Annotated in this window: 47 protein-coding genes, 1 other RNA gene and 2 pseudogenes; 30 read left to right on the top strand and 20 right to left on the bottom strand. The window is 36.5% G+C overall.

Annotated features, from left to right (window positions below):
* Positions 1 to 285 precede the first annotated feature (285 nt).
* Positions 286 to 1,080: pseudogene (locus ACKTS5_RS13930) on the top strand (RHS repeat domain-containing protein); the annotation flags it as partial.
* A 221-nt stretch (positions 1,081 to 1,301) separates the two neighbouring features.
* Positions 1,302 to 1,733, top strand: coding sequence for a hypothetical protein (locus tag ACKTS5_RS13925; protein ID WP_408044488.1), 432 nt, complete (start codon positions 1,302 to 1,304; stop codon positions 1,731 to 1,733).
* Here the strand turns inward: ACKTS5_RS13925 and ACKTS5_RS13920 are convergent.
* Complete coding sequence (locus ACKTS5_RS13920; protein WP_408044487.1) at positions 1,728 to 2,156, bottom strand: hypothetical protein; 429 nt, start codon at positions 2,154 to 2,156, stop codon at positions 1,728 to 1,730. The genes ACKTS5_RS13925 and ACKTS5_RS13920 overlap by 6 nt on opposite strands.
* Before the next feature lie 242 nt (positions 2,157 to 2,398).
* A complete protein-coding gene (locus ACKTS5_RS13915; RefSeq protein ID WP_408044486.1) occupies positions 2,399 to 3,352 on the bottom strand; it encodes a transposase in 954 nt (317 codons plus the stop codon).
* A gap of 747 nt (positions 3,353 to 4,099) precedes the next feature.
* Between ACKTS5_RS13915 and ACKTS5_RS13910 the strand changes: the two genes are divergently transcribed.
* The 15 genes and pseudogenes from ACKTS5_RS13910 to ACKTS5_RS13840 all read left to right on the top strand — a co-directional run bounded on the left by ACKTS5_RS13910 (position 4,100) and on the right by ACKTS5_RS13840 (position 17,236).
* The gene (locus ACKTS5_RS13910; RefSeq protein WP_408044485.1) at positions 4,100 to 4,546 is read left to right on the top strand and encodes a DUF4265 domain-containing protein; all 447 of its coding nucleotides are present in this window, start codon (positions 4,100 to 4,102) and stop codon (positions 4,544 to 4,546) included.
* Positions 4,547 to 4,626: 80 nt separating this feature from the next.
* Positions 4,627 to 5,118, top strand: a complete 492-nt coding sequence (locus ACKTS5_RS13905; RefSeq protein ID WP_408044484.1) for a hypothetical protein — start codon at positions 4,627 to 4,629, stop codon at positions 5,116 to 5,118.
* Between the two features lie 367 nt (positions 5,119 to 5,485).
* The gene (locus ACKTS5_RS13900; RefSeq protein ID WP_408044483.1) at positions 5,486 to 5,785 is read left to right on the top strand and encodes a hypothetical protein; all 300 of its coding nucleotides are present in this window, start codon (positions 5,486 to 5,488) and stop codon (positions 5,783 to 5,785) included.
* A gap of 133 nt (positions 5,786 to 5,918) precedes the next feature.
* Positions 5,919 to 6,194, top strand: coding sequence for a hypothetical protein (locus tag ACKTS5_RS13895; RefSeq protein ID WP_408044482.1), 276 nt, complete (start codon positions 5,919 to 5,921; stop codon positions 6,192 to 6,194).
* A gap of 10 nt (positions 6,195 to 6,204) precedes the next feature.
* Positions 6,205 to 6,540 carry a hypothetical protein gene (locus ACKTS5_RS13890; RefSeq protein ID WP_408044481.1) on the top strand — a complete coding sequence of 112 codons (336 nt, stop codon included), beginning with the start codon at positions 6,205 to 6,207 and terminating at the stop codon, positions 6,538 to 6,540.
* Between the two features lie 265 nt (positions 6,541 to 6,805).
* Positions 6,806 to 7,192, top strand: a complete 387-nt coding sequence (locus ACKTS5_RS13885) for a hypothetical protein (RefSeq protein WP_408044480.1) — start codon at positions 6,806 to 6,808, stop codon at positions 7,190 to 7,192.
* Positions 7,193 to 7,886: 694 nt separating this feature from the next.
* Positions 7,887 to 8,053: pseudogene (locus ACKTS5_RS13880) on the top strand (transposase); the annotation flags it as partial.
* Between the two features lie 1,525 nt (positions 8,054 to 9,578).
* Entirely contained in the window at positions 9,579 to 10,730 is a 1,152-nt protein-coding gene (locus ACKTS5_RS13875) for a hypothetical protein (RefSeq protein ID WP_408044479.1), read from the top strand.
* 427 nt (positions 10,731 to 11,157) lie between these two features.
* Entirely contained in the window at positions 11,158 to 11,550 is a 393-nt protein-coding gene (locus ACKTS5_RS13870) for a hypothetical protein (protein WP_408044478.1), read from the top strand.
* A 10-nt stretch (positions 11,551 to 11,560) separates the two neighbouring features.
* Positions 11,561 to 14,155: a DUF4132 domain-containing protein gene (locus tag ACKTS5_RS13865; protein WP_408044477.1), complete on the top strand. Its 2,595-nt coding sequence runs from the start codon at positions 11,561 to 11,563 to the stop codon at positions 14,153 to 14,155.
* Between the two features lie 83 nt (positions 14,156 to 14,238).
* Positions 14,239 to 14,829, top strand: a complete 591-nt coding sequence (locus ACKTS5_RS13860; protein WP_408044476.1) for a hypothetical protein — start codon at positions 14,239 to 14,241, stop codon at positions 14,827 to 14,829.
* Positions 14,830 to 14,870: 41 nt separating this feature from the next.
* Positions 14,871 to 15,248: a hypothetical protein gene (locus tag ACKTS5_RS13855; protein WP_408044475.1), complete on the top strand. Its 378-nt coding sequence runs from the start codon at positions 14,871 to 14,873 to the stop codon at positions 15,246 to 15,248.
* Between the two features lie 200 nt (positions 15,249 to 15,448).
* Positions 15,449 to 15,838 (top strand): DUF7668 domain-containing protein, encoded by a 390-nt coding sequence (locus ACKTS5_RS13850; protein ID WP_408044474.1) that lies wholly within the window; start codon positions 15,449 to 15,451, stop codon positions 15,836 to 15,838.
* Positions 15,839 to 16,144: 306 nt separating this feature from the next.
* Complete coding sequence (locus ACKTS5_RS13845; protein ID WP_408044473.1) at positions 16,145 to 16,471, top strand: hypothetical protein; 327 nt, start codon at positions 16,145 to 16,147, stop codon at positions 16,469 to 16,471.
* 153 nt (positions 16,472 to 16,624) lie between these two features.
* Positions 16,625 to 17,236 carry a hypothetical protein gene (locus tag ACKTS5_RS13840; protein ID WP_408044472.1) on the top strand — a complete coding sequence of 204 codons (612 nt, stop codon included), beginning with the start codon at positions 16,625 to 16,627 and terminating at the stop codon, positions 17,234 to 17,236.
* A 315-nt stretch (positions 17,237 to 17,551) separates the two neighbouring features.
* Here ACKTS5_RS13840 and ACKTS5_RS13835 read toward each other — a convergent pair whose 3' ends face one another.
* The 3 genes from ACKTS5_RS13835 to ACKTS5_RS13825 are packed head-to-tail and all read right to left on the bottom strand — an operon-like array spanning position 17,552 to position 18,732.
* Positions 17,552 to 17,767, bottom strand: a complete 216-nt coding sequence (locus tag ACKTS5_RS13835) for a hypothetical protein (protein WP_408044471.1) — start codon at positions 17,765 to 17,767, stop codon at positions 17,552 to 17,554.
* Between the two features lie 21 nt (positions 17,768 to 17,788).
* Positions 17,789 to 18,205, bottom strand: coding sequence for a hypothetical protein (locus ACKTS5_RS13830; RefSeq protein WP_408044470.1), 417 nt, complete (start codon positions 18,203 to 18,205; stop codon positions 17,789 to 17,791).
* Entirely contained in the window at positions 18,202 to 18,732 is a 531-nt protein-coding gene (locus ACKTS5_RS13825) for an RNA polymerase sigma factor (protein ID WP_408044469.1), read from the bottom strand. The genes ACKTS5_RS13830 and ACKTS5_RS13825 overlap by 4 nt, the downstream gene beginning before the upstream one ends.
* A gap of 279 nt (positions 18,733 to 19,011) precedes the next feature.
* On the opposite strand from ACKTS5_RS13825, the gene ACKTS5_RS13820 reads away from it, so the two are divergent.
* Together ACKTS5_RS13820 and ACKTS5_RS13815 are read left to right on the top strand one after the other, a co-directional pair.
* A complete protein-coding gene (locus ACKTS5_RS13820; RefSeq protein ID WP_408044468.1) occupies positions 19,012 to 19,530 on the top strand; it encodes a hypothetical protein in 519 nt (172 codons plus the stop codon).
* Positions 19,531 to 19,611: 81 nt separating this feature from the next.
* Positions 19,612 to 19,974: a winged helix-turn-helix transcriptional regulator gene (locus tag ACKTS5_RS13815; protein WP_408044467.1), complete on the top strand. Its 363-nt coding sequence runs from the start codon at positions 19,612 to 19,614 to the stop codon at positions 19,972 to 19,974.
* Positions 19,975 to 19,997: 23 nt separating this feature from the next.
* Here the strand turns inward: ACKTS5_RS13815 and ACKTS5_RS13810 are convergent, their stop codons facing one another.
* Positions 19,998 to 20,348 carry a tRNA-binding protein gene (locus tag ACKTS5_RS13810; protein WP_408044466.1) on the bottom strand — a complete coding sequence of 117 codons (351 nt, stop codon included), beginning with the start codon at positions 20,346 to 20,348 and terminating at the stop codon, positions 19,998 to 20,000.
* Positions 20,349 to 20,416: 68 nt separating this feature from the next.
* Positions 20,417 to 21,508, bottom strand: coding sequence for a methylmalonyl Co-A mutase-associated GTPase MeaB (meaB, locus tag ACKTS5_RS13805; protein WP_408044643.1), 1,092 nt, complete (start codon positions 21,506 to 21,508; stop codon positions 20,417 to 20,419).
* Positions 21,509 to 21,607: 99 nt separating this feature from the next.
* On the opposite strand from meaB, the gene ACKTS5_RS13800 reads away from it, so the two are divergent.
* The 6 genes from ACKTS5_RS13800 (at position 21,608) to lgt (ending at position 26,925) form a co-directional block, all read left to right on the top strand.
* A complete protein-coding gene (locus ACKTS5_RS13800) occupies positions 21,608 to 22,156 on the top strand; it encodes an RNA polymerase sigma factor (RefSeq protein WP_408044465.1) in 549 nt (182 codons plus the stop codon).
* Positions 22,149 to 22,733 (top strand): hypothetical protein, encoded by a 585-nt coding sequence (locus ACKTS5_RS13795; RefSeq protein ID WP_408044464.1) that lies wholly within the window; start codon positions 22,149 to 22,151, stop codon positions 22,731 to 22,733. Before ACKTS5_RS13800 ends, ACKTS5_RS13795 begins: the two co-directional genes overlap by 8 nt.
* A complete protein-coding gene (locus ACKTS5_RS13790) occupies positions 22,714 to 24,222 on the top strand; it encodes a hypothetical protein (RefSeq protein ID WP_408044463.1) in 1,509 nt (502 codons plus the stop codon). Before ACKTS5_RS13795 ends, ACKTS5_RS13790 begins: the two co-directional genes overlap by 20 nt.
* A 105-nt stretch (positions 24,223 to 24,327) precedes the next feature.
* Positions 24,328 to 25,806 (top strand): cysteine--tRNA ligase, encoded by a 1,479-nt coding sequence (gene cysS, locus ACKTS5_RS13785; RefSeq protein ID WP_408044462.1) that lies wholly within the window; start codon positions 24,328 to 24,330, stop codon positions 25,804 to 25,806.
* The gene (gene yidD / locus ACKTS5_RS13780) at positions 25,806 to 26,057 is read left to right on the top strand and encodes a membrane protein insertion efficiency factor YidD (protein WP_408044461.1); all 252 of its coding nucleotides are present in this window, start codon (positions 25,806 to 25,808) and stop codon (positions 26,055 to 26,057) included. The genes cysS and yidD overlap by 1 nt, the downstream gene beginning before the upstream one ends.
* A gap of 4 nt (positions 26,058 to 26,061) precedes the next feature.
* Complete coding sequence (lgt, locus tag ACKTS5_RS13775) at positions 26,062 to 26,925, top strand: prolipoprotein diacylglyceryl transferase (RefSeq protein WP_408044460.1); 864 nt, start codon at positions 26,062 to 26,064, stop codon at positions 26,923 to 26,925.
* Positions 26,926 to 26,993: 68 nt separating this feature from the next.
* On the opposite strand, the gene ACKTS5_RS13770 is transcribed toward lgt, so the two are convergent.
* The 5 genes from ACKTS5_RS13770 to ACKTS5_RS13750 form a co-directional block, all read right to left on the bottom strand.
* Positions 26,994 to 27,443 (bottom strand): GNAT family N-acetyltransferase, encoded by a 450-nt coding sequence (locus tag ACKTS5_RS13770; RefSeq protein WP_408044459.1) that lies wholly within the window; start codon positions 27,441 to 27,443, stop codon positions 26,994 to 26,996.
* A gap of 217 nt (positions 27,444 to 27,660) precedes the next feature.
* A complete protein-coding gene (locus tag ACKTS5_RS13765; protein WP_408044458.1) occupies positions 27,661 to 28,884 on the bottom strand; it encodes a DUF418 domain-containing protein in 1,224 nt (407 codons plus the stop codon).
* A gap of 10 nt (positions 28,885 to 28,894) precedes the next feature.
* The gene (locus ACKTS5_RS13760; RefSeq protein WP_408044457.1) at positions 28,895 to 29,497 is read right to left on the bottom strand and encodes a hypothetical protein; all 603 of its coding nucleotides are present in this window, start codon (positions 29,495 to 29,497) and stop codon (positions 28,895 to 28,897) included.
* A gap of 4 nt (positions 29,498 to 29,501) precedes the next feature.
* Positions 29,502 to 31,949, bottom strand: a complete 2,448-nt coding sequence (locus ACKTS5_RS13755) for a carboxypeptidase-like regulatory domain-containing protein (RefSeq protein ID WP_408044642.1) — start codon at positions 31,947 to 31,949, stop codon at positions 29,502 to 29,504.
* Positions 31,950 to 31,957: 8 nt separating this feature from the next.
* Positions 31,958 to 33,649 (bottom strand): M23 family metallopeptidase, encoded by a 1,692-nt coding sequence (locus ACKTS5_RS13750; RefSeq protein ID WP_408044456.1) that lies wholly within the window; start codon positions 33,647 to 33,649, stop codon positions 31,958 to 31,960.
* Between the two features lie 148 nt (positions 33,650 to 33,797).
* Between ACKTS5_RS13750 and ACKTS5_RS13745 the strand changes: the two genes are divergently transcribed.
* The 4 genes from ACKTS5_RS13745 (at position 33,798) to rny (ending at position 36,170) form a co-directional block, all read left to right on the top strand.
* Complete coding sequence (locus ACKTS5_RS13745; RefSeq protein WP_408044455.1) at positions 33,798 to 34,088, top strand: hypothetical protein; 291 nt, start codon at positions 33,798 to 33,800, stop codon at positions 34,086 to 34,088.
* A gap of 13 nt (positions 34,089 to 34,101) precedes the next feature.
* The gene (locus tag ACKTS5_RS13740; RefSeq protein WP_408044454.1) at positions 34,102 to 34,389 is read left to right on the top strand and encodes a cell division protein ZapA; all 288 of its coding nucleotides are present in this window, start codon (positions 34,102 to 34,104) and stop codon (positions 34,387 to 34,389) included.
* Between the two features lie 66 nt (positions 34,390 to 34,455).
* A non-coding RNA gene (gene ssrS, locus ACKTS5_RS13735) (6S RNA) lies at positions 34,456 to 34,560 on the top strand.
* A 47-nt stretch (positions 34,561 to 34,607) separates the two neighbouring features.
* A complete protein-coding gene (gene rny / locus ACKTS5_RS13730) occupies positions 34,608 to 36,170 on the top strand; it encodes a ribonuclease Y (protein ID WP_408044453.1) in 1,563 nt (520 codons plus the stop codon).
* Positions 36,171 to 36,290: 120 nt separating this feature from the next.
* Here rny and ACKTS5_RS13725 read toward each other — a convergent pair whose 3' ends face one another.
* Entirely contained in the window at positions 36,291 to 37,022 is a 732-nt protein-coding gene (locus ACKTS5_RS13725) for a hypothetical protein (protein ID WP_408044452.1), read from the bottom strand.
* Between the two features lie 230 nt (positions 37,023 to 37,252).
* Between ACKTS5_RS13725 and ACKTS5_RS13720 the strand changes: the two genes are divergently transcribed.
* Complete coding sequence (locus ACKTS5_RS13720) at positions 37,253 to 37,744, top strand: DinB family protein (RefSeq protein WP_408044451.1); 492 nt, start codon at positions 37,253 to 37,255, stop codon at positions 37,742 to 37,744.
* Between the two features lie 87 nt (positions 37,745 to 37,831).
* On the opposite strand, the gene ACKTS5_RS13715 is transcribed toward ACKTS5_RS13720, so the two are convergent.
* The 7 genes from ACKTS5_RS13715 to ACKTS5_RS13685 form a co-directional block, all read right to left on the bottom strand.
* On the bottom strand, positions 37,832 to 38,992 hold the full coding sequence (locus ACKTS5_RS13715; protein ID WP_408044450.1) for a gliding motility-associated C-terminal domain-containing protein: 1,161 nt from the start codon (positions 38,990 to 38,992) through the stop codon (positions 37,832 to 37,834).
* A 518-nt stretch (positions 38,993 to 39,510) separates the two neighbouring features.
* Positions 39,511 to 40,419 (bottom strand): hypothetical protein, encoded by a 909-nt coding sequence (locus ACKTS5_RS13710; protein WP_408044449.1) that lies wholly within the window; start codon positions 40,417 to 40,419, stop codon positions 39,511 to 39,513.
* Positions 40,420 to 40,422: 3 nt separating this feature from the next.
* Complete coding sequence (locus ACKTS5_RS13705; protein ID WP_408044448.1) at positions 40,423 to 41,292, bottom strand: hypothetical protein; 870 nt, start codon at positions 41,290 to 41,292, stop codon at positions 40,423 to 40,425.
* Entirely contained in the window at positions 41,289 to 42,005 is a 717-nt protein-coding gene (locus tag ACKTS5_RS13700; protein WP_408044447.1) for a hypothetical protein, read from the bottom strand. Before ACKTS5_RS13700 ends, ACKTS5_RS13705 begins: the two co-directional genes overlap by 4 nt.
* Before the next feature lie 5 nt (positions 42,006 to 42,010).
* Complete coding sequence (locus tag ACKTS5_RS13695; RefSeq protein WP_408044446.1) at positions 42,011 to 42,727, bottom strand: hypothetical protein; 717 nt, start codon at positions 42,725 to 42,727, stop codon at positions 42,011 to 42,013.
* Between the two features lie 11 nt (positions 42,728 to 42,738).
* Positions 42,739 to 43,815 (bottom strand): hypothetical protein, encoded by a 1,077-nt coding sequence (locus ACKTS5_RS13690; RefSeq protein ID WP_408044445.1) that lies wholly within the window; start codon positions 43,813 to 43,815, stop codon positions 42,739 to 42,741.
* 2 nt (positions 43,816 to 43,817) lie between these two features.
* The gene (locus ACKTS5_RS13685) at positions 43,818 to 45,116 is read right to left on the bottom strand and encodes a hypothetical protein (protein ID WP_408044444.1); all 1,299 of its coding nucleotides are present in this window, start codon (positions 45,114 to 45,116) and stop codon (positions 43,818 to 43,820) included.
* Positions 45,117 to 45,416: the final 300 nt, after the last annotated feature.

Here is a 45,416-nt window from a genome sequence, read left to right as displayed (position 1 = left end):
ATTCTTTAACCACCCAGAGGGTTATGTAAAAACAAGCAGTGGCGCCTTTCACTATGCATACCAATATAAGGATCATTTTGAGGGCGGAGCGTTAATAAAAGGTATGGTATACCTTTTTAGCGAACGAGCCAGCTGGCGGGTTGGCAAAAGATTATCTTATACTGATAATAACAGTGATGGTGTTATTTCTCCAAGTACGGAAATTATCGAGGAAATCGACGAAGGAGATTCACCGAATACCAAAATAAGTAAAGAACGGTGAGGTAATCTAATTACTATCCTTTTGGACTTAAACATCACGGATACAATAATAACGTCTCATCCCTTGGAAATTCTACCGCGCAGAAGTTTGGGTATAATGGAAAAGAGTTAAATGATGAATTAGGAATAGAGTGGCATGATTTTGGTGCAAGGAATTATGATGCTGCATTAGGACGTTGGATGAATCTTGACCCTCTTGCTGAGAAAATGCGTAGGCATAGTCCATACAATTATGCGTTTGATAATCCTATATATTTTGTCGATTATGACGGAATGGCTCCTATGGCTAATGAATGGCCTCCTAAAGGGGGATGGGGTAAATGGGCATCTGATTATGCAAAAGGAGCTTGGGGACAAGCAGGAAATTTAGCTAAAGGCCTAGTAACTTCTACTTACACAAATATCAGTACTGGTATAGAAAAAAGTAAAGAAGTTGGAGGAAAATTATTAGACGGAGATGTATCTGGTGCGGCTAGTAGTTATGCAAATGCTGTTTATGAAACTAGTGGAGCAAAGGATTTGATAGAAACTTCAAAGGCAGCCGCAAATGGAGATGGTGCAGCTGCTGGAAAAACGGCTGTAAATATAGTAGCTTTACTTACTGTTAGAAAAAGTGGAAAAGGAAAGAGTAGCGCTAGTACTAAAACAAGTTCAAGTGCCGCTTCAGGCCAACTAGAGGCTCAAGTAGGAGCTATAACTTCTGAAATTCAATCAACAGGAAAGAGACCAGCAACTATTGCAGGTGCTGAATTAAATGGGTCAACAGCTATTGCTACAAGTGGAAAGCCTCCAGGTAGAATTGCTCCATCATTACAGTAAGCTGCTGATAATTTAGGAGGTGTAGGTACTAAAACTAATTCAGGGAACACTGTAGGATGTTGTGCAGAGTTTAGAGCAGGTAATCAAGTTTTATTAGAAAACCCAGCAGCAGTACCTGCACAAGTAAAGTTTACACCAGCAGTAAGACCTAGAAATGGTGAAGTAATTCCCCCTTGTGAAAACTGTACGTCTGTATTTCCTCAATTAGAAAATTAACCATTATGTATACAGAAGCTTATGATATAGATATGTTTTTAATTGATAAAAATGATGATATCGTTTTTATAGCTTCTGGTGGTGGTGATTTACCATTCACAATAAATGAACTTGATTGTGATATATTAAAGGAATATTTTATTAACTCTCCTAATATTGGTGATTATGAAGTCAGTAATAATCTAAAATCAATATTAGGGGAATTTAATGAGAAAACTCTGTTTGAATTTACCTCTTTATCCAAGAAAGGAATATATAGCTTTGATAAAACTAAACTTAATGATTCTGGAGATTTAAATTACCACTTAGTTTCTATCCCTGAAGCTAAAATAAACTTAAATAGTTTGCCTACTAAAATCCAGAATATATTATCCAAAAACAAATTAAATGTTAATGTAAAAGATAAGTATTCTATAAATTTATTTAGTGATTTATAAAAGGATAACGGTTTCAGTAAGATTAACATCTTCTAACTTACCCCCATTCATCAACACTTCATTAATAGCATTAAATTCAGAACTTAAACTAGCAATTTTTAGTATAGTTTCTGAGTCAGCACCTTTATTTATATAGTCCCTAACGGAAATGTCAATTATATTATAATAATCATTCATCAAATAAGATTTTTTTATCTCCTGCTCTGATGATAATTTTTCTATATAACTATCTGGAAAATTCACATTTGGTAACATTCTTCTACAAAATACTATCGGAAGAAATATGTATATATTATTTATCAAGGGAAAATTTATACCGTTATTTTTGAATAGCCCCATTATTTTATCATAGGTCATAAGGCCTTTATAGTCAGCTAATAAATCTATAGCTAACTGAATTTTATATTTTAAAGTATCATCCATATATTAATATCAAGTACTAATTATCAAATATTAGTCCAAAATTAATAGTTCTTCCTTAATTAATTAGCAGAAAACTTAATTAATCAGTGCAATCTACATAGCTATTTTAAAATAACGTGTTCCTTAAATGGGATTGTATTGAAAATGAGATAGTTGTTATTTTGTGTTAAAAATAAAATATTCAGTAAGAAGTAATGTCAATAATTTCGATGTTACTTTTTACTTTTGTTAGGTCTTTGGATTTATAAACATACTTTACAAATATTTTGTTTGTTAAGCTGTCTTCTTAAGGCTTTATGTTCATTGAAATTTTGGGTGTATTTGGAAATATCTATTGTCATACCGTTAAATGTTTCTATAGGGGTATTACCACCTAGGTTCATTTGTGGACGTATGTTGTTATAAACCTCAACACTTTGTTCTAGAATTTCACGAAACTGATTTTCATTATCAATAGTTTTTGGAAATAGAAATTGGTGTTTAATTTCTTTATTTAATGCTTCTATCATGGAATTGGAAAACACCACATCTTTTTGAGCAATAATATGCTCAATAGGAATCTCAGGACTATTTATAAAATTAGAAACCGTTGTGTTTACATTTTCACTTCCGCCATCTGTGAGAAATTGTAATTTGTTAGGCTTATGCAATTGATATGCATTATCAAGTAATTCTTTAATGGCAATAGATGACGAACTAGAACAAATTTTGTAGCCAATAATGTATTTTGAGAAATGGTCTATTAAAAAATGTATGTGATGTTTTATAGTATCAGTAGTTTTAAAAATAGTAACATCAGCACACCAAAGCTCGTTTGGTCTAGACGTTTTTACAGGATCATAATCATCAGCTTTTCGTTTTCGAGGTCTGTTGTTAAATCCAAGTAATCGACAGTATTTATAAAACGTAGAAAGACAACATTGTAATTTTTCATCACGTATAGCTTTAAGATATATAGAAGATTTAGACCAGAATTTATAATCTTCATTTGTCATATACTGTTTTATAGTTTCGACTTCCGTAGGTAACAATTGATTAGAAAAGCGTTTAACACACCATTTAAAATAAGAGGCATTACATTTATGAATAACAATAGCTTTGTAATTCTTAAAGGTGCTTCTTGAAATGTTGAATATTTTTAAGGCTTTGCTAATAGGAATAGAATCTTTAACAGATTCAATGGTATTAACAATCAATTCCTTTTGCTGTTTAATAACAGATTTTACTCCTTTTATTTTAGAAATGACTTCATGAAAAGTATCAGCCAGTTTAAAATAGTTTTCGTTTATTTTTTTAATTTTGGAGGATTGATTAATACGTTTAATAAATCCGACTTCTTGTTTGATAATATTATTAATTTCACAAAAGGCATATTTATCATCACTTTCATTCTTCCAACGCGAAATATTAGAACGTGGAATTTTGGTGATTTGTTCAGAATCTAAAACATCATGAAGTACACCATATCGGTAATGTCCTAAACTGGCACTTTTGAAAAACGATTAAAAATAAACTCTGAAAATCAGTAAATTAAATAATGAGTGAGCCTCTTAATTGAGGCTTATTCACGTTCTTTGAAATATTAAAAGTTCGTTAGAGCTTATAAAAACTAGGTTTTATATTGCTTGAAAGCTTTTATAAGGTTGAACTGCTAAATTGTAGAATTTTTTCAAAATTACAATAGTTTATTGGGTGTTTACTGTAATTTTACTAGATTTGGATATAGGTCAAGTATGGGGAAACAAGTTCTTAAATATACAACTGCCATACGATCGGTATAAAGTTAGCCAATTCAGTGGCTGGTAGTTTATCGAGTCCGGTAACTACGGAATACGCCGGGAACTATATTTACAACAAGGTTTTTGTCGAAGTTGTAATCGAGAGAAGTCTAATAAAAATCCGGATAAATGGTATAATAGAAAAATGATTAACTAATAATATGTATGGATAAGATATTTTTCGAGTATGAGATTTCTGATGAAACAGGAATTGAAAGCGTTTGGGCTACAAAAATAAAAGAAGACATATATAGAATTGAAAATATTCCGTTTTATGTTAGAGAGTTTGCTTATGGTGATTTAGTTAAAGCCTATTTAAAGAATGATTCCCTACATGTGGAGGGTTTGTTCGAAGAATCAGGAAATAGTACAATACGAATACTTGTAAATGAAGAGGATTTAGACCTTAAAGATGAAATAACAGAAGACCTTATTAGATTAGGGTGTGGCTGGGAAGGAAGTAATATGAAAAGATTAATTTCCGTTAATATACCTAGAGCAATTGATTATTCTGAAGTAGAAAGTTTTTTAATCACAGGTGAAGAATTGTTAGAAACTTTTGAATATGAAGAAGGTTGTGTTTCTAGTAAACATAAAAATGATTTAGCATAAAATTAGGAGATATAAAAACAGGCGAAATCAATATTAAAAAAATAACATAAAAAGGGTTAAGACACTAGAATAACATTCGTATGAGATTATTAGTAATTTTAATAGTATTTTTTAGCGTTTCCTGTTCTTCAAATAGGTACATTATTGAAACTAAAAAAAATGCTTCAACAGAAATTCTCAATAGAATTAATTTTATAGAAAAGCAATGGTTAAATTTAAATACTGGTAAAAAAGCTAATTTTTCTTTAGTTGAAGATATTGTAAATTTATCAGGGATCTCTACAGAGAAATGGGATGGTAATTATTTCGGTATTCAATATACTCCTTCTAAGAAAGAAATATTAAAGTGGAAGGAATGGTACAGTCTTAATAAAGGTAGGTTTGAATATCAGGCTTTTGTAAGAGTTGATAAAGGAAACTATTATTATAGAATATCTGATGGTAAAAATACTACTGACTTTGTTTTAGATAGACCAATTATTAACCTAAGAAATGAATCAGGAGAAATAACTTCTAGTGTTAAAATAAGAAGCCTCTTTGCCTTTGTTGATAATGATAGCTTGGCAAAATAAGTCAGATAAAAAGATGAGATTGAATTTGGTTCTCGTCAAGGTGTTAAGTTTATTAAAGATGATAAAAAAATAGGAAACTCCAGATAGTACTGGATATAAGCAAGAAAGGTTTGACCCAGCCCATTCCTCTTATAGTTATGAAGATTTACCGTCTTATAGATTTGGTGCTACTTTTGCAATGCAATTTTTTAATCCAGATAGCAATGCTACTTTAGTCCAACAAATACAGGCTTATTTGAACAATGTTTTTGGAGCTACTGTTCTAACAGACGCACCGAATTATCAAACAATGCCTACAATAGACTCTAAAAATCCACCTTCAAGAACTAATAAAACAACAAAGCCAAAATATACACAAGAATAGACTATGAAAAAAAATATTCTTTTAACCATATCAATTTTAATAATAGGATTTATAATATATTTATTAATTGATAAAAATAATTTAGAATCGGAGGGGAATGCCATAATTAGTAAGATAGAAATATTTAAAATTAGTAATAATCGTTTGCCTAATTCTATGAGCGAGTTAGGAATAAAAGAAGAAATGATGGATCTTTTTTATTATGAAAAAAATGATATTACAAACAGTTACTTAGTTTGGTATGGAACTATTTTAGGAGAATCTGTAACATATGATTCAACAACAAAAAAATGGAATTACTAGGATAGAGTGATGTTAAAATATAAAAACATCCGATGATGGTTTTATATTTTAAAAGTGAAAAACTTTCTATTCTCGCAAAAAAAGGAAAGCCAAACCCGATGACATAGAATTTATAGATTAAGTAAACAATTCCTTGAAAATAAAATTCAAGTATTTATTATTGGAAAATCTATTTTTAAAAAACGCTCATTTTGAAAAAGTGGGCGTTTTGTTTGTACCCAGCTCCCGCACGATGGTATTTGTGGTAAAAGCAGATATTATTAAATTTATTGAAAAAATAGTTATGAGTAGGAATTATAAATTTCATAATCCAGAAGGATTGTATTTTGGGAGTTTTGCCCCTGCTCAAGCCAATTTAGGGCCGAAAGTAGGGCACACAATTAGAGATCCAAAAGCATTTTCTGAATAAATCAAAAAACATGGAACCAATCGAGTTTATAAAAAAAATCACATCAGAAATAGTTGAGTCAAATAGCGAAATTTATAAGGAATTATTTGAAACTACCAATAGTAATGAAGTAGAAGATAATTACTGGAAAGAGGCATTAAATTTTTATAAAAAATCTAATGTAGATGATAAAAACACTATAATGAAAATTATTAAGCAAATACAAATCGATACAATATCTAACTTATTAGGAATAATGGATGGAGTTGTAGCATTAGAAAATACGGATGGTGATTTTTCACTTAACTATGAAGGTATTCCCTTAAATGGTGATCTGCAAGATATTTTTTTAAAAGAAACTGAATAATGATTTAGTTTGTCAGTAATCGGAAATGGTATCGCTTCAGTAAAAAAGAATGCACCAAATGTTACCTTAGAAGACACATGAGAAGGTGTTTTCCGTATTTTTGCTGTTGAAAATCCATTGAGATGTGTAGATTCTGATAGAATGGTTGTGAATGATGTTGTTATTATTGGAGTTGGTTGTCATGTTGTTGATTTTCAAAGTAAATACAAGGGGAGTTTCCCCTTAACCTGAATTCTAAGAAAAGGTTGAACTTAAAAAATATAAAATGAAATTTATACTATTATTTTCTTTATTTGTTTTGCTTCCGTCAAAAGAATATGTTGTTATAGATATAAGAGATCTGCAATTGAGTTATGTAATTTTATTGAAAGAAATAAAAACACAGGAACTGTTTTGTATGGAAACATTAAAAACTAAACCAAAATATAGAGGTAAAGTAATTGCTATAAACGATACTATTTCTTTAAAGTTAAGGAAAATAAAAAAGGTGGTAGGTTTCAAAACAAGTAAAAATATCAAGTCTTTTGATGACTTAAGTATTTATGATGATTCATTAAAAGTAAATAAAAAATATTATTGTAAAGAATTGAAAGGATTGCACTTAAAAAGTTTTAATGATATGGGTAAATATGATTGTAAACAATTGAATTAAACGGCTTGCTCTCGCATGATTGTGTCATGTGATAACAAGGGGGTTTAAAAGTGAGATTTTCAGGGAATGGTATGGATGTCATGAAGCCCAATACTGTGTTGCCTATAAAAACTGTTTTTAAAAAAGAAGGTTAAAAGAACGTACCTAATATTAATCCAATTAAAATATAAGCAATACTACCTATTAAAGAATAGAGATAGTATTGCTTGATTTTTTTGATAAACCTAAATTTTTCAAACCTTTGAATGTCCTGATCATGATTCGGAAGAAATGTAGTAACTATACCAAATGGAAAAAATAAATAAAACAGTTTTAATTCGAACTCTAACGATTCATTGATTCTCTTATAGCTTACATTAACCTTATATACTAATTCGTCTACTTCTGTATTAGATAAATTACTTCTTTTAATGTTGTTAACTACCGAACTTTTTTTAATCGTGTTGGAATTGATGTAATCAATAAGTTGTTCGGTTGAGTATGCTTTAATTTTGTTTATAGGAATCATAACTGCTTAACGGTTTTAGTGTATGCTTTTTTATATTGGTACTTCTTAATCAAATAGCTATGGTTAGCCTTATTTAACCTTGTAAGCTTTCCTAAAAGCCGGACTGTTTAAAAGTAGAAAAAATAGTGTTGTTTTTAAACAGAACTTATGAGAAAAAGCAAATTTACCCCACAGTAAAACGCCAGTATTTTAAAAGAATTTAATAATGGCAAAACTGTAGCAGAGATCTCTCGTGACCATGGAGTTAGCTCGGCGACATTTTATAAATAGCGCAATAAATATTCAGGAATAATGCTAGTGAACTTAAACGTTTAAAAGAACTAGAGAAAGAAAATCGTAGATTAAAACAATTGTAATTTTGAAAAAAATCTACAATTTAGCAGTTCTAACTTGGGGAAGTTTACAGTACGGTGTTAAAGTTACAGTAAGAGAAGAAGAATAGATATGAGAGAAATGAAAAAATATATTAGTGTTTTAATAAGTATAGTTCTTTATTTTTTATTACAAATACTCGGTTCTTTTATTGAATTTATGATATTTGGATCAGGAAATGGTATAAAAGGTTATGAATTATATATTCCAATTTCTATGGTAATAGTACAGGTGCTATTAACTATTTTTATTAAGTATAAAACTCGAATCTTTAGTAGCAAAATTGTATTTGCTATAGTACTGATTATTCCGATATTTCTATTAATGTATTTTTATTATGAATAGGAAATATATTAAATCCGATAGCTCGGATTTGCAATCCGTGCCGAGTATGAGTAAGCAATACAGAAATTAACTTTAAAAATAATAAAGATGAAACCACGACGAGAGTTGTGGTTTTGTTGTTTTTAAGAGTACGCTTTTTTAGCGTTGTAATCACGTAAGAAAGCATCTACAGTAAGCAATATGCTACCACGTTCTCTTTGTGGAATTTGGTTAGCCTTATTTAACCTTGTAAGCTTTCCTAAAAGCCGGACTGTTTAAAAGTAGAAAAATAGTATTTATCGAAAACATAAAGGAAGAAAGTGATATGATGAATGATATTCAAAAATACCTCCTATAATCAAAAAGTAACCAATTATAATGGAAACATAAAAAAAGAAATAAGCTGAACTTTTTTTTTGCTCATTAATTCTGATAGTGATATTTACTAGATCTAACCTTTGTTTAAGTTTTTCTTCAAGCTTGATATCTGGACAAATAATGTCAAACGATGGTTTTGATCCCGTCAAATTACAGGTTGTTCCCTTGTGAAAGTTTGTTTTTTGATTTTCACATAAATCACAGTGTTTTCCAAAATTCATATTTTTCAGCTTTTTTTATAATATTCAATTGGTAGTTCCAAATTATACTTTATGCCCTTTGAGTTTCTTTTTACAATGATACTCTCCATAATAGTTTAAAAGATGGCGCAAAAAAAGTTTTGTTTACACTAGTAAAGCAAATATATTTCTAATAAAATATACTTTAAAACAAATAGATGTCTGATAAAAAGATGAAATATTACTTTTATTTGCGTGCTAAGTCACCGCTCTTGCACGATGGTATGTTATGGTAAGAGGGAATAAGAATTAATATCAGATTTGTTGCAACAAAATGTGTTAAGAATTTAAAGTAGTTTTTTTACTTTTAAAGAAAAAAACTGTGAGTAGCAAGTATTAATTTTACACCCCAGTAGAAGCAGGCTTTGTGCTTAGCCCAGAAGATTATCCTGATACTAGTAAAAAAGAATTTACATTAGAAAAGAATATACAGGAGAGACGAGGATAGTAACTAATGGAGTTAGATACATAGAATTTTACACGATTCAATTGTGCGCTAGCAGCGTATCTAACCAAGAAGAAATAAATGATCTATGGAAAGCCTACCTAATAGAAAAAGAATAGTATGAGAATAAAAACAGTAATTTTAGTTTTAGTAGTATTCGCGAGCTGTAAAACTCGTAATATCAGTCGTGGTACTATAAAGAGTTATCATAAACAAAGTAGAGATGTCTATCATTTTAATGGTTCAGTAAAAACGAGTAGAACTTTTCAAAAGTTGTACAATCGAGATAGTTTAAGCGATGATCAGCTGCAGTTATTCCTTGTGGCGAACAGGTTTGTTGGATTTTGTTACGGAGTATATATTGAATTCGATAAAAATGGAACAGAGAAAAAATGGCATTCGATACCAGATAGTATGTATCAATCTTTAGCTCACGATACAATTGTTGTTAAGAGTAAAAGAGGACGAATGGTACGGATGTATGCATATGAGCATTTTTCAAAAGATATAGAAGAGAAAACGAAATATAGGCAAGAGCATCTTGTTAGAAAACATGTTTTTAACCCCTACAGAGTGTATTTCAACACACGGTCGTATGAACCTAACGAGGTAATTGTAGAAAAAGACAGTAGTTATAGAAAGCAAACAGAAGTTTATGAGTATACATTAAATTATGATGGTACAATACATCAAGAAATAGGTAAAACGCATTGGGATAAAAACTTAGATAATAAAATAGATAAAGAGACTATTAATTTCACAGCAACGTATCACTACAATACCAAGAAACAGTTAATTAAAAAAACATTTGAATTCGGAGGATTTCCCGATTATCCAGATCATGGCTTGGAGTTTTGGGGTACGGGAAAGATTCCACAAGAGGAGTATACTTATGATGAAAGAGGGAATTTAACATCAGTATATACGTATATTGTATGGAAGGGAGAGAGAGTAGGTTTGGTTTTTAGCGAAGATTTTACCTATGACGATAGTAATAATTTAATTCGGTTAAAGAGAAGAGCAAGTGGCGGATTAAGTTTTAATACCGATTTTAAACGAGTAAATGAACTGTATTTTAATGAAAATCAAGAGGTTGTTAAGTTGGTTTCTTATGAAAATGATGAGAAAACAGTGCATGCAACGTATAAGTTTGAATACGTAAATCGAGATAAGTACAACAATTGGTTGACATGTTATCATTATTTAAACGATGAAGAGAAAGCCTTTGCAGAAGTGCATAGAGTTTTTGAGTATTATGACTCGAAAGATTAAAACTAAGAGTTATTGAGTACGGTAGCGCATCTTATGAAGGTAATTGTTAAATAGAAAATAAGAACTATTATAAAATAATAGATGCAGCAAAATATTTGAATGAGAATGGTGTTGGTAATGAGTTATTACAACTTTTACACTATGAAAATACGAGTGTTCAATTGTGGGCAGCAACCTACTTACTTGAAAAGCATGAAATAGAGGCAATTAAATGATTAACTTCTATAGCAAGTAATAACATTGTAGATTATTCCTTTAGTATGGAGTTAACCATAGATGAATGGAAAAGTGGAGATTGAAAATTACAGTATTAAAGAAAGTTAGGAAATACTTTTCTAACAAATCTAACAAATGAGGAGTTGACAATAAAAGACCTTTTACCTTTAGGTCTGAAAAAATAATGTAAGTTTAGGGAAAAATTCTAAATATGAAAATTACTATCAAAGACGAAACCTTAGCCGGAGACATTTTAGATACACTTGAGCTAGTGGTTTCAAGTGAAATTCTTACTGTTAAAGAGATTATTGCTGCAAGGGTAGCGGCAGAAGTTGATGCCTATAATAAAAAACTTCCTGAATATTTTAAAGGTCTTGTTCAACCTACTGAAGCGGAAAAAACATTAAATGGTTTTAAGTTAAAAGACAAGAAAAAAACAATTGACGTAGAGAAACAAGTTTTTGTAGCACTAGATGCATTTCAAAAAAATGGATATTTTGTTTTGATTGATAACAATCAGGCAGAGAGTCTTCAACAGCAAGTATTGGTCAGAGAGAATACGTCTATAAGTTTTATCAAACTAACTCCACTCGTTGGAGGGTAAATTAAATGCTATGGGAATAAGAGAAAGTTTTATGAGTATATTTAAGGTAAATGCAACTGAAGACAAGCAGTTCGAAGATTTAGTTAAACAAGTTATTGATGAAATCAAAAAAGAACATGGGGATTTTTGGTGGCACAATATCCTATTAGGTAAAAATAAAACCTATCAACAGATTAAGAAGAAAGAGTGTTCTTTCAGAAAAGGGATGATCTTTTATTTAGTTAACAAAGTCATCGCTGAGACTAAGATAAAGAGAAGAAAGATTAAAGGGTATGTTTTTGATGAGGAGCATTATACCATAGCTGCCAAAGCAGAGATTTTAACAGGACTGATCAGGAGTAATTTAGAGTATACCTCAGGTGAATTGGAACAGCTTTTTCTCCAGTTTAAAAAGTCGGATGAATTGCAACTTAAAACATTTTCGGATTGGCCTATAGGTTTTGCGACACAGCAAATTGAAAGAACGATCAAATCTAAGGGGCTCACAGAAGATCTTAAAATATTTTTAGAGGATTTACTTTCTTGGCCTCAAATGAAGCAACGAAAAGGTTATTGGGGGGCAGATTTGGAAAAAGTACGTATAAAGATTGAAAAGCTACTGTTTGAGAGTGCTGATAACCAAGGGAGAAATGCACCGTATAAATTGCCAAATGATCGTGTGGGTGAATTCATAAATTCTGAGATTGCTCTGCTTGAAACTGATGTTCAAGACAAGTGGTTTGGGCTATTTCACCTTTTTATTAAATCCAAAACATCCAAACCAACAGCGAAGTTTTTAAAATCAACAAGTGCTATTATTGACGAAATAGGAATTACGAACTACAAAAGGGTTGTTCACCCATGGATAGAATATGTGGTTGGACTACAACCTGTTGAGACCGTTGTGAGTAATACCTATGCAGGAGAGGTATATGAATACAGTGCTTATGAGTTTATGCACGAAAAGAATTCAGTTTTTTTTAAAGGATTGATTTGGAGTCTAGCAAAATTTCATGACTCAAGAACGATAAATCTACTGGGGAGGCTTGCTGAAAAAGCATTTAAAAAAATACCTGGTGTCGGCCCTACGGCAGCAGCAGTAGGAAATGCGTGCCTTTATGTTTTAGGAAATACCAGAGGCTTAGAAGGAGTTAGCCATTTATCAAGACTCAAACTGAAAATCAAACAGAACAATACCAGGAAATTGATTGTGAAATATTTGGATGAGGCATCAGAAAAGTTAGGCGTTTCCTCTTCTGAAATAGAAGAATTGTCGATCCCTGATTTTGATTTACAGAACGGGAAAAAGAGCTATCAATTTGAAGATTATACCTTGAATTTAACGATACAAGATTTGGGGAAAGTAAATTTGACTTGGGAAAAGCCCGATGGATCAATTCAAAAGACGACCCCTTCATTTGTCAAAAATTCAGCAAAACACAAAGAGCTTTTAAAAAGAGCAAAAAACGACGTTGCGCAAATAAAGAAGTACCTTACTGCTCAAAGAGATAGGATTGATCGATTGTATTTAGAAAATCGTATTTGGGATTATAGTGATTACCTGAAAAATTATTTAAATCATGGCTTGGTAGGCTTTATAGCCAACAAGCTTTTATGGCAATTTGAAAATGGCAAAGAGTATGTAACCGCCATGTATGAGCAGAGCAAGTGGGTAGATAAAGATAGAAATGCTCTGGAATGGATAGATGAGACGACAAAAGTCAGACTTTGGCATCCTATTTACTCTGAAATTGATGAAGTATTGTATTGGAGGAATCTATTAGAACAGCTAGCGATAAAACAGCCTTTAAAACAAGCTTATAGAGAGGTGTATATTCTTACCGACGCAGAGATCAGTACCAAAACTTACAGTAATAGAATGGCCGCTCATATTATCAAACAACATCAATTTAATGCTTTAACCGCCATAAGAGGATGGAAATATACCTTAATGGGGGCCTTTGATAATGGTGGAGATGGAGAGTTGGCGAGCATTGATATTAGAGAACATAAAATGTCTGCTCAATTTTGGATTAATGAAATTCTCGCTGATGATCAGTTTAATGATGCTGGAATTTGGAATTATGTGGCCACGGATCAAGTTCGTTTTATTGGAGAGGATCAAAACGTTTTAAACTTGATAGATGTCCCCAAACTTATTTTCTCAGAAATTATGAGAGATGTTGACTTGTTTGTAGGAGTTTGTAGTGTAGGAAATGATCCAGAGTGGAGAGATAATGGAGGTTTAGCTCAATACAGAGATTATTGGACAAGTTATTCTTTTGGCGATTTAACTCAAATCGCAAAGACAAGAAAAGAGATTCTTGAAAAACTACTTCCAAGATTAAAAATTAAGAATGTCAGTTCAATAGATGGGAAATTCTTGAAAGTAAAAGGAACTAAAAGAACCTATAAAATTCATATCGGAAGTTCCAATATTCTTATGGAACCTAATGATCAATATTTGTGTATTGTTCCTGCTCGAGGGAAGGGAACAAATACGGCTAATGTTTTCTTGCCTTTTGAGGGAGACAGAGGGCTGTCTTTGGTTTTAAGCAAAGCCTTTTTACTAGCTGATGATGATAAAATAAAAGATTCAACTATTTTGAGTCAAATTAATCGATGACAATGGATTCGCGCTAAATATTTCATGGAAGACTGCCTGAAGTTGGATGATCAGGGTAGTGCAAGATTAAAGAGAGTGTCATCGTGATTATAGGCTGTTGTGGATTTCCAAACTACTACTCGCAATCGTTGGAGATTTTTTGGAGCGAGTTAAGAGGGAAAGGATCTATTTCCGGTTTTAACTGCAAAGGAGGAAAGGCAATTCGTGGCAGTATGGAATGGGGTAAAGGTCGATTTGTTAATGCGAAAAATAAAATGGAAGTTTATTTTAATCAATTTTTTTGTAGAGAAGATAGTAGTTACGCTGTAATTATTGAAGATGATACTAGAGTTGCTTACGCTTATCTTTTAAGAAACAATGAAATAGTGAGTGATGTTTGGTTGTACAATAGTATGGAGCCTCCCGATGTAGTTGACTGGAAGGAGTTGGGTAATGCCCCTTTTTTTAACACCGCTGAGTATACAGATGATTTAGGAAATGGGAATACTGATGTATTAGGGAGAATTGAGATAACATGGTCGATTTCCAAAAAAGTCAGTGCCTTTGTTGAATTGAACAACGGTGTAAAAGCTTTGCTAAAAGAAGGAGCTAAACCGGGTTGGTCAAATAATGTAAAGAAATCAGGTCCGTTAGCTCTGCAACTGATAGCGTTTAACGACAAAAAAAGCACATAGAGGAGAATTAAATGTTCTAATGTTGAGATTAGTATTGAATAATGAAAATATTAATAACGTTAACTATTTTATTTCTGAGTACATGTCAGAAATCAAGCACAGAGAAATTTAAGGTATTGAGAATACATCCTGTCGCTCAAGATTTATATTGGGTTTATATAGAAGATATAATTGATTCAAAACTTTATCGTATAACAAGTATCAAAAAAGAACCAAGAGGTGCCGAAGATGTTATAAAAGAAGGAGAAATAATTAAATTAAGATTAGAGAAATCAAAAAAGAATATCAAATTCAAGGATAGTAGGGTTTTTAAAAACAATCGAGAAACCTCTTTTCAAAAGGATTTTTTCAAAGGACGAAAGGTAGCACTTAATTATTATTCTCCTTGTTTAAATGGCTTGGGTAATATGTGTAATTAACGATTCTGATAGGGTGAGTGAAATGATCTGAATAGTAGGTGCTTCTTTAGTAATAACAATGTCGTTTTCTTTTCAGGAAGGCGCCAAAACTGTACTGAAAAGGAGTTGCATCAGGATAGCTAATGCTCTAGTGTTTTTATGTCAGATGAACGTCGTGATAGAAATTGTCATTAAAAAGTACCATAATATTGATTGATTAAATGAATGAAGTTAACGTTGAAAAAAATGAGGAAAAAGAACTCCCTGTTCCACACATATGGAGAGCTAGTTTTAAGGCAATCATAAACGCTTTTGTACATAAGGATTATCACTTAAGTTCAGGTGTAAAAAATGTGAATCCAATTTCAAATGAAATTGCTGAACAAATCAAAGAGTACATCGAAGATTATGGAGAAGAACTAATTGATCTTCCAGAGGAAACTTGGAGTTCATCGGTTTCTATGGATTATGGCGAATATTGGAATGTGCTCATAGACCTTTATACAAAAGAGGAAGGTGAGAGTGATTTAGTTTTGAATGCTGAGGTAAGAGAGAGGGGGGAGGAGTACTTTGTCGATATTCAATGTGTTTTTGTTTTTTTAGGTGCTTAAGGAGTCACAATTGTTTAGAATTTTTGATGAGAAAATCACGAGCTACAGTTAATAGAATAGACCCCGATACCGAGTCACTGTGTCGTATTCGTGTCATCAGAGAACAGTGAAAAGTAACATTGTAAACTAAAAATCAGATAGCAGCGAAACCCCACTCGTCAGAAATATTTGATAAGTTGTCCTAATGTAAAGGGAAAGAAATTATTGATAAGGTAAATCGTAAGACAAATAAAAAGAAATGTAGGAACGATAACAGGTCTGTATTAAGATAGGTCGGCAAAATATTTTTATTTTTTAAGTAATATTATGAGAAGTAACTTTAAAACTATTATAAAATATCTCAAAGAAAGAAGAGATATGTTAATTCCTAATAAAGATTCCTATGAATGCTTAACTTCTTTTTTAATAGGGTACGGTATGGGAAAAGAGGAAAGTGGTGAAACGGATGTTCTTAATGATTTCCATGGTTGGTTGGAAAATAAAGAAGGGAGAAATTTTAGTCTACATTGGGGGAGTTATATTTTGCATATTTTGTGCAATGGAGATGAAAAAAAAGCGATCAATAAAGTCTTAGATTTATTAACAGAATTTGTCAACGAAACTTCCCCTGATGGCGCAAGTATGTCAGATTAATGGCTAGTGCTAGTATGTACTTGTGGCCCCGCTCCTACACGAATTTTATCCAGTGTTGAATAAGATTAGATAATACGCAATCAAAGTTTAAAAATATCAGGAAGTCAGCGTTCTTGAAATTAACATAAAAATTAAACCCTATAAATTCAAGTAATGAGAAATCATACTTTGATAACCATACTAGTGTTATCCTTTTTAAGTTGTAAGCCTAAAAATAGCATCAATAGTAGTAAAGAGGAGGGTACGGTTAAAAACTCTGGAGAAGTCGAGGTTTTGTATGAAAATAATGATACGATTTTAAAATTTGTGAGTAACAAAAAAGGGTATGGTATTTTTCATTGGGGGATCGTCGACAAATTTATGAACCATAGTAAGGATAGTTTATATCTAGATGTTATAGATAGAGATATTACAAAAATAGGAAATAGCTTTGTTTATACAAAAGCTTGTGGTACAGCGTGTAAATTCTCGTTAGTGTTGCCAGTTGCTAAGGAGAAGCAAGGTGTGGTCCTAATGTATCCATTAATAAAAGACCAAAAATCAGGATTTTTGATAGCCAAAGGAGATGAAGATAATGTATTGGTATCAATTATGGATTTGAAAACTTTTAAGGTAAGAAAAATCGAGAAAGCATTTGATTTGAAGAAAGTACCACCAAGCTTGGCAATTGATACCTTATGGATAAATCACTTAAAATTGAGTGTAAAATGGATTGATAAAGAAGGGAAATTAGATTTCGGAGAATTTGAATTGACTCAAAAGTAGTTTTGAATATGTTGATAATTAAGGGGTTGAAGTTAGCTGTCGGAAGTTTTTGGAGTGTAGTTGTCATAAGTAATAACCACTGAGTTGACGCTGTTTCTATTAGTGGTCTGAAAACATTTGTAAACACCTAGTTCCTATTGGTTTCTACTTGTTAGCTTTTTTAAGTCACCTAAACTATTGATTTTACTAAAAAGCGTAAAGAGTTTATAACCGAGGTTTTACACGGTTTTGTGTTTCAAAATATCCCCTTGTTGGAAACAACGGAAGAGCTCACTAAAAAAGTATGATCCTAAAGCAGTGAGCTCAATAAGTAGTTTACACCAGGTCTTCACATAAAAATCCCTGCTGAGTAACCATGTTGATGATGTCGTTTTCTTCGAGTTCATCTGCAGCTTCTATTCGGAGTACTTTGTCTCTGTCTTCCAAGTCTACTGACCAGTCCAGAATTCCTTCTTGTTCCATAAAATTAGGAGCAATCGACTCAAAATCATTGGAGTTATTGATATTCGTTTTTAAAATAAAAAGTTTCATAGTACTTAGTTGGTTTTGTAGTTAGTTTTCTTTGTGTTGAGAGCGTTCCACAAAGTTTTTATAGGCTTCTTTACCTTCGTGTTTCCAAAATTCGTCATAGTGTTTCCAGTCTTCACATTCTTCACTGTCAGAATAGTGACGGAGTTTAGCTACCCAATCACTGCGTTCTGTTTGTTTAGGAGTGCAGCGTTCGCGTTTTCTACGCTCGCAAAAATTGCCAGAGCTAAACAGTATTCTACTCAAAATAAAGAGTCCAATGGCCTGCCAATAGCTGATGGTAGGTAATTCAAATAAGTCGGGCATTAACCAGTTCCAAAGCCATTGAATACCGTAACCAAAGGCAAATACAAAGGCGGTGATGGCAAGAGCTCCGAAAATGACTTTCCCGACAATGACGAGCGGAGTATTTTTGTTGAGTTTTGATTTAAATGAGGTCATACTTGCGGATTTAAATTTTTTGAAAGTTCTGTAAATAAAATGCTTAATGCTCTGTGTCGTCGTGACATGAGGGTTCCCTGAGGAACACCGAGTTCTAGTGAAAGCTCCTGATAACTATAGCCCTGGATATCTACTGCCCAAATAATATCGCGATACATCGGTTTTAAAGCAAGGATATGCTTTTTTAGGAGTAAGTAGGTTTCTTCATTGTCCAAATGAAATTCGGTGGCTAAGCTATCGAACTGCTCGAGGCTAAGAGAGGAGTCCGTGGCCTGCGGTAACTCTCTTTTGGGTTTTTTGAGGAGGTCAATGGTTTTGTTTCGCAAGGAGCGATATACAAATTGTGCTACATTGTTGATCGAGGCAAAACTATCGGCACCAGAAAAGAGCTTGTAGGCAACATCCTGAACTACATCTTCCGCATCAATGGTACCCGATACCCTGGAAGCTACATAATGCTTCAGCGACTGGTACTCCTTGTTGAAGAAGTGCGTAAGCTTTTTTCTATTTTCCGATTTGACACTCATAAACCAGCGATTGTTTCATGCTTTCATTTATAAAGACGAGCTATTGTAAATCTATTGCATTTTTTTTTAGTTTTTTTGAAAAAAAGTGGGTTTTGTATCGGGAGTTGTAAGTGCTTATGAGCGAAGTGTTCAATGCTAATGATTTGGTAATTAGAAGCTTTTTTGGGGAAGTGCTTAAAAAATGATACCTTTAAGAGAATGTTGACTGGACAGGGAACTTAGGAGTTTTAATTACCAGTAACATTCCTCATTTTGTCAAAATTTAATTGATCACCTACTATGAGTTCAGAGAAAAAGATGCACTGGTTACCTACCAGTCAATTCAGCGTTTTGAAAATTATTCGAGTTCAAATCAAATCAGATGTAGAAGGATTAAAGGGGTGGGTATTTTACCTGCGTAAATTCCGAGAGGATTATACAGCAGAGGGCGATGACTTTTTGGACCGTTCAATTCTTGAAGGCATACAAAAGGTATACCTAGATAGTAGATTAATTGTGAGTAAGAACATTTTTTTCGAAGGGCAACTCGGAGAACTATTGTCGCTCTACAGCGGGAATACGGATGAGAAATTCACGATTAATTTTGTACCTAAAATTACTGCAGAGTATTTGAAAACAGCCTTACAACAGGAGTTGTATTCGCACGCTCGCCTGTTTTATTTTGTGAGAACGTCAAAAGTACTCCTCGGCGAAAAAGCTTATTTAGCACGTCAGGCGGAGGCGGAAATTCCCTTTGAAAAAATGCAGGATTTTTATCGTGAAATAGCACTGGAAAACTTTAAGGAACTAGGATTTTGAATACAGATTTAGCGATACTATCATTAGTATAGTTTCTTGGGTTTTTATACCTTTGTGTATCAAAATGTTGAGAACGGTAATATGTATACGATAAAAGGTAAAGAATATCCTTGTTGCACCAGTGTAACTATGGGGATTATTGGTGGTAAATGGAAAACGGTGATTCTCTTTTATTTAATTGCGGGAGATTTGCGTTATAATGAGCTCCGTAAAAAAATGAAAGGCGTGACCGAAAGAACGCTGAGTTTACAATTACAACAATTACAGGAAGATGGCGTGGTGCTGAGAACCGTTTATACCAACAAACCACCCTTAAAAGTAGTGTATAGTTTAACGGACTTTGGGAAAACATTAATCCCTTTGTTAAAGTCGATTGCCGCTTGGGGCGAATTTGTGGTCGCTGAACACGATACCGAATCTAATACGGCAAAAAGTACTTCCTAAGAAGCACTTTAGTACTAGTGAGTTTAGGCGATTTTAGTGCCGTTTTTTACCGGTCGTTCCGGATTGAGTAGTGTCACTTCTTTGTCGTCTCCTAAGCCACCTAAAACCAAACATTCACTCATAATAGTTGCGATTTGTTTTTTCGGAAAGTTAACGACCGCTACTACCTGTTTGCCAAGTAAATTTTCAGGAGTGTAAAGAGCAGTAATTTGGGCTGAGGTCTTCTTAATTCCGATGGCTCCAAAATCAATCTCCATTTTATAGGCTGGGTTGCGAGCCTCTTTAAAGAGTTCTGCTTTTACAATCGTACCAACCCTCATATCCACTTTGGTAAAGTCTTGCCAACTAATAGTTTCTTGTGCTGTTGCGTTCATATGTCTTTTTGTTCTAAATATACTAGATTTTAAGGAAAAGCGTGAGGGGTTCCTCAATTTGTAAAGACTTAGGTGTTTTTTGATGCTTGTTGCAGCTTTAACAAGCGTTTGGCAGCATTAAAAGGCGTGGTACTGCCGTTCTCTAAATTTTCGATTTCGTTTTGTAATGCTTCCGGAACATTAGGGCTGTTGTAAAAGCTTGCTTTAAGTTGTTGTTCAATGGTTTCTAGTAGCCAATAACTATTTTGTGACGTTCTTTTTTCTTGAAAGTATCCGTCCTTTTGTGCCTGTTGCATATAGGTGTTGATCATGGCCAAAATTTCGTCGATCCCTTTAAAGTGCAGCGCACTCGCAAGCAGTACTTTCGGGGTCCATCCGTTGTCTTTTGGAGGGTATAAGTGCAAGGCCCTCTGGAAAGCCACTTTGGCAATTTTAGCGGGTTTTTCATTGTCGCCGTCGGCTTTGTTAATCACGATAGCATCGGCCATTTCAATGATTCCTCGCTTGATACCTTGCAATTCGTCACCAGCTCCTGCAAGTTTTAGCAACAAGAAAAAGTCGACCATAGAATGCACCGCAGTTTCAGATTGCCCCACACCAACGGTTTCTATAATAATATGATTGTAGCCAGCAGCTTCACAAAGGATTATACTTTCCCTGGTTTTTTGTGCTACACCACCTAGTGAAGTTCCCGAAGGAGAAGGTCGGATAAACGCGTTTGGATCGGTAACCAATTGCTCCATACGGGTTTTGTCGCCTAAAATACTACCTTTATTTACCGAGCTACTCGGGTCGACAGCCAATACAGCTACCTTGTGCGACTGCGCCGTTAAAGCCAGTCCTAATGCTTCGATAAACGTACTTTTTCCTACACCTGGAACTCCTGTAATTCCAATACGCACAGAATTGTTCGCAAAGGGAAGACAAGCTTCGATAATTTGATTGGCTTTTTCCTTATGTTTAGGATTGGTACTTTCTATTAAAGTGATCGCCTTGCTTAAATAGGTAATGTTCCCCGCACAAATTTGTGTTACAAATTCGTCCACAGTAGGTTGCGAACGCCTACGTAATTTAATTTTTTTGGCGGCCGATTTATTAGTGGTTGGTGGAGGTACAACGCCTTCTTTTTCGCTAAGGGCTGATTTCTTTTTACTGGTCATATAGGCTAAAAACAAATATAAATGTAAATTTAAAAAGAAAATTTTTCAGAAAATGCAACGCGGTTAAAAAAGTATCGTCTTTAGGGTAACTTAGATAAAATGAGCGAGACCAAACAGCTACATCAAACGATCATAGAGGCGTGTAAGTTAAACGACGCCAAAGCACAAATGCAATTGTACGACAGGTACAGCCAAGCTATGTATACAGTTGCACTTCGTTACGTTAAAGAGGTAGCTGAGGCTGAAGATGTAATGCAGGAGGCGTTTATCAAGGCGTTTAAAAAGATACACCTGTATAAAGAGGAGGTAAGTTTTGGCGCCTGGTTAAAGAAAATTGTAGTCAACCAAAGTATAGACAGTTTAAAAAAGAAAAAAATTGCCTTGGTGAGCATCAATGAAGAAATCACTGAACAAGCGTATCACGATACTTGGGAAGTGGCTCCCCATATTCAACGTGCGGATGTGGTGAAGGCCATCAGTGAATTGAGTACAAAATACCAAGTGGTGTTAAATTTGTATTTGTTAGAAGGCTACGACCACAGTGAAATTAGTCAGATTCTGGGGATTTCAGAAGTCACGTCGAGAACGCAACTGATGCGTGGAAGAAAACAAGTACAACAAATTTTAAAAAAGAAGCATTATGCATAAAGATATACGTGAAATAATGAAGGAAGAACACTCAGAAACTACAGAAGTTTCTTTGGGGCATCGTGCGAGATTTCAACAAAAGTTAATGGAGGAACTCCACAGTACCCCAACAAAGCGCAAAAGGACATCCAATCTTTGGTGGTACGCGGCGGCATCGATACTCGTGGTAGCCTTGGCTATCACCGGGTATTACCGAAGCCTGACAACCAGCTTACCCCTTGACCCGAGTCCCGTACAGTCGAGTGCAAGTGAAGAGTATCCGATTAGTTTGGGGAGTATTTCGCCTGAACTCAAAACCATAGAATCGTATTACACAAACACCATTAATTACGAGTTGAGTAAACTCGAATTAACCCAGAGTAATAAAGAATTATTTGATGGTTATTTGTCGCAATTAAGTGACTTGACCAAAGAGTATAAATTATTGACCAAAGAGCTCAATACCAAAGGAGTCAATAATGATATAATCAATGCATTGATTGGGAATTTGCAACTGCGCGTTCAGCTGTTAAAGCGCATGCAAAAACAATTAGAAGAATTTAAAAAACCAATTCAAAATGAAATGCAATCCATTTAGACTGCTCATTTGCAGTATGCTGTTGACGACGGGAGTAGTTGCCCAAAAAACAACAAAGACATTTAAAGAAGATTTTAAAACGAACAAAGACGTCGCTATTGAAATTGACGCGTCTCATGCTGAAATAGCGGTGACAACCTGGAACAAAAATCAGGTAGCCGTCGAAGCCACCATTACGGTAGAAGGAATTGATAAAAAAGAAGCTGAACGCTATATAAAACAATGGGATTTTGAAGCGCTTGGCAACAAGTCAAAAGTTAGTATCGAAGCCCATTCTGGAAATTCTTGGAGTACTGGTGAACACGGTGTGACATTCTATAATATGAACGATATGGGAGAGCTGTCGTCATCGAATATGATTGTTATAAACGAAGATTTCGATCAGGACTTTGTAGTAATCCCGGAAATTGAGATTCCTGAAATTGAATTTGACGAAATTGCTATTCCAGATTTAGAAGATTTAGATTTCGATTTTGACAAGTATGAACACGATGGAGATTCGTATTTTTTTACCTGGAAGGATGGTGTGAATAATATCAGCATCAAGTCAAAAAAGGAGTGGGAAGAATTTAAAAAGACGAAAGAGTACAAAAAATTCAAAAAAGAACACGAAAAGCGTCTTTTAGAACTCAAAAAGCAAAAAAGAGCCATTGCTAAAAGTAGAGCAAAGCACAGAAAAGCACTTTTAGAACACAAAAAGGCATTGGCTGTACATCGTAAAAAACACCAATTGGCGCATAAAAAAGCGATGTTAGAGGCCAGAGTAGCCATGAAAAAATTGAACAAAGAAAAGATTGAAAAGGCTTTGGCTAAGGCGCAAAAAAGCTTAAAAAACACCAATATTAGTTTTTCTTTTGTAGGGCCCAACGAGTTTACTGTAAATGGCAAAAAGGTGAAAATAACGAAGAAAATCACGGTAAAAGTACCTAAAAACGCCACCTTCGATTTAAATACACGTCACTGTAAGGTGAAGTTGCCAAAAACGAAGGCCAATGGGAAAGTTAGCTATGGAACCTTAAAAGCAAAAGCAATTGACGGCGGGAAATTAGACGTTTCTTTTGCTCCGGTGAGCATAGAGTCATTAAATGCTTGTTCTTTGTTCTTAAATAACGTAACCGATGCTAAAATAGCATCGGTTACCAATGCACAAATTAACGGAAGATCTTCTCGTATTGAGGTACTCAACTTGGCAGATAACGTAGCGCTGTTTAACGATTTTGGAGAGCTAAATGTTCTGAAAATTCAGCCCACAGCTACCGATGTTGTGATAGGTCTGAAATTCGGAGAGGCCACCATTGCCATTACTGGCTTGCAAAAGGAGATTGAGTACAGCTCAACGCAACCGATACAGCATTACAGTTCTCCTTCGTCGATAAAATTTTCGTTGGGAAGCGGAGCATCGAAAAAGGTAAACGGAAGTTTTAAAATTCAAACAGCCGATAAAAGCATTGAAATTCAGGGGAAACTCACTCAACTGACCCTGCGATAATTCCCCTTTTTTTCTTTGTTTTTTATTTTAAACTTCCTCTACATTCCATTTCGCTATTCTTTTTAAAGTGCCTATCTTTAGCATCTGTTAATAGTCACTTTTTCTATGGAATTATACAAAGAAAACCAACTTAAAATTTACAATTCATTATCAAAAAGCAAAGAGCTTTTTACCACTGTAACCGAAGGAAGAGTAGGGATGTACGTCTGTGGTCCGACGGTATACAGCAATGTACATTTAGGAAACATCAGAACCTTTATGTCCTTTGATATGGTTTTTAGATACCTGTTGCACTTGGGCTATAAAGTGCGATATGTACGAAATATTACCGATGCCGGTCACTTGGAAAATGATGCCGATGAAGGAGAGGATAGAATTGCTAAAAAAGCCCGATTAGAAGAGATCGAACCTATGGAGGTCGTTCAGCGTTATACAGTAGATTTTCATACCGTGGCAGCGAAGTACAACTTTTTGCCACCGAGTATCGAACCTACTGCTACCGGACATATCGTCGAGCAAATTGAAATGATCAAAGAAATCATGGATAAAGGATTTGCTTATGAAGTTAATGGATCTGTGTATTTTGATGTGTTGAAGTACAACGAAGACCACAACTATGGGATTTTGTCGGGTAGAACTATTGAAGATGCCATTCACAATACCAGAGCCTTAGACGGACAGTCTGATAAGAAAAATCCTCAGGATTTTGCCTTGTGGAAAAAAGCCGATGACCGACATATTATGCGATGGCCATCACCGTGGAGCGATGGATTTCCAGGATGGCACCTCGAGTGTTCCGTGATGAGTTCGAAGTATCTAGGAGAGCAAATTGATATACACGGAGGTGGAATGGACTTAAAGTTTCCGCACCACGAATGTGAAATTGCTCAGTCACACACCTGTTCAGGAGTACAACCCGTAAATTACTGGATGCATGCCAATATGCTGTTGTTAAACGGTCAAAAAATGGCAAAGTCAACAGGGAACTACATCCTTCCAGAAGAAATCTTAACAGGAGACAACGAAATCTTGCCAAAAGCCTTTAGCGCTGGTGTAGTGCGTTTCTTTATCATGCAAGCACATTACCGCAGTATTTTAGACTTTTCAAACAAGGCCTTGTTGGCTTCTGAAAAAGGATATCAGAAACTGATGGAAGCAGTGAAGTCCTTGGCGAGTATAGCCCCTGGAAAATCGAGTGATTTTGATGTGGCTGCCTGGAGACAGAAGTGTTACGATGCCATGAACGACGACTTTAATACGCCAATTTTGATTGCTAATATTTTTGAAGCGGTGAAGTTTGTCAACCTTTTAAAAGATAAAAAAGCGAGCAGTACAGCTGCTGATTTGGACCTGTTAAAAGAGACCATGCAAGTATTCGTCTTTGATATTTTAGGATTGATTGATGAAAATACCCAGCAAAGTGCAGGTAAGGTTGAAGGTGTTGTAGAACTTTTGATCAAGTTGAGAAAAGAAGCTCGTGAAAATAAAGACTGGGCGTTGTCCGATCAGATTCGCGATGAGTTATTGGCATTGGGAATCCAGTTGAAAGACGGAAGAGAAGGAACCACTTTTACCATCAACTAGTGAAAAAAATAGTAGCCTATCCGTTTATTTTGTTAGTTCGATTTTATCAAACAGCAATCTCTCCGTTTACACCTGCTACTTGTAGGTACTCACCAACGTGTTCACAATACACTTTGGAAGCTCTGCAAAAACACGGAGCCTTTTACGGAGGTTGGTTGGCACTAAAGCGAATTTTTAGCTGCCATCCTTGGGGAGGTTCAGGGTACGATCCGGTGCCTGAAAAGAAAGTAAAAACAAAATTAAAGAAATAAGTAAATGAATTTTTTATCCGTAGTTTGGGACACTGATCCAGAGATTTTTAAAATCTTTGGTTTTGGAGTTCGTTGGTATAGTTTAATGTTTGTGTGTGCATTCCTGTTAGGCCTGTACCTCATGAAAAAAATCTATATCGAAGACAAAGTACCCGTAGAAAAATTAGATCCTCTATTTATGTACGTATTTGTGTCTATGCTCATAGGGATGCGTTTGGGAGATGTGTTTTTTTACAGTTGGGAACATTATCAGAATAACCTCATTGAGATAGTTTTACCTATCAAGAAACAAGAAGGAGCTTCCTTTTTGTTTGGTTTGATCAACGGTTGGAAGTTTACCGGTTTTACAGGTTTTGCCAGTCATGGAGCGGCTATTTCAATTCCGATTGCCTTGTATTTTTATGCGAAAAAACACTTGCAAAAACCGTGGTTGTTTATCTTGGATAGATTGGGTATCATGGTGGCTCTGGCAGGATTTTTTATTCGTTTAGGGAACTTTTTTAATTCTGAAATCTACGGTAAATTGACTGAGTCGAGCTATGGAGTCATTTTTAAACTAACCGGTGGCCCCGATCCACGTCATCCAACGCAGTTGTACGAAGCATTTAGCTATTTAGCGCTCTTTTTCTTGTTGAGGTATTTTTATTGGAAAACAGACAAGAAAAATCAAACAGGATTTTTATTTGGAGTGTTTATGATCGTTTTGTGGTCGTTACGCTTTGTAATTGAATTTTTCAAAGAGCCACAAGCGGAAGGAAGAGAAGATTGGATTTTTAGTCCGCTGAATACAGGACAAGTACTGAGTATTCCCTTAGTATTGATCGGTGTTTGGTTGGTTATGAGAAAATCGTCAAACAAGGGTGCCTAAACCCTAGTAGTTATAAATTGACAAAGCCCCCAAAATTGCACAGGTAATTTTGGGGACTTTTTGTATTATTATAGGTTACATGTCATTTTCGGAAGCTGTCGGCCAGGAATTGAGCTAGGAGTTAGTGCGACGGTAGTAAAGCCGTTTTTGGTATAAAACGAGGCTGCATGAGGATCGGCAAGTAATTCGACCGTTTGGTAGTCCAGTTGTTGTAGGTTGTGTAAACAATGTTGTAACAGGCGTTGACCATAGCCCTTACCAATAGCTGTCGGACTTACAAAAAGGAAGTCGAGTTCAGCACTGCTTTCCGAAAGTGAACAATAGGCGTAAAACCCGATGAGTTTCTCTTGAACTTCACCTACGTATACAGTATGTTGCCTGAGATAGGCTGGAGTAATACGCAAATCTTCACGCCAACTGTCGAGTTGCTCTTGCGTATAGCCCCAATAGGCTTTCGAAAGTAGTGCCAACGTACTCAGTTCTTCGGCCTCTGTACTACGAGCTTTTCTTATGTGCATGTGTTTTTTTGAGTAAGATACAATTTTCTTTAGGATAATGATGATGGTGTCCAACAATCTAATAACCTGCTTTTAAGATTACCGTAGCCGAAAAAGCCTTAGAAAAGGAGGGATAGTTAGCCTTGATAATGAGATGTGGGGTTTAGGCAATGCCCTAGGGTGAGTGCTCACTAATAGAGGCGTTTTATTCGAAATCTGCCTAAAGGTTGATAGCTTTTTAACTGTTTTCCTGTTGAACTACTTCTGGTCGCTTGCGAAGGGGAAGTAATTTACCGTAGCTCAAGCAGCGCCAAACCCATTCTAACGGGCCAAAATTGTAATGGCGTAGCCAAAACCAACTCACCACTGTTTGGCAGCAGAAGACTGCGCAGGCTATTGCAAAAGTTTCTGATGGAGCAAAAGTTTCGTAGCGTGAAAATCCTATCGATGAAAAGAGGATAAGACCAACTAGGCTTTGTGCTAGGTAGTTTGTCAAAGCCATTCGACCGGGGAATTGTAATATGCTCAAAACTTTTTTTAACGGCGTGTAGTACCACAACATGCCAATAATCCACAGGTAAAAAAGGCCTGTAAATACATCGGAGAGAACCATGAGTTTTACGAAGTATTCTCTGTATAAACGATAGAGGTCGAGCTTATGGCCGAGCAAGTGGAATAAGAAATAGTAGCGGTAAGCACTGGTGCTGACCAAACCTATTAACATCGGAATGCTGATTTGTTTTAGCCATGGTTTCAGTCGGTATTGAAGTTGATTTTTACCGAGGTATATACCTAGTAAAAACATACTCAAGGCAATCGGCCCAAGAAAGCCCAATAACATAGGTAAATTACTAAAATATTCTAAGACTCTGAGTCGCATGCCCGCCGTATAATTACCATTTCTTATGAGTGTGCGCACGCTTGCTCCCGTGTGTTCTTTAAGGTAGTGTTCCGGGTGGTAATCTAGTAGATCAAAGAGGTTTGCAAATAAGGGATCGTAATACGGAAAGAGCAAAAGCAAGACCGATGTGAGGAGTAAAAGCCCGTTAGAGCGATGAACCAAAGGCAGCATAACCAGTCCGATAATGGCGTACAGATGGATCACATCCCCTGACCATAGAAAGAGGATGTGGGAAAGTCCGAAGCCCCATAAAATTCCCATGCGTCTATAAAAAAAGCTAGTTTTTTTTGCCGTGGAATCGCTGCGTTTTAACAGTTGCATAGCAATGCCTATTCCGAAGAGTAAGGAAAAAATAGGGAAGAACTTTGTATAAAAAAACAGTTGTAATAGCGTGGCGATCCCTTGGTCTAGAGCACTGGTCCATTGCAACGCAAACACGTCTTGATTTAAAAAAGTCGAGTTCATGATACCAATATTGACGACAAAGATGCCAAAAATGGCAAAACCTCGATATACATCTAATAATATGATTCTCTTCGCTTCAGAGGTGGGACGTTTCATAATTTTGAAATCAGTCTTGGTTAGCAGTGATTGCCTTTTGATATTTTACAAGCTTAGCAGGTGGAGCGGTGGTTATTTTCATAGCTGTTAATACGAGTTCTTCTACCATTCCAGTATCCCATGGATATTTTATTTTTAACGGAATGTCTCGATAGTAAATTACAAAGCCTTTCATGGCTGTTGTTTGCAAATGAAATTCGATATAGGAACAGTTTTTTTCTTGAAAGAGCGTGTCCTTTTGTTTTGTAATGACAGCACCGTCGTGCGCTTTAGCCCAAGCTAGGGAATTTACAACCTTCTCATGGGCAAATTCTGGTGAGTTTTCCGCGCTTACAAAGTCAGAATCATTCATAAAAACATGGGCTAAACTGTCGTTCTTTAAAAGGATCAAGTTGGTTTTAAATTGCTTTGCGGAGTCGATCATTTCAACCAATTGCGAAGCTCCGTAATTACTGAAATACAATTTCTGATGTACCGGATTTTCGAGTAGTGGGAAGGTTATTTTATAACGGAGTTCACCGTTGGGAACAGCGTATTTTGCATAACTGTTTTTTTGTGAACTTCCCAGGCATAATCCCAGCGATACAACTGCTGTCATAGCTGTTTTCATCATATACTTAGAGTTTCATTTTTACAGTCGCATTCAGGACTCTACCCGTCATATAATTCGGTATACCGTATTGGCGTTTACTGTAGGCATCACGTACCCAAGTATTGGTATTGGCATTTCGAATATCGAACACATTGAATAATTCGAGTCCAATGGTGAGTTCTTTAAAATGCTGTAAAAAACCTGCAGTACTTTTTTTGTTGGCATCGGCCAACACATAAGAGACTCCGATATCTGCACGCTTGTAGTCATTGAGCCTACTTTGGAATTGATATACGTCTGAATAGGCTGGAGCACCTCCTGGTAGTCCAGTATTGTAAACGATGTTTAAATAGGCCTTTAAATCGGGTAAATTTGGCACGTAGTCCTGAAACAATACTCCGAACTTTAAGCGTTGATCTGTAGGACGTGCTATATAGCCTTGTCCATTGATGTTTTCTTCCGTTTTTAAATACCCAAAACTCACCCAACTATCGCTCCCTGGAACAAATTCACCGTTTAAGCGGATGTCTAAACCATAAGCATAGGCCTTGGCTAGGTTGTCAGCACGATATCGAATACGGACATTGTCAACCGAATAGGCATTTACCTGACTTAGGTTTTTGTAATAGAGTTCACTAATGAGTTTGAATGGTCGATCCCAAAGTACAAAACTGTACTCGTTAGCACCTACAATATGTATGGCTTCTTGGGCCTGTACTTCCGGCTTAATAGTACCGTCGTAACCGCGTAACTCCTTGTAAAAAGGGGGCTGGGCATACCAACCTCCAGAAATCCTGAACATCATATCGCTTTCCCAATCTGGTTTGATCGCAAATTGAGCTCTAGGGCTAAAAGTAACGTGACTCTTACTTGCTTGCAGTGCAGTTTTTACGCGCCAGAAATGAGCGCGAACCCCTGCGTTAAACCAAATTTTGTGGTCACCCCAATGGGTTTGTCTGCTAAACTGGGTAAATCCTGAAAGACGTGTAATATCAATGGTATTTTGAGCTTTGACGTTCTGAAAAGGTTCAATGGGCCCAGTAAAAGGTTGGTAGGGCTGATCATTGATGCTATGATGAGGCGGACGTACATTGAATCCTAATGAATCGATGACTTCCCATTCATTAATGCGGTCTTTGATATTTTCGGTTTGAAGTTTGATTCCTGCGCGCCATTCGTTTTGGCCGTCTTTGATAGTGGCACGAACCTGAACAGAATTAATCAAGGCATCCAAATCATTACGGGCATGGTTTATTTGCGATCCAATTCCCTGTGAGAATTGTACTTCTCCAAAGTTTTCAGAACCGATATTACTATCTACTTCTCCTAAATTATAAGCGGCAGCAATGTCAAAGTATTCTTCTTCTTGGGTGTTAAAACTAGAAACTGTAGTGGTTATTTTAATATCCTCGTTTACTTGGTAATCAGCAGATAAGGCTCCGAATAAGGTTTTAAACTGATCTTGCTCTTGACCTCGGTAAAACACGATGAGCTCTAACGGATTGGCCAAGGTACCAAAACGGGTTCTGCGCGTCAGTGGTTGGTAATTGTATTCGTTTAACGAAAAGTTTCCCAAAAAGTTCAATTGTAATTTATCATTCAGACGATAGCTCAAAAACGACTGAACGTCGGTAAACTGAGGCCTGAAATTTACTTCTGTTTGTTTGCTGTTTACAAACAGGCTGTTGTCGCGATAGCGAAGCCCAACCAACACACTGAGGCGATCGTTGTAATAACTGTCTTCAAAAGTAGCACTTCCTCCGAGCATACTCAGGTCTACCTGCAAGCCAAACTCAGTAGGTTTGCGATAGGTAATGTCCAAAACGGACGACAATTTATCACCGTATTTCGCTTGAAATCCACCAGCTGAAAAGTTGATGTTTTGGATCATGTGTGTATTGATAAAACTCAAACCTTCTTGCTGTCCTGAACGTATGAGAAAAGGGCGGTAAACTTCAATCCCATTGACGTATACGAGGTTTTCATCGAAATTACCTCCACGAACGTTGTACTGGGTACTCAATTCGTTATTATTGCTCACTCCTGGCAAGGTCATTAAAACATTTTCTACTCCGGCATTAGCTCCGAGTAGCGTTTGTACTTTTTTTACTTTAATCGTGGTGATTCCTTGGGCCTCTTTGTTTTTGTTTTTGACAACAACCTCGTTGAGCTTTTCATTCAACGCTTTTAATTTAGGTGAAAAGGTAAAGGTCTTTACTCCACGTGCAGTAAACTTTTTGACCACTTTCTTAAACGATACATGGCTATAGGTAACGGTCACCGTTTTTCGGATGGGAATTCGGAATTCGTAAAATCCACTGGCATTGGTTGTCGTTCCTTCGTTCAGATAGCTAATGGCAACACCTTCAATAGGGTTGTTGTATGCATCGGTTATAATTCCTTTGACGGTTGCTGTTCTCTGAGCAAAAAGCACGCAAGGAAATAGGAGTAATATGATTAGTTTGTTCAAAATGAAAGGTTTTACTTTTTAAAAAACGTCGCTTTTAAGGTTTTGGTATTCCCGACGTTGTCTGCGACTACAATTTTAAAGATATGTTTGCTGCCAACCAACTTTTTATCGCTAAAATCGTAGGTCAAAATACCTCTTTTGTGATTGTATTCCATTAAAATCCATTCACCGTCAATGCTTGCCTTGAAACTGCGTATTCCCGACTGGCGATCTTTGATTTTAACTTTTAGGGTTTTATTCTTGCTAATCCATTGTTTGTTGTAGAAGTTGAGCGGTTGAATTGTAGGTTTTTTTGTGTCAAACTTCAAGGTGTAGCTTCCAAGTGCTTTGGTGGAGGTATATACTTTGTCTAGTTTTTTCTTTGTAGAGACATACCTGGGGTATTTAGGATAATTGACATTGGCGATGTATACCTGTTGTTTTTGAAGTGCTGATAAGTAGCCCGTCTCAAAAGTAAGGGTATACCTCTTGTCTAACGGAATCGTTGTGTTGTGTATGTGGGCCACTCCTTCTTCGACGGAAAAATCAATAAAGCAATCCTCGTAAAAAGTGTTTTTCGGAAAGGCCACCTGAACGTTTTTGTCCTGAAATCGAATAAACTCGTTTGCTTTAATTTTAAAAGCCGTAGTGTCCTTTTGGGTAAATACGGCATTGGCGGCAACTCCTTTTACAGGAATGTGAATGGTACTGCTGTTGTTTTCAATATCTTTTGCAATGATGTCAATGCTGTAATTTTGTGCTGGTGAGATGGTGATAACTCCATTGTTAACGAGAGTTTTGTAGAGCTTCAGTCTATTGGTCGTGACTTTGTGGGTTTTTTGAACGCGTTGTTTATAGCTCTTATAATAAGGGTAATCGATATGGAGATTGATGTATTTGCTTTCCGCAAATGTAAAGCTTTCCACATCGTGATAATACACCGTTTGTCCGTTTACCTTCATTTTAATACTGTACACACCGTTTTTATTCGAAGCGCCGTTGAGTCGGTCAAAAACAGCGAGCCCAAAACCTATTTCACCGCTGGCAGTGATAGGATTTGTACGATAGGTACCCGGTCCTGTTTTTTTGAGAGGAAGGGCCGTTTTACTGGCTCCGTTATTCACTCTTGACGCAACATCCATAGGATAGGCAAGCAAGAATTTGATGAGCGGTGCAATGGTATCTTTTGGGTGGAGGCCAAACAATAAGGGATTGATAATACGATCCGTTTTGCTTTCTCTGATTTCGTAGTGTAGGTGTGGTCCACCTGAACTTCCGGTGTCTCCTCCGTAACCGATGAGTTGTCCTTTTTTTACAGGAAACATATCTTGGCTGGGAAAGAGATTCCCAATGGCGTATTTTTTCTTTGCGTACTGTGTTTTCTTAACGTGTTTTTGGATGGCAGGAGCAAATTTTTGCAAATGGGCGTATACCGTTGAATACCCATTGGGGTGTTTTAGATACAGTGCCTTACCAAAACCGTATTGTCCTACTTTTATCCTTGAAACGTAACCGTCTGCAGCTGCGTAAATAGGGAGTCCTTCTTTTCCTTGCGTTTTTATATCAATACCCGAATGAAAGTGGTTGCTTCGCAACTCTCCAAAAGTACCGGCAAGTACTATGGGAATTTTCAGCGGAGGGTCAAAGTAGTCTGTAGGATAACTCTTTTGGGCCGGGCTCAATTGGCTTATAAAAGCAAAAAAAATAATAAGGTAAAATCTCAAAATGGCAATAGTTTTACAACAAATTTAGAAAATTTAAGTTAAAACTGTAATCGTTTGAAACCGAGGTTACTTTGAAAATGTTGTAAAAATTTTGTTAAATTCAAGGTTATTGATAACTTTGTAGAAATAGTTTTATTCGGAGAAATTAATGAGTAACACTCAAGAAGCAATTCATTTACTGGAAGATAGACTCAAGGAGTTGTTGTCCAACTATGAATTTTTGAAGGAGGAAAATCGAATTTTATTCGAGAACAATGCAAGGTTACAACGTTTATTACAAGAAAAAGAGCAAGAATTAAATACAAAGGAAGAGAAATTGAATTTGTTGAAAATTGCCAAAACTATTGAAGGCAGTAACGAAAACACGAGAGAAACAAAACTCAAAATAAATGCTTTGGTCAGAGAGATTGATAAATGTATCAAACTCTTGAGTACCTAAAAACGTTCTTTACATGGGAAAGTTAAAAGTTAATGTTGTAATTGCAGGTCGAACCTATCCTTTAAATGTGCAGAGTACAATAGAAGAGGAGGGGATGCGAAAGGCTGCTAAAACCATTAACGAATTGATCGCAAAGTTCGAGCAGAGCTATGCGGTAGCTGACAAACAAGATGTATTGGCAATGTGTGCCTTGCAGTTTGCTTCTAAGCTAGAGATTGAACGCATTACCCAAGAAAGTGAAGACGCAGAAGTATTGAAACAAATAGCTGTGCTCAACCAATTGTTGGACGAGCATTTATAGATAAGAAAAAAGTTCTTTAAAATAACAAAAGTAAAATACTGCCTACATTGATAAAATGTTTAATAAACTCAACGCTATTCAATTAGAAAGGATGAGTCGTGGTTAGGAAAGCACGCCCGCTTGCGGGATCCTTGAGCAACCAGTTAGTCCTAAACCTGTTTTTAGGAGTTTATAAAACCTTATTGATGTAGGTTTTTTTATACACACAAATTAATCATATGGAATTAGCATATATTGCATTAGCTAGTATTATTGGTCTGACTATTGGATTTCTGATAGCGAAAATGCTGGAGAAGACAAAGGCGAACAAATTGATCGAAGAGACCAAGAAGGAGGCTAAGAATATTATAAAAGAAGCAAGGGTAGAAGCCAATGCGATAAAAAAAGATAAGATCTTTCAAGCGAAAGAAAAATTTATTGAATTGAAGTCAGAACACGAAAAGGTAATTCTTTCTCGTGAAAAGAAAGTGGGAGATGTTGAAAAGCGCATTCGCGATAAAGAAAGTCAAGTATCTTCGGAGTTGGATCGTAACAAAAAGCTGAACAAGCAACTCGAAAAGAAACAGGCTGACTACAATTACAAATTGGATTTTTTAGATAAAAAAGAGTCTGAAATTGAAAAGTTACACAAGCGTCACGTAGATATGCTAGAGCAAATTTCTGGGCTTTCAGCAGATGAGGCGAAGACCGAGTTAGTAGCGTCGTTAAAAGAAGAGGCGAAGTCAGATGCGATGAGTTTTATTCAAGATACCGTTGAAGAAGCTAAAATGACTGCCCAACAAGAAGCGCGAAAAGTAGTATTGAATACCATTCAACGCGTAGGAGTAGAGCAGGCAGTAGAAAATTGTGTTTCTGTATTTAACTTGGAGTCTGACGACGTAAAAGGTAGAATTATCGGTAGAGAAGGTAGAAACATCCGTGCATTGGAAGCCGCTACTGGGGTTGAAATCATCGTAGATGATACTCCAGAAGCCATCATCCTTTCGTGTTTTGACCCTGTTCGTCGTGAAATCGCAAGATTGTCGATGCACAAGCTCGTTACTGATGGTCGAATCCACCCTGCGAGAATTGAAGAAATCGTTCGAAAGACTGAGAAACAAATCAAACAAGAAATTATAGAAGTAGGAAAGAGAACTGTTATTGACCTTGGAATTCACGGATTACATCCTGAATTGGTAAAAACCGTAGGTCGTATGAAGTACCGCTCTTCTTATGGACAAAACTTATTACAACACTCGAGAGAAGTTGCTAATTTATGTGGTATTATGGCTGCTGAATTAGGCTTGAATGCAAAAGCAGCGAAACGAGCAGGATTGTTACACGATATTGGTAAGGTGCCAGAAACAGAAAGCGAATTACCACACGCATTATTAGGAATGCAATGGGCAGAGAAATACGGAGAGAAAGCAGATGTTTGCAATGCCATTGGAGCTCACCACGACGAAATTGAAATGAAGAGTATGATCGCACCGATAGTACAGGTATGTGATGCGATTTCAGGAGCTCGTCCAGGTGCCAGACGACAAGTGTTGGATAGCTATATCCAGCGTTTAAAAGATTTAGAGGATATCGCATTTGGATTTACAGGAGTACAAAAAGCTTATGCAATCCAAGCGGGTAGAGAGTTGCGTGTACTCGTTGAAAGTACCAAAGTAAACGACGCAAAAGCTGCGGAACTATCATTTAATATTTCTCAAAAAATTCAAAATGATATGACCTATCCAGGACAGGTGAAGGTAACCGTTATCCGTGAAACAAGAGCGGTAAACGTAGCCAAATAACAGCTGTCAACAACGATAAATTCTTAGTTAGAAAAACCAAGTGGCCCGAGCCACTTGGTTTTCTTTTTAAAATAAAAACCTCCAGTTCAAACTGGAGGTTTTTGTTTTGAGTTGGCTATTTTAATTTCTTCTAGATCGTTTTGTTTCAGGATTCGCTCTGTAATACAAATCATCTCTATCAGAGTTTCTTTTACTCTTACGTCTTTTAAGGACACGTGCCTTTTGTCCAATATTGGCATTCGGAACGGCTCGGTAGTAAAAGAAGTTGTCGTCTTCTTTGAACTGACGGTAGTTGCGTCTGAAATCTCTTCGGTAAAAGTACACATCGTCATAGTCGTATTCATCACCGATACTGATGTCGATATCGATGTTAACATCATCGTCGCAGTGATCGATGTCTTGGTAATACCCACCTCTTTTGATATATCCTCGGAAGCTCGGGTGCCCCCAGCGATCATAACGAATTCTCATATTTCCGATTCTGGTTAATTGACCTCTCCTGTACTGCATAAATACACTACCAATACGTTTTACATTTCCTCTGAAATCGTAGTTGATATATACGGTACCTACACGTCTGACACGGCCATTGCGATCGCGCTCTATGCGCACACCATTTGATACACGTGTCCTTCTCCCGTTGTAATCGACATATCTGGTAGTTCTGTGATGGGTGTTAAAATCAAAATCTCCGTTGAGGAAAACGTGAAATTTAATTCCTCTTTCAACAAAACTTAATACATCGTCATAGCGATTTACAACCCCAATTTTGCTAGTTGATTTGGTATTCGTATTGGCTTGTAGTGGAGCAAATAACATTGCTGCTAAAAAAAATAGTATCCCTGTTCTCATAATTGCTAATTTTAGGGTTATGCTTACTCTATATGCTTTTCGGCTTCCGCAGTTGTTTGAGTTATTTTCAAATTGCGTGCCAAAATTGTAGGTGCCTTTTTTGTAGAAAACTTTTCGGGTTTTAATTGATTGGTTTTTAGTGGTTTGAAAATGCTTGTTAAAATTACTGTTAGGTACTCGTAAAATACCCTATATTTATACGACTCACTTCAAAATTTAATTTTAGCTATATGATAGCCGCCATTGATAAGAATTTACAAAGAGGAATTACACTACTTACGAATATAACCAATGAACAATACAGCGATAAAACGGTGGCACCTTATTACTCGAGTATTGGAGCGCATATGCGACATGTATTAGATGTTTTTAGTTGTATAGTGAATGGAGTAGAGAAGGGGCATATTGATTTTTCAGATCGAAAGAGAAATACCTTGGCAGAAGAGCAAACTGTGGAAGGAATTAAGTATTTTGAGATGATTATTCAGGCCTTGTACGAGTTAGAAACACTTGATTTGAATCAGTTAATTGAAGTTACTGACGATTTGGGCATGGGAAGAGTTACCGCGACTTATACGCTTTCTAGTGCGTTAATACAGGCTCACAGTCATGCTATTCACCATTTTGCCAGTGTAGGCTTTATAGTTAACTCCTTAGGAATTGAATTACCCGATGCAGATTTCGGTTACAATCCGACGACACCGAGAGTAGTAAACAAGTAAAAATTACACCGATATAAAAAAAGGATACTATTGCGTAAATAGTATCCTTTTCTTTTGGGGTATATTTTATTTAATAGGGGTAACTTCTTATCTGTGAATGTAAATCCATCCCAATTGCGTTTTACTCAAACCGTCATCTCCGAATTTTAAAACGTAGAAGTAAGTTCCTACTGGTAAGTCATTTGTTTTGTTTACTGTTGCTCTTCCTTCAGAAGTCCCTTTCCAGTTATTTTTGTAATCTGTAGCTTCGTACACTTGATTTCCCCATCTGTTTACGATTGAAAGCGTATTGTTTTTGTATTGTTCTAAACCGTCAAATACTAAGGCTTCGTTTTTGTCATCTCCGTTAGGAGTAATGATAATGTTTACATCGCTTAAGTCACCGTCTGCGTACTCAGCTCCTATAGTGATAACTTCATACTCGTCTGGAGTAAAGGTTTTAGAGCTTACAGTTCCTGCATTAAGGTCACCGTTTACAGCAGTTCTACCTAAATCAATCCACTTGTTTTCAGTTTTGCTCCATCCAACAACACGTAATAAATTTACGTCTTCTGCAATTGCCGCCACGTTACTCGCTGCATTCCATGTTAATGTAATAGTTGTTGCTGCAGCTCCATCTAAGTCCCAAAATTCAACATTGCTGATAGTGTTTATGAACAATTGCTTTTCATTGGTGTCAAAGTTTTGACTGAACACATTACTAGGAGCTGTATTCGGATTTACTGCGTAGTAAGCACCTCTAAAGGTATTGTTTACATTTTGCGCAGGTAATACCATAGGTCTGAACTTATTGTCGTGTCCTATAGGAAAGATAAACTCATCCGTTCCTGTAACCGTAACATAACCGTCTACATATCTGCTGTCATCTTCACCTACTGATAACTGGTGGTTAATGTAATCTAAAGAGATACTCTGGTTGTTTCTCGGTGTAAACACTTTACCATTGATAAAGTTTAATTCATTGCTTACTCCTAAGCTCGTATATAATTCTACATCGTTTACTGCGTCTATTTCAACCTTGCTGAAGATAGCTCTGTTACTACCAGAAATCGCTCTGATTTCGCTGTCGCTGTAAAACCCTGCAAACCCTTGGTTGTCATTGTTTAATGTTCCGTCATTTATTAAGTCGGTGTGGAATCCAACCGCTGAACTCGTGTGCAATTTAACGTTTCCAAAATTGTGAAATGCTGATTGAGCATTCAAAAATAAAGGCATAAGTAATACCGTAATAGATAAAAAATTTTTCATAATACCCCCGTATTTTTTAATTATTTTTTATTATTCTTTTATTAAAATCGTATATGTCTTTTTTCTTTTAAATCATATAGGTTTATCGTTCATTCAGTTAATTTCGGTTAGTTTTTTTCAAGGCGACAAAGATATAAAATTTATCGATATAGCCAACTAACATTTTTTGTATCTATTTGAATTATAGTATGATAACTGATAATGGTCCAATATAACTGGTTTGCTTAGTAAATGTTCCGGTCATTATTACTAGTTGCGAACTAATTACATTGTAAAACTACATCCAAATTGAAGTCTTTTAGCGTCGTTTTAGATAGATGCAAGCTATCTTCCGTTCAGTGGAATTCATCGATACTTAAAAAAATCAGTTCGTACAGTTTACCGATACTATGTTTTTGTTATCTAATAGTAGTTTTAATACGTGAATCCTAACATTTTGACCCAAAAAAGTTCAAAATGTCACATACCGTATCATAGAGAAGTAGAAGGAGGGGGGACAGAAACTTACAAAGGGAGTATTAAATACCCCAAAAGGTGATAGCGTTTTCTTCTATTTCTTGATATTCTGTTGCACTAATGTCGGTACGATACATGATAAACTCGATAAAACTTGTGTTAGAATGAGCCCAGGCCTGATTACCGTTGGCCCAACCAATAGTAAAATCGGTTGTCAATGTACACCTACCCGTTGTGTGCACACCATTAAATCGTTGAACACCACCTGCTCTTGCGATAGCATTGGTATTCGTTTTGATAAAAGTATACAATTCCCATGTATTAACATTAGAATCATTGTAAAAATTTCTAGTTCCGTTACAGCAGATTCCCGGATCGAAGTACAAATTTCGATTTCCCCAGTTGATATGTGTTGACCATCTGTTGGAATTGATGAGTACTCCAAAGGAGTGTTGGTTGCGGTTTGTAGCACGTGCAATGGTGAGTACTGTTCCTTCGTCTCCCGCATTGGTAAGGTCTTGTACTCCGTTTGGCGTATCTATTAACAAGTGATCATCTACACCGTCTCCTTGAAAATAAGGACGAGTGGCGTCTGGATAAAACCGCGGTTGTCTGTTCGTATTCGTTTGGATGGCATCTCTGCCAAGTCCACTCTGATCGTACCAAGTATGGACAAAAACATTACTAGCACCTCGCCATGCATTGATGGCAGTAATATCTACGATGTCGTTATCGGCCCAGCCAAAATCTTGTTCTGCATTATCACTCGCTCTGCGGAGTCTGATAATGGGGCCCGTGTAGTCACTTTCTAAAACACGCATGGAAAAAGAAAAACTGATGCTGGTTAGTTTTTCGTCGAGAATATGCGATGGTTTATGCGTTGGGAATTGGTTGTAACTTGCAATTTGACTCCACGAGTCATTGCAAACGAGGCAAACGGTAAAAAGAAAAAATAGTATTCGAATTCTCATAAATTACCTTTTTAAGTCACCTGTCAGATGAAAATTATTGGTACTCGTACAAATAAGCCCCGCACCAGCGTGTTGTCCGGCTGTTTTAAATCGCGACAGTCGGTTGAGGATGGTTACACCTCCCGCTCCGGCAATAGTAACTTGTCCTGCATTTGTTTGGTAGATGCTGATGTTAAAGCCTACGGGGAGTCCGTTTGGTACTGTTAAGGTAACATCAGTGGCGCTGCTAAATGTAAAAACCTTACCATTGTCATCGGCGGTTAAGGTATAGTTTGCGGTTTTGTTTTCTACGGTAGCTAATTTAGGATCTATCCAGTCTGTACCAGTAGCTGTTGAACTTAAAACCTGTCCATTAGTACCTGTACTTCCAGTACTATCGGTAAAAGACCCATCAACTATGAGATTGTTATTAACCGTTGTGTTTCCGTTAATAGTTACTCCGCCGCTGGTTGCGGTAAGTGTTAACCCGAGGGCACTGGTGATTTGTGTGGTATTGCCTGTAGATCCGAGTTGTAGACTTCCAGTTGCAAATAATTGTGTAGCTCCCGTAGTGTTCAATTGGAAGGATGCTAAATTGGAAAAGGAAAGTGCATTTCCTGAACCATTCAAGGTTCTTGCCCCTGTAAGTGCTCCGTTGGCAGTGTAAAGGTTTGAGCTTAATGAGGAAACGGCTACCCAGGCGGTTCCGTTATAAAAGTAAATGTTTTTTTGAGCTATATTGTATAAAAAAGATCCTTCAGCAGCACCTGAAATTCCATTCATTTCGGTATTGTCTGTCGCTGCAGGAAGCCCTATTACTGAATTCGCATCGATTTGTGCGAAGAGTGTAAGGGGAAATAAGGTAATAATAGTTAGTAGTAAAAGTTTTCTCATAGTCCTAGGTAAATAAATGTGTTGACCACTAAATAGGGTTGGTATCTCTCAAACGATTGTCCAGTTCCACCACTGTTAACGGTTACGGTATGACTGTGATTACCGCTAGTACTGGTAGTGGTAGTTCCTCCGGAATTGTAAAAAGTTCGGGTATCGTCACTGCTGTGACGTACCTGGTCACTTCCTGTGGTTCGTGGAATGGTATGTGTATGATTCCCGTCAGTAGATGTGGAACCTGTAAAGTTTACATTGGGGAGGTTATTTTGAGATAGGGTAGTGGTTGTTTGTCCGCCGGTATCACCTATATTGTCGGTAGCTGAGGGGTGTTTTAAAACTCTGTCCTGAGCGTTCGGAAGATTTGTTGTAAAGCCGAGGTTAGTAGCATTTGTCTGCGCGGCTGCAGAGAGTGTACTGGTCGCGCGACCGTTGAGTAAGTACCAACCATTGTGATCTGCTGACTGTACTCCGTATTTGATATCGCCAAAACTATTCGTTTCTTTTTTTAAGGCGGCCCAACTTGTGCCATCATACATATAGATTTTGTTTTCTCCGCTGTGATAAACGAGCGATCCTGATGAGGGTGAAGAAATGCCTGTCATCTCAGCATTACTACTCACTGTAGGAATGGAAAGTAAAGAATTAGCATCTATTTGTGCATTGAGAATTGAGTTGAAACTTAATACGATTAGAACTATCAGGGTAGAGGTTTTCATGAAAATTATCTATAAGCAGTGAACAGTACTACAATCCCTTCACCGAGTACATCATCGGGTTGCACATCGACAATGGGATTTCCATTATTAGCAGTAACCGTTCCATTGGTATAAGTAACGTTTACTGTAAAACCATCTGTATTAAAGGAGCTTAAAGAGGCAGTAATGCGACCAAGGCTATTACCGTTTTGATCACCATATCTGAGTCCTATACAGTTCGAGCTACTCGCGTATCGTGTAATATCATTAATTGAGTTACCATGCCCACCAACATAGATTACTTGTTGTACGATGGTGCCGCTGTCATCTCTGGCAAATCCATTCATGGTTCCAAAAGAGTTGGGAATTCCACGATCGTTATTACCAGTACCATTATCACTATTGATATTGAGACTTTCGACATTGGCATGTGCAACAAAGGTAATTTGAGAAGGTTGAAAGGGGAGTCCAGTAATGTCTTGATTGCCTGCAGCGTTAATAGTAAAAGCGCCTACATAAACATTCCTCGCAGTTAAAAAGTCCGACCAACCAGCGTTGGTGTATTGTACCACGCGGTTTTTATCTGTGTCATAAGCTAAGCTTCCCAATTGGGGAGTGGTAATAGCATTCAACTCAGTGGTCGTTGCTCTGGGTAAACTAACGAGGGCATTCTCGTCAATTTGAGCAAGGGTCGTTGTGAATACAGCCAATAGAAATGTTATGTACAATAGGGGTTTAAACATAAAGCTGTTAGTTAATTATTTATTTGTTGCCATACTACGCCGTCACTTTGTAACCATACAGTATTATTATTGGTAATACTGGTGCTGCTGCTATTGTTTTGATTGTTGTATGAAGATATAGTAAGGCTACTCCCTGAGTTATTTTTTATAATGTACACACGACCGGTACAACTCGAGGCCGTAGGCAATGTGAGGCTTCGATTTGAGAGCATAATCAAGGTATGGTTATCTTCCGAAAGTGTATAATTCCCAGAACCCGTTACGCGTGTAATTGCGGTGGCAACGGATCCCTGTACTTGCAAGGTGGAATTAGCAATATTATACCCCGATTGTGAATCGTCATATTCACTGTCAACAGGCACTTCATTTGTATTGATGTTGATTCCAAATCTCGTTTTTGCATTGGCAGTGTTGTTGCTTCCTTGTACACGGAAAAGTTCTTTGTGAAATTTCCCATTTCGATAATCATAACGTTTAAATATAATGGGCTCTGCACCATCATCACCAATGATGAACTCCAGTCTTCCATCATTACTTGGACCTCCCGAGCCGATTTCAAAAAGATCGGTTCTTCCTGAACTTCCCTTTAAACGAAAACTCCCATTGGTAGTCGTGAAAAACATCGGTTTGTAAAATGAGGCTCCCGATGCAGCAAATTGTAAGGCAGCAGTATTCCCATTTCCTTTTAAGTGGACCAAAGGTTGATCATTGTCAGTATAGTCAGGAAAGTTTTGGTAAAGGTTGAGTGTTTCTCTTCTTCCGAATTCGAGCATCGGCAAATTATTAGAGCGAATTTCCATCTTAACGTCATTAGTAGTTCCTAAAAAATTAGAAGAACTAATTCCGTTGTTGCCAGATATAAGCCAATTACTTCCACTAGGGGAAACCCAATTAGTGCCGTTGTAAACATAGATTCCCTTCTGAGCTATATTGTATACCAACGATCCTTCAGTAGCGCCAGTAATATTTTGCATTTCAGTGGTGTTACTGACTTGAGGTATCCCCATCGCTGAATTCGCATCTAATTGTGCAAATCCAGCGAAAGAATATAATATAGTTGTTATTATGAGATACTGTAGTTTATTCATGATTAAAAATCAATAACACTAAACATAAATTCTAAATCGATATCATCTTTTTGATTAGTTCCATTGTCACTATCACCGATGTTAACTTTAAATCCTGTAGCAGTTTGGTCGTAATAAGTAATACCTGGATCATCATAGTTTGCATTGGTGTTTCCAGGACAATTACCACCACAATCTCTAATTGATAATTGAATAATGTAATTAGCACTGCTCATAGCGGTTGTAAAAGTTACTTGATAATCACCTTCGCTATCTCTTGTAACGCTAGCAATGTTAAAGCTCTTGACTACATTGTGATTGTTGTAGGTAGAAGTAGCGTCGGCATTGTATGTCATAGCTACTTTTCCTGCTGCCTTAATAGTAGGGCCTTTATCTTCCCATTGTACAACTCCAGCATCAGTAGTGGTTAATACTTTGTCGTTACCACCTGAGGCAATTTTAACCGTAGTAACTGCGGCATCGTTGATCTTCGCAGTAGTTACTGCATTGTCATTAATTTTTCCGGTAGTTACAGCGTTGTCGTTGATCTTTACAGTAGTTACTGCATTGTCAGCTAATTCAGTAGTACCAACAGCACCTGCTGAGATTTCCAGCGTAACATCTCCTAATAAAGCGTTAGCATCACCACCAACCGTTAAGTCAGAAGAAGTAATGTTACCGTCACCGTTAAAGGCAGTCGGATCAACTACTAAAGCACCCGCACCGTTTTGTGTTAAACCAGTACCCGCAACATCCGCATTTATTTTAGCAGCTGTTACCGCATCGTCATTAATCTTCGCAGTAGTTACTGCATTGGCATTAATTTTTCCGGTAGTTACAGCGTTATCGTTGATCTTAACCGTAGTTACTGCGTTGTCAGCTAATTCTGTTGTTCCAACAGCACCTGCTGAGATTTCCAGTGTAACATCTCCTAATAAAGCGTTTGCATCACCACCAACAGTTAAGTCAGAAGAGGTAATGTTACCGTCACCGTTGAAGGCAGTCGGATCAACTACTAAAGCACCCGCACCGTTTTGTGTTAAACCAGTACCCGCAACATCCGCATTTATTTTAGCAGCTGTTACCGCATCGTCATTAATCTTCGCAGTGGTTACTGCATTGGCATTAATTTTTCCGGTAGTTACAGCGTTATCGTTGATCTTAACCGTGGTCACAGCATTGTCAGCTAATTCTGTTGTTCCAACAGCACCTGCTGAGATTTCAAGCGTAACATCTCCTAATAAAGCGTTAGCATCACCACCAACAGTTAAGTCAGAAGAAGTAATGTTACCGTCACCGTTAAAGGCAGTCGGATCTACCACTAAAGCACCCGCACCGTTTTGTGTTAAACCAGTACCTGCAACATCCGCGTTTATTTTAGCAGCTGTTACCGCATCGTCATTAATCTTCGCAGTAGTTACTGCATTGGCATTAATTTTTCCGGTAGTTACAGCGTTATCGTTGATCTTAACCGTAGTTACTGCGTTGTCAGCTAATTCAGTAGTACCAACAGCGCCTGCTGAGATTTCCAGTGTAACATCTCCTAATAAAGCGTTTGCATCACCACCAACCGTTAAGTCAGAAGAAGTAATGTTACCGTCACCGTTAAAGGCAGTCGGATC

The organism is Tenacibaculum litopenaei (genome assembly GCF_964514025.1).
Classification (GTDB): Bacteria; Bacteroidota; Bacteroidia; order Flavobacteriales; family Flavobacteriaceae; genus Polaribacter; species Polaribacter litopenaei.
Note: the sequence above shows the minus strand (reverse complement) of the source record. Positions and strands in the feature narration are given on the sequence as shown.

Excerpts from the sequence above, each read along its gene's own strand:
- ACKTS5_RS13720 (WP_408044451.1), top strand. The coding sequence starts at position 37,253 with ATGATAGCCGCCATTGATAAGAATTTACAAAGAGGAATTACACTACTT.
- ACKTS5_RS13855 (WP_408044475.1), top strand. The coding sequence starts at position 14,871 with ATGAAAATATTAATAACGTTAACTATTTTATTTCTGAGTACATGTCAG.
- ACKTS5_RS13710 (WP_408044449.1), bottom strand. The coding sequence starts at position 40,419 with ATGAGAATTCGAATACTATTTTTTCTTTTTACCGTTTGCCTCGTTTGC.
- ACKTS5_RS13875 (WP_408044479.1), top strand. The coding sequence starts at position 9,579 with ATGAGAATAAAAACAGTAATTTTAGTTTTAGTAGTATTCGCGAGCTGT.
- cysS (WP_408044462.1), top strand. The coding sequence starts at position 24,328 with ATGGAATTATACAAAGAAAACCAACTTAAAATTTACAATTCATTATCA.
- ACKTS5_RS13790 (WP_408044463.1), top strand. The coding sequence starts at position 22,714 with ATGAAATGCAATCCATTTAGACTGCTCATTTGCAGTATGCTGTTGACG.
- ACKTS5_RS13820 (WP_408044468.1), top strand. The coding sequence starts at position 19,012 with ATGAGTTCAGAGAAAAAGATGCACTGGTTACCTACCAGTCAATTCAGC.
- ACKTS5_RS13725 (WP_408044452.1), bottom strand. The coding sequence starts at position 37,022 with ATGAGAACAGGGATACTATTTTTTTTAGCAGCAATGTTATTTGCTCCA.
- ACKTS5_RS13920 (WP_408044487.1), bottom strand. The coding sequence starts at position 2,156 with ATGGATGATACTTTAAAATATAAAATTCAGTTAGCTATAGATTTATTA.
- ACKTS5_RS13690 (WP_408044445.1), bottom strand. The coding sequence starts at position 43,815 with ATGAATAAACTACAGTATCTCATAATAACAACTATATTATATTCTTTC.
- ACKTS5_RS13885 (WP_408044480.1), top strand. The coding sequence starts at position 6,806 with ATGAAATTTATACTATTATTTTCTTTATTTGTTTTGCTTCCGTCAAAA.
- ACKTS5_RS13900 (WP_408044483.1), top strand. The coding sequence starts at position 5,486 with ATGAAAAAAAATATTCTTTTAACCATATCAATTTTAATAATAGGATTT.
- ACKTS5_RS13845 (WP_408044473.1), top strand. The coding sequence starts at position 16,145 with ATGAGAAGTAACTTTAAAACTATTATAAAATATCTCAAAGAAAGAAGA.
- ACKTS5_RS13700 (WP_408044447.1), bottom strand. The coding sequence starts at position 42,005 with ATGAAAACCTCTACCCTGATAGTTCTAATCGTATTAAGTTTCAACTCA.
- ACKTS5_RS13695 (WP_408044446.1), bottom strand. The coding sequence starts at position 42,727 with ATGTTTAAACCCCTATTGTACATAACATTTCTATTGGCTGTATTCACA.
- ACKTS5_RS13840 (WP_408044472.1), top strand. The coding sequence starts at position 16,625 with ATGAGAAATCATACTTTGATAACCATACTAGTGTTATCCTTTTTAAGT.
- ACKTS5_RS13865 (WP_408044477.1), top strand. The coding sequence starts at position 11,561 with ATGGGAATAAGAGAAAGTTTTATGAGTATATTTAAGGTAAATGCAACT.
- ACKTS5_RS13825 (WP_408044469.1), bottom strand. The coding sequence starts at position 18,732 with ATGAGTGTCAAATCGGAAAATAGAAAAAAGCTTACGCACTTCTTCAAC.
- lgt (WP_408044460.1), top strand. The coding sequence starts at position 26,062 with ATGAATTTTTTATCCGTAGTTTGGGACACTGATCCAGAGATTTTTAAA.
- ACKTS5_RS13705 (WP_408044448.1), bottom strand. The coding sequence starts at position 41,292 with ATGAGAAAACTTTTACTACTAACTATTATTACCTTATTTCCCCTTACA.
- ACKTS5_RS13925 (WP_408044488.1), top strand. The coding sequence starts at position 1,302 with ATGTATACAGAAGCTTATGATATAGATATGTTTTTAATTGATAAAAAT.
- ACKTS5_RS13740 (WP_408044454.1), top strand. The coding sequence starts at position 34,102 with ATGGGAAAGTTAAAAGTTAATGTTGTAATTGCAGGTCGAACCTATCCT.
- ACKTS5_RS13765 (WP_408044458.1), bottom strand. The coding sequence starts at position 28,884 with ATGAAACGTCCCACCTCTGAAGCGAAGAGAATCATATTATTAGATGTA.
- rny (WP_408044453.1), top strand. The coding sequence starts at position 34,608 with ATGGAATTAGCATATATTGCATTAGCTAGTATTATTGGTCTGACTATT.
- ACKTS5_RS13910 (WP_408044485.1), top strand. The coding sequence starts at position 4,100 with ATGGATAAGATATTTTTCGAGTATGAGATTTCTGATGAAACAGGAATT.
- ACKTS5_RS13890 (WP_408044481.1), top strand. The coding sequence starts at position 6,205 with ATGGAACCAATCGAGTTTATAAAAAAAATCACATCAGAAATAGTTGAG.
- ACKTS5_RS13830 (WP_408044470.1), bottom strand. The coding sequence starts at position 18,205 with ATGACCTCATTTAAATCAAAACTCAACAAAAATACTCCGCTCGTCATT.
- ACKTS5_RS13870 (WP_408044478.1), top strand. The coding sequence starts at position 11,158 with ATGAAAATTACTATCAAAGACGAAACCTTAGCCGGAGACATTTTAGAT.
- ACKTS5_RS13815 (WP_408044467.1), top strand. The coding sequence starts at position 19,612 with ATGTATACGATAAAAGGTAAAGAATATCCTTGTTGCACCAGTGTAACT.
- ACKTS5_RS13715 (WP_408044450.1), bottom strand. The coding sequence starts at position 38,992 with ATGAAAAATTTTTTATCTATTACGGTATTACTTATGCCTTTATTTTTG.
- ACKTS5_RS13905 (WP_408044484.1), top strand. The coding sequence starts at position 4,627 with ATGAGATTATTAGTAATTTTAATAGTATTTTTTAGCGTTTCCTGTTCT.
- ACKTS5_RS13760 (WP_408044457.1), bottom strand. The coding sequence starts at position 29,497 with ATGATGAAAACAGCTATGACAGCAGTTGTATCGCTGGGATTATGCCTG.
- ACKTS5_RS13800 (WP_408044465.1), top strand. The coding sequence starts at position 21,608 with ATGAGCGAGACCAAACAGCTACATCAAACGATCATAGAGGCGTGTAAG.
- meaB (WP_408044643.1), bottom strand. The coding sequence starts at position 21,508 with ATGACCAGTAAAAAGAAATCAGCCCTTAGCGAAAAAGAAGGCGTTGTA.
- ACKTS5_RS13770 (WP_408044459.1), bottom strand. The coding sequence starts at position 27,443 with ATGCACATAAGAAAAGCTCGTAGTACAGAGGCCGAAGAACTGAGTACG.
- ACKTS5_RS13850 (WP_408044474.1), top strand. The coding sequence starts at position 15,449 with ATGAATGAAGTTAACGTTGAAAAAAATGAGGAAAAAGAACTCCCTGTT.
- ACKTS5_RS13835 (WP_408044471.1), bottom strand. The coding sequence starts at position 17,767 with ATGAAACTTTTTATTTTAAAAACGAATATCAATAACTCCAATGATTTT.
- ACKTS5_RS13795 (WP_408044464.1), top strand. The coding sequence starts at position 22,149 with ATGCATAAAGATATACGTGAAATAATGAAGGAAGAACACTCAGAAACT.
- ACKTS5_RS13810 (WP_408044466.1), bottom strand. The coding sequence starts at position 20,348 with ATGAACGCAACAGCACAAGAAACTATTAGTTGGCAAGACTTTACCAAA.
- ACKTS5_RS13745 (WP_408044455.1), top strand. The coding sequence starts at position 33,798 with ATGAGTAACACTCAAGAAGCAATTCATTTACTGGAAGATAGACTCAAG.